The organism is Burkholderia sp. AU45388 (assembly GCF_030481585.1).
In the GTDB taxonomy this organism is placed as follows: Bacteria; Pseudomonadota; Gammaproteobacteria; order Burkholderiales; family Burkholderiaceae; genus Burkholderia; species Burkholderia sola.
The window spans coordinates 55,892-111,633 of the sequence record NZ_JAUJPV010000027.1 but is presented as its reverse complement, the minus strand read 5'-3'; the positions used below and the strand labels follow the sequence as shown (position 1 = coordinate 111,633).

The window sequence follows — 55,742 nt, the reverse complement described above, 5'->3', positions numbered from 1 at the left end:
GCCATCCCGTCGCCTGGTTACTCCACCGTCACCGACTTCGCGAGATTCCGCGGCTTGTCGACGTCGGTGCCGCGCGCACACGCGGTGTGATACGCGAGCAGTTGCAGCGGCACGACGTGCAGGATCGGCGACAGTTGCCCGTAGTGCTCCGGCATCCGGATCACGTGCAGGCCGTCGTCGTTGACGATCTGCGTGTCCGCATCCGCGAACACGTACAGTTCGCCGCCGCGCGCGCGCACTTCCTGCATGTTCGACTTCAGCTTCTCGAGCAGCGTGTCGTTCGGCGCGACCGTGACGACCGGCATCGCTTCCGTGACGAGCGCGAGCGGCCCGTGCTTCAACTCGCCGGCCGGATAGGCCTCGGCGTGGATGTACGAGATTTCCTTCAGCTTCAGCGCGCCTTCGAGCGCGATCGGGTAGTGCAGCCCGCGGCCGAGGAACAGCGCGTTTTCCTTGCGCGCGAATTCCTCCGACCACGCGATGATCTGCGGCTCGAGCGCGAGCACGCTGTTCAGCGCGGCCGGCAGGTGGCGCAGCTCCTTCAGGAATTGCGCTTCCTGCGCGGCGTCGACGTGCCCGCGCAGCTTGCCGAGCGTCGCGGCCAGCACGAACAGCGCGACGAGCTGCGTCGTGAACGCCTTCGTCGACGCGACGCCGATCTCGGTGCCCGCGTGCGTCAGGAACTGCATCTCGGTCAGGCGCACCATCGCGCTCGTCGCGACGTTGCACACCGCGAGCGTATGCGTGTGGCCGAGCGACTGCGCATGCTTGAGCGCGGCGAGCGTGTCGGCCGTCTCGCCCGATTGCGAGATCACCAGCACGAGCTGGCGCGGGTTCGGCACCGACTCGCGGTAGCGGTATTCGCTCGCGATCTCGACCTGGGTCGGGATCTTCGCGATCGATTCGAGCCAGTACTTCGCGGTGAGGCCCGAGTAGTAGCTCGTGCCGCACGCGAGGATCAGCAGGCTGTCGATCGCCGCGAACGCGGCGGGCGCGGCGTCGCCGAACAGCGTCGCGTCGAAGGCTTCGGTTTGCGGCACCGTGTCGCCGATCGCGCGCGGCTGCTCGAAGATTTCCTTCTGCATGAAGTGGCGATAAGGCCCAAGCTCGACCGCGCCGCCGTATGCGCTGACCACGCGGATTTCACGCTGCACGGTGGCGCCGTGACGGTCGACGATCGTCACGCCGTCGAGCGACAGCTCGCACACGTCGCCTTCCTCGAGGAACGTGAAGCGGTCGGTGCTGCCGGCCAGCGCGAGCGCGTCGGACGCGAGGAAGTTCTCGCCGTCGCCGTGACCGACGACGAGCGGCGAACCCTGGCGCGCGCCGACGACGGTGTGCGGCTGGTCCTTGTGCGTCACCGCGATCGCATACGCGCCGTGCAGTTGCTGCACGGCTTCGCGCACCGCGTCGAACAGGTTGCCGCGATACAGGCTGTGCACGAGGTGCGCGATCACTTCGGTGTCGGTCTGCGACACGAATTCGTAGCCCTTCGCGCGCAGCGCTTCGCGCAGCGTCTCGAAGTTCTCGATGATGCCGTTGTGCACGAGCGCGAGCGCGTTCGACGAGAAGATCGGGTGCGCGTTGTGCGTGACCGGCGCGCCGTGCGTGGCCCAGCGCGTGTGCGCGACGCCGGTCGCGCCTTCGAGGTGCGTGTCGCGCACCTGCGCATCGAGATCGGCGACGCGCGCGACGCTGCGCGCGCGCTTCGGTGCGTCCGGCTCGAGCACGGCGACGCCGCACGAGTCGTAGCCACGGTATTCGAGGCGCCGCAATCCTTCGATCAGCACCGGAACGATATTACGCTGCGCAACTGCGCCGACAATGCCGCACATGAATGGTCAATCCTGTCAGTCGAAGCGGGCGCCGCGCGGGCGCCCGCAAATGGTTCAGCTCTTTTTCTTGACCGGGCGGACGTAGCCGCTCTTCGCGGTCTGCGTCTTCTCGTTCAACGCGAGGACGCCTTCGGCGACGTCCTTCCAGATCGTCGTGCCGGCCGCGATCGTCACGCCGCGGCCCACGCGCACGGGCGCGACGAGCTGCGTGTCGGAGCCGACGAACACGTCGTCCTCGATCACGGTGCGGAACTTGTTCGCGCCGTCGTAGTTGCAGGTGATCGTGCCCGCGCCGATGTTCACGCGCGCGCCGATGTCGGCGTCGCCGATGTACGTGAGGTGGTTCGCCTTCGAGCCGTGGCCGATCACCGCGTTCTTCACCTCGACGAAGTTGCCGACGTGCGCTTCGTCCGCGAGCTGCGCGCCCGGGCGCAACCGCGCATACGGGCCGATCACGGTGTGCGCGCCGAGCTCGGCGCCGTCGATGTGCGTGAACGCGTCGATACGCGTGCCCGCGCCGATCGATGCGTTGCGGATCACGCAGTTCGGGCCGATCGTCACGTCGTCGGCGAGCGTCACGTTGCCTTCGAACACGCAGTTCACGTCGATCGACACGTCGCGGCCGCAGCGCAGCGTGCCGCGCACGTCGACGCGCGCCGGATCGGCGAGCGTCACGCCGTCGACGAGCAGCGCATCGGCGACGTTGCGCTGGTGAATGCGCTCGAGCTCCGCGAGCTGCGCCTTGCTGTTCACGCCGAGCGTTTCCCATTCGTCGTCGGGCTGCGACGTGACGACCTCGAAGCCGGCCTCGATCGCGAGTTCGACGACGTCGGTCAGGTAGTACTCGCCCTGCGCGTTTTCGTTCTTCAGCGCGCCGAGCCACATCGACAGCTGGGCCGTCGGCGTGACGATGATGCCGGTGTTGATCTCGGCGATCCGCAGTTCGTCCGGCGACGCATCCTTCTGCTCGACGATGCGCGTGACGAAGCCGGCCGCGTCGCGCACGATGCGGCCATAGCCGGTCGGGTCGTCGAGCGTGACGGTCAGGATCCCGTAGCGGCCGTCGCGCGCGGCGTCGACCAGGCGCCGCAGCGTCGACGCGCGCGTGAGCGGCACGTCGCCGTACAACACGAGCGTCGGTTGCGCGGGATCGAGGAGCGGCAGCGCCTGGCGGACCGCGTGGCCGGTGCCGAGCTGCTCGGCCTGCACCGCGAACTGGACGTCGGGCGCGGCGACGGCGGCCTGGACCTGCTCGGCGCCGTGGCCGACGACGACGACGAGCCGGGACGGCTGCAGCGTGCGCGCGGTGTCGATGACGTGGGAAAGAAGCGGCCTGCCGGCCAGGGGGTGAAGCACTTTCGGCAGCGCGGAACGCATGCGCTTGCCGGTGCCTGCCGCCAAAATCACGATATTCATGGCGCGCGCGTGGGTCAGAGTTCGAAGCCGTCCATTTTAGCATGCGGCCCTTGTCGCTCCGGGCCTGTCGCGGCGCGGCGACACCGCCGAAACGAGGCCGCCGGCCCCGGTTTCGGCGGGTGTTCGGTCCCTGCTTACAGGTCGTCGAACTGGACGACCGAGATCGGTTGGGCGGCGCCCGGCGCGGCCGCGTCGTCGCCCGATGCGCACGGCTCCTCGTCGAACGCGATGTCGCCTTGCGGATCGGCCTCGCCCGTCGCGCGCAGCGACTGGAACGGGTACAGCGTCGTGTCCATCAGGTGCGACGGCACGACCTTCGCGAGCGCGTTGAACATGTTGTCGACGCGGCCCGGGAAGCGTTTGTCCCAGTCGCGGATCAGCGCCTTCATTTCCGCGCGCTTCAGGTTCGGCTGGCTGCCGCACAGGTTGCACGGGATGATCGGGAATTCGCGCAGCTCCGCGTATTTCTCGAGATCGGTTTCCTTCACGTACGCGAGCGGGCGGATCACGATGTTCTTGCCGTCGTCCGACTGCAGCTTCGGCGGCATCCCCTTCAGCTTGCCGCCGTAGAACATGTTCAGCAGCAGCGTCTGCACGATGTCGTCGCGGTGATGGCCGAGCGCGATCTTGGTCGCGCCGAGCTCGCCGGCCACGCGGTACAGGATCCCGCGGCGCAGCCGCGAGCACAGCGAGCAGGTCGTCTTGCCTTCCGGCACGAGCCGCTTGACGATGCTGTAGGTGTCCTGGTTCTCGATGTGGAACGGCACGCCGACCTGCTTCAGGTATTCGGGCAGCACGTGCTCGGGGAAGCCCGGCTGCTTCTGGTCGAGGTTCACCGCGACGATGTCGAAGTCGATCGGCGCGCGCTCGCGCAGGCGCAGCAGCACGTCGAGCATCGCGTAGCTGTCCTTGCCGCCCGACAGGCACACCATCACCTTGTCGCCCTGCTCGATCATGTTGAAATCGCCGATCGCCTGGCCGACCTGGCGCACGATCCGCTTGAACAGCTTGTTGTTCTCGTACGCTTCCTTCTGCTCGCGGCGCGTCAGCGCGGGGCGGCCGGTTTCGGCGGTGGCGGCGTCGGCCGCCGTGTCGTTCATGTGGGGGGCGTTCATGCGCGCTCCTCGTCCTTGATGCGAAAGACTTCGACGCCGACGGCGTCGCAGTCCGGATAGGCGTCCGGTTTCTCGGTACGGACGCGTACCGCGCGCACGGTGTCGTGCGCCAGCAGGTGCGCGGCGATCGAATCGCACAGCGTTTCCTGCAGATGGATGTGGCCGCGCGCCAGACACTGCGCGACGCTCTGCTTCATCAGGTCGTAGTCGACGACTTCGTGCAGCCGGTCGTCGACGGGGGTGGACAGCGCGAGCGGCACGAACAGGTCGATGTTGATGACGACGCGTTGCTCGCCGCGCTTCTCGTGTTCGAAGGCCCCGATGTTGATGTGCACCTCGTAGTCGCGCAGGTAGAGCCTGCGGCAATCCGCGAGGCGGGGGTGCAGGAGAGCGGAAAACATGGTCGTCCCAGTCAAATTGGCGTGCGCGCACGCAAAGCGGCGCGGGCGGCGGCTCTCAGGCCGCGCCCGCGCGGTTCATTCATTCGGGCCGGCGGCGGGCGGCACCAGGTGCTCGCCGCCGTCGACGGTCAGCGTCGCGCCCGTCACGCCGGGCGCGCTCGCGAGATAGCAGGCGGCCGCCGCGATGTCGTCCGCGTGCGGCGCGTGGCCGCGCACGAGCGCCGCGACCCGCACCTTCGGCGCGAGCGCCAGCGCGAGCGCCGACGTCGCGCGGTTCAGCGCGGCCTGCATCAGCGCATGCGAGAACTGCGCCGGCGCCGGGTGAAACAGGGCCTGATCCAGTACGTGAATCGCGCACGCGCGCAGCGTTTCGTCGTCGCGCGCGGCGTCCGGCGTCGCATCGGCGAGCGCGCGGGCCAGCGCCAGCGGCGCGGTCACGTTGCGCGCGAGCGCGGCGGCGAGCGACGCGCCATCGACCGTGTGCGCGTCGTCGGCGCCGGCGCTGGCGCTGACGAATACCGCGCACGCGGGCCGGCCGAGCGCTTCGCCGCACGCGGCGACGAGGGCCGCGGCATTGGCTTCCAGGGCCGGATCGGCGTCGAGCACCGCCGCGCGGCGGCCGTGCGCGGCGACTTCGGCGACGAGCGCATCGGCGGCTGCGCGCGGCGCGCCCGGGCTGCGCTGCAGCGCGACGTCCCAGCCGCGGCGGGCGAAACCCGTCGCGAGCGCGCGGCCGATCGACGCGGCGTCGGCCGCGCTGCCCAGGGCGCCCGTGACGAGCACCACGCGTGGGGTCGACGTATCGGCTGAAACGGTCATTTACAATGCCGGGATGAACCCGAAAGCTCACGAACCCGCTAGTTTACCTGCTCCCGGCCCCGACGCGCTCGCGCAGTCCGAAACCCTCGCCGCGCAACTGCGCGACGAGATCGCGGCGGCCGGCGGCTGGCTGCCGTTCGACCGCTTCATGGAGCGCGCGCTGTATGCGCCGGGCCTCGGTTATTACAGCGGCGGCGCGCGCAAGTTCGGGCGCCGCGCCGACGACGGCAGCGACTTCGTCACCGCGCCCGAGCTGTCGCCGCTGTTCGCGCAGACGCTCGCGAACCCCATCGCCGAAGCGCTCGCGGCGAGCGGCACGCGTCGCGTGATGGAATTCGGCGCCGGCACCGGCAAGCTCGCGGCCGGGCTGCTGGCGGCGCTCGACGCGCCGGGCGTCGAACTCGACGAATACCAGATCGTCGACCTGTCGGGCGAGCTGCGCGAACGGCAGCGCGACACGATCGAAGCCGCGGTGCCGGCGCTGGCCGCGAAGGTGCGCTGGCTCGATGCGCTGCCCGAGCGGTTCGACGGCGTCGTGGTCGGCAACGAGGTGCTCGACGCGATGCCGGTGCGCCTCTTCGCGAAGGCGGACGGCGCGTGGCGCGAGCGCGGCGTCGCGCTCGACGCGCGGCAGGCGTTCGTGTTCGACGACCGGCCGGTCGACGCCGCCGGCCTGCCGGCGGTGCTCGCGACGCTCGACGTCGGCGACGGCTACGTGACCGAAACGCACGAGGCCGCGCTCGCGTTCACGCGCACCGTCTGCACGATGCTCGCGCGCGGCGCGGTGCTGCTGATCGACTACGGTTTTCCGGCGCACGAGTACTACCACCCGCAGCGCGACCGCGGCACGCTGATGTGCCACTACCGTCACCACGCGCACGACGACCCGTTCGTGTACCCGAGCCTGCAGGACATCACCGCGCACGTCGAATTCACCGGCATCTACGACGCGGGCGTCGCGACCGGCGCCGATCTGCTCGGCTACACGTCGCAGGCACGCTTCCTGTTGAACGCTGGCATCACCGACGCGCTGGCCGCGATCGATCCGTCCGACGTTCATCAGTTCCTGCCGGCCGCGAACGCGGTGCAGAAGCTGATCTCGGAAGCCGAGATGGGCGAGCTGTTCAAGGTGATCGCGTTTTCGCGCGGGATCGACGGCACGCTCGACGCGTTCGCGCGCGGCGACCGCTCGCACGCGCTTTGACGGGGAGCCCGGCATGCTGCGCTGGCTATTGACGACGTTCATCGCGGTGATGATTCTGACGCGCTGCTGGCCGTGGCTCGGCAAGCTCGGCATCGGGCGGATGCCGGGCGACGTCACGCTGACGCTCGGCGGGCGGCGCTACCCGTTCCCGTTCATGTCGACGCTGGTGCTGACGATGCTGGTATCGATGGTGGCGCGGCTGCTCTGAGCCGCGCCGAAAAAGAGGAGCGCGTCACAGCTCGATCTCGCCGAGGATCCGGTGCGCGAGCGCCTTCGCCTCGTCGAACGCTTCTTCCTCGCTGGGGCTCGTCGAGTGGACGTCGTAGCGCATGTTCTCGGTGTCGTCCCCGTCGTCGCGCGCGAGGATCACGTAACCCTGGAACTGCCCGTTGCCCGCATGCTGGGTATGCGCCTTGGCCGTGTAGATGCCTTTCGTGAACGTGTTCGTGTCCATCGTGCTCTCCCGCGAAAAGGACGCTTCATCGTAGCACTGCGGCGCAGCATGGGGAACGCGGTTTATCGGTGACCGATCGGCGGCCGGTCACCCGCCTGCGCGCCCTTCACTGTCCGTTCAACCTTCGAGCAGCGCGACGACCTCATCGAGCGTCGGCGCATGTGCGCCCGTATGCCGGCACGCGGCGGCGCCGGCCGCCAGCGCGAACGCGAGATGCTCGCGCCAGCCGCGCTGCGGCGCGGCCATCAGGCTGAACAGCAGGCCGCCGATCGACGCGTCGCCCGCGCCGACGGTGTCGGCCACCTCGACGCGCGGCGGGCAGGCTTCGTGCACGGCGCCGTCCGCGTAGAGCGTCGCCGTCTGCGCGCCGCGCGTGACGAGCACGGCCGCCCGCGGGTTCAGCGCGCGCACCGCCGCGATCGCGTCGGGGCCGTCGCCGCCGAACAGGTGCCGCAAGTCTTCGTCCGACACCTTGATCAGGTCGGCGAGCGCGGCCATCTTCTCCAGCGTCGGCCGGTATGCGGCCGTCATCAGGTTCCGCACGTTCGGATCGAAGCTGATCTTCACGCCGCGCGCGTGCAGGTCGGCCGCGAGCGCGGCCAGCGTGCCCGCGAGCGGTTCGCGCACGAGGCTGATGCAGCCGAAATGCGCCCATTGCACGTGCTCGGTCCAGCCGGCCGGCAGCCGCGCGGGATCGAACGCGAGATCGGCGCTCGCTTCGCCGATGAAGAAGTACGCGGGCGGGCGCGTCTCGTGGACGATCGCGAGCAGCGGCGGCCGCGCGACGCGCTGCAGGAAGCGCAGGTCGAGGCCGGCCGCCTCGCTCGTGCGCCACAGCACGTCGGAGAAGCAGTCTTCGCCGATCGAGCCGGCGAGCGCGCTCGGGATGCCGAGCCGCGCGACCGCGCGCGCAACGTTCCAGCCGGCGCCGCCCGGCACCGACGTCCATTGCGCGTCGCCCGCGCGCACCATGTCGGTCAGGATGTCGCCCGCCGACACGAAAGCCGGAAACGTGCCGCCGCTCATTGCGTCGGCTCGCTGCGTTGCAGACGCGCGAGGGTCGCGAGCACGTCGTAGCAGGCGCCCATCGTGTGATAGTCGGTCTTGCCGGCCGGACTCTTCTCGTCGCTGTACTTGCGGTTGTCGCAGGTCAGGATCCGGTACCACGCGCCGTGGCGGTGATCGACGAAATGCGCCCAGCTGTAGCGCCAGATCTCGTCGTACCAGTCCCAGAAGCGCTCGCTGCCGGTGCGCGCGCCGAGCATCGCGGCGGCCGCGAAGGTTTCCGCCTGCACCCAGAAATACTTGTTGTGGTCGCAGATCGTGAAGTCGGGGCCGAAGCCGTAGCAGAGGCCGCCGTGATCGGCGTCCCACGCGTGCGTGAGCGCCGCATCGAACAGCTCGGCCGCGCGCGGCGCGAGCCAGTCGAGCGGGCGGTGCCGCTCGAGGATCAGCAGCAGCTTCGCCCATTCGGTCTGGTGCCCGGGCTGGAAGCCCCACGGACGGAAGATGTTCGAGCTGTCTTCCTTGTTGTAATCCCAGTCGATCGACCAGTCCGCATGGTAGTGCTCCCACACGAGCCCGCCCGACAGCGCGGCCTGGCGCTGCGTGACGTGGGACGCGACCTTCTCCGCGCGATCGAGGTACGTGAGGTGGCCGGTCGCCTCGTAGGCGGCGAGCAGCGCCTCCGTCATGTGCATGTTCGCGTTCTGGCCGCGGTACGACGACACGATCCAGTTCGGCGTCGCATCGTCCGCATACAGGCCCGCGGCCGCATCCCAGAAGCGGTGCTCGGCGAGCTCGTAGGTGGCGGCGATCAGCGGGCGCGCTTCGTCGATGCCGGCCATCGTCGCGTGCGCGGCCGCGAGCAGCACGAACGCGAGGCCGTAGCAGTGGCGCGTGCCGTCGAGCGTCGCGTGCTTCGCGCCGTCGCGCCAGTCGAGCTCCCAGTCGTAGCCCTGCAGCGCGTCGTCCCAGTGCGCGTCGCGCAGGAAGCGCAGCCCGTGGCGCGCGTATTCCAGGTGGCGCGGATCGCCGAAATGGCGGTACGCCATCGCGTAGTTGAAGACGAACCGGCAGGTGCTGACGAGGTGGCGCGACGTGCGGTTGTAGACGCTGCCGTCGTCGCGGAAGTAATGGTGGAAGCCGCCCGTCGGGTCGAATGCGTTCGTCGCGTAGAAGCGCAGCGTGTCTTCGATGTGCGACAGCAGGAACGACGGGTCGCGAAAGCTCGCGACGAACGGTGCCGCTTGCGCGTGGCTGGCCGGCGCGGCGGCGCGGGAGTGGGCCGGGGGCATGTTCATGATTCTTGGACCGTGGCGGTATCGAATGCCGGTGAGCCGGCGGGCTGGCTGCTGGCCCGCACGATCAGCTCGACGGGCAGGGAGATCTCGGTGCGCTCGGGCGATTCCGCGAGCAGCAGTTCGACGCCGCGGCGGCCGAGCGCTTCCTTGTCCACCGCGAGCGTCGTGAGCGGCGGGTTCGCGTGCGCGGCGGCCGGGATGTCGTCGAAGCCGACGATCGCGATGTCGTCCGGAATCCGCAGGCCGCGTGCGACGCACACGCGTTGCGCGGCCAGCGCGGCCGCGTCGTTGTACGCGAACACCGCGTCGGGGCGCGGGCCGGGCGCGTCGAGCAGTTGCTCCATCGCACGCGCGGCGCCGGTGTCGGGGTCGAGCCCCGCGTCGATCGTCACTTCGTACGCGGGATCGAACAATCGCCCGGCTTCGAAGAACGCGCGCCGATAGCCGATCGCGCGCTGCGCGATGCTGTAGTGCGCGGCCGAGCCGCCGATGAAGGCGATCCGCGAGCGGCCGGTGGCGAGCAGATGGCGCATCGCGAGCGCCGCGCCCGTCGCGTTGTCGATGTTGACCGAGCGCAGCCCGGGCGCCCACAGGTCGATCAGCACGAGCGGCCGGCCGGTGGCGGCGAGCGCCTCGATCGTCTCGGGCTCGATGAAGCCCGCGACCGCGATCGCGTCGGGCGCATGCGGGCGCATCTGGCGCAGCACGTCGTCGTTCGGGCCGACCGTGAGCAACGTCGGCACGATGCCGCGCTCGCGGCATGCGTCCTCGACGCCGTGCAGCACGTGCGAGAAGAACGGGCTTGCCGGAAAGCGGTTGTGCTGGCGGTGCAGCAGGAAGGTGAGCCGGCGGATGCGCGGCCGCAACTGCGCGGGATCGTAGCCGAGCTGCCGCGCGATCTCGACGATGCGCGCGCGCGTGGCTTCGGACAGGCCGGGCTGGTTTTTCAGCGCGCGGGAGACGGTGCCGATCGAGACCTCTGCCGCCCGCGCCACGTCGCGAATGGTCGTACCCATCGTTCGGGGTCCGTTTGTTTAGGGTGGAGGCGATTGTATAGTAAAACGTATCGCGGAATTCGGGCCGGATAACCGGGGAATACCCGCGAATAATGGGTTTTCAGGCGCTAATCTGCGAAAACGCCGTTACTAAAAATACTAAACAAAACGCGAAAAAGGCAAGGTGGGTGTGCGGATTGTCTGCCGGTGCCGACGGAGTGCCGAAAAGGGGCCGCGAGGGGCAGCCGGACTGCGGGCCGAGGCGAGCGCGGGGGCGCGCCGCGCTGTGGCTGCGGCCCGCGACGAGCGATGCCGTTGCGCAATAGTCGAACCTTGCGCCGGCCGGGCATCGGTGCCGCCGCACGGTGCGCGAGCGCTTTCCGTGCGCACCCGGCGGCTGCCTGCCGTTCAGCCCGCCGTTCAGCCCGCCGTTCAGCCCGCCGTTCAGCCCGCCGCGATCGCCACGGCCGGCGGTTCGCCGCGATCGCGCAGCGCGGCGCGGCCGGCATCGAGATCGACGACCGCGAGCCCGTCCGGCTGCTGCTTCGCCCGCCGCTTCGCGAGCGCCGCGACCGACGCGATCTCGTCGCTGCCGTAGCGCTTTGCGCCGTGCGCGCCGGCCGGCACGCCGACCGCGCCGATCGCCATCGTCACGAACCCGAAGAACGCCGGGTTGCCGTGGCGGTCCTCGCCGCGCAGCCCGCCCGCCTGCCGGTCCGCCTGCGTGTAGAAGAGTTGCGCGCCGTCATTGAAGCGTGCGATCGCGTCGGCGGCGCGCTCGCGCCAGTCGTCGCGCTGGAACAGCACGAGGAAATCGTCGCCGCCCACATGGCCGAGAAAGTCGCGCTGCGGATCGCACACGCCGGCCAGCACCGTCGCGGCGAATTTCAGCACTTCGTCGCCCTGCCAGTAGCCGTACTGGTCGTTGAACGGCTTGAACTGGTTCAGGTCGACGTAGCACGCGTGAAAGCCGGCGTCGCGCTGGAGCAGGCGGTCGATGTGCGCGCTGATCGGAATGTTGCCGGGCAGGAAGGTCAGCGGATTCGCGTAGCGCGCGGCCTCGATGCGCATCTCGGTCACCGCGCGCACGAGGCTCTCGCCGGTGCCGAGCCCGACATAGCGCCCGTGTTCGGTGATCACGAAGCCGTCCGCGAGATAGCGCTGGTCGTGGCGCGCGAGCAGCGTCGCGAGCTGCTCGAACGTGGTCGCGTTGTCGATCATCAGCGGCGCATCGTTCGCGAACTGCAGGCACGGCTTCTTCCCGAACACCTCGCGGTGATAGGGCAGCGCGAAACGGTCGATGAAGCCGCGGCGATTCACGAGCGCGACGGGCCGCCCGCGCTCGACGAGCGCGACCGCGTGCAGATCGGGCATCCGGTTGAACAGGTCGATCACGTCGTTGCTGGTCGCGTCGCGCGGCAGCGCCGGGGCGGGCACGAGCATCTTGCCGGCGATCGTGCCGGCCGGCCGCACCGCGCGCGTCACGCCGGGAAACACCGCGATGTGCGGCGCGCGGATCGCGTCGCGCGCGGCCGGCGCCACCACCCGCGACGGCTGCGCGTTCGGCCGCCCGAGCAGGAAGCCCTGCACGCAGCAGATGCCCATGTCGCGCACGACGATCAGGTCGCATTCGTTCTCGATGCCTTCCGCGATCAGCTTCGCGCCGCTCGCCTGCGCGAAGTGCTGCATGGCCTTCACGGCTTCGAACTTGAGCGGGTCGTGCGCGATGTCGTGGATGAAGAAGCGGTCGATCTTCACGACGTCCGGGTGCAGGCGCAGCCACAGGTTCATGCTTGCATTCGCGGTGCCGTAGTCGTCGAGCGCGAACTGGATGCCGGCGTCGCGCAGCGACGCGACCGCCGGCCCGATGTCCGCGAGATCGGGAATCGCGTTCTGCTCGGTGAGTTCGATCACGATGCGTTCGGCGCCGATCCGCGCGCGGCCGAGGAACTGGCGTGTGCGCTCGCGTTCGCTGGCGAGCGTGAGGATCGCGCCCGCGCTGAAATTGAGGAATAGCTTGCCGTCGCAGCCGAGCGCCGCGAACGCGTCGAGGCAGGTGAGCGCGGCGGCTCGTTCGAGCGCGATGGTTTCGCCTTCGCGCGCGGCCTGCGCGAACAGCGCGGCGGGCGGCTCGAGATCGGTGCCGCGCGGGCCGCGGATCAGCCCTTCGTAACCGACGACCGTCCCCGATCCGAGGTCGACGATCGGCTGGAACACGGCGGCGAGCGCGCGATCCGCGATCAGGCGCGTGGTGCGGGGGGCGGCGGAATCGGAGGAGGACGCGGGCATTGGCGAAGGCAGCCGAATCGACGGGACGACCGGCTTAACGGCACCGCTGGCGGAGAATTGAATGAAGATTGTGTGACACGACACGTGTTGCCGGTGCAGCGAGCCGGATGCGCATCGGGGCGAGGGGTGGAAGGGAGGTGGGCGGGAGAGGCGGGAAGCGGGAAGCAGAAAGGCGGAAGGCGGAAGGCCGCCATCGGCGGCCATCGCGCCCCCGCGCCCCCGCGCATCAGCGCATCAGCGCATCAGCGCTTGCCCGCGCTCAGCGCGCCGGACCTGGCTGCCGTGTCGCCTTCGTCGTGCTCGCCGCTCGTGTCGCGCGCCCCCCAGCGCTGCGCGAGCGCCGCGCACGCCATCAGCTGGATCTGGTGGAACAGCATCAGCGGCAGCACGATCGCGCCGACCGCGTTCGCCGAGAAGATCACCTTCGCCATCGGCACGCCGGCCGCGAGGCTCTTCTTCGACCCGCAGAAGATGATCGTGATCTGGTCGGCGCGGTTGAAGCCGAGCCGCTTGCCGACGAACGCGGTCAGCAGCAGCGCGATCGCGAGCAGCACGAGGTTGACGACGAGCAGGCCGCCGAGCGCGCGCGGCGGAATCTGGTGCCACAGCCCTTCGTTGACGGCCTCGCTGAACGCGACGTAGACGACCAGCAGGATCGAGCCCTGGTCGACGAAGCGCAGCACACCGCGATTGCGGTCGATCCAGCCGCCGATCACGGGCCGCAGCAACTGGCCGGCGATGAACGGCACGAGCAACTGCATCACGATGCTGCCGACGGTGCTCCACGGCGACGCGGCCGCGGCCGACTGCGACGTGATCATCAGCCCGACGAGCGCCGGCGTGACGAAGATTCCGAGCAGGCTCGACGCCGAGGCCGCGCACACGGCGGCCGGCACGTTGCCTTTCGCGATCGACGTGAACGCGATCGACGACTGGACCGTCGACGGCAGCGCGCACAGAAACAACACGCCCGCATACAGCGTCGGCGTGACGAGCGGTTGCAGCACCGGTTTCAGCGCGAGGCCGAGCAGCGGGAACAGCGCGAACGTGCTGAGCAGCACGATCGCGTGCAGCCGCCAGTGGGTCGCGCCGGCGACGACGGCTTCGCGCGACAGTTTCGCGCCGTGCAGGAAAAACAGCAGGCCGACGGCGATGTTGGTCGCCCAGTTGAACGCATGGGCGGCCGGGCCGCGGCAGGGCAGCAGGCTCGCGAGCACGACGGTGCCGATGAGCGCGAGCGTGAAGTTGTCGGGCAGAAAACGGGGACGGGCCATCGGGAACTCGATTTGGAAACGGCGAAGGCGCGCGTCGCGCGCGCGGATGGCGTTATTGTCCGGGTTGGCGATTCACCAAACAAATTCATTGTGTGAATCGATTGATGAATCGATTGCATGACGCGAAGGCCGCCGCGTCGCCCCGGCCATGCTCGAAACCGCAGAAGAACGTTCTGCCGCAATCGCGTGCCGAAGCGAAAAAACCTAGCAGTAACATGGTGTTACACCGATGCCGGCGACCTAACACTTTTTGGCTCGACACACTTTCCCCCCGCTCATAAATTACTGCTGAAAGCCTTGGGTCGGCCGAAAGGAACCGACGGCGGGCGTCGATGGGCACGGAACGATGACGGAACGGGTGAAACGGAAGATCGGACGATGGGTGGCAGGCGCGCTCGGCGCGCTGCTGATGCCGCTCGCGCTGGCCCAGCCGCCCCATGGCAGTCACGGCTTCGGCGGCCACGGCTTCGGCGGCGGCGACATGCGCGCGTACGGCCGGCCGGCCGGCGGCCCCGGCGGCGGTCCGGGCTGGCGTCACGTCGCACCGCCTGCCGGCGTACGTGCCGGCGGCGTGAGCGGCGCCGGCTCCCGCTGGGGGCTGCGCCCGACGCCGTCGTACGGCCATTACGCCGCGCAAAGCCCGTATCGGCCGATCAGCGCCGAAGTCCGCCAGATGCCGCGCCCGCCGGGCGGCGGCAACGTCCCGCTGCGGGCCGGCTCGATCCGCGCCGACGTCGCCCGCTACAACGAGGAGCGCGGCGGTCGCCCGATGCCGCCGCCCCGCTCGCAGGAAGAGCCTGCACACTCGCCTTCGTTCTCCCCGTTCTACCGAAACTGAGCGCCCCCGGCGCTCGTCCCCTTGCCGGCTGATGCGAATTCGCCACAGTCGCGCGCAGATTTCCGCTGATTTTCCCGCCGCATTGCGCTATCTTTCGCGCCCGGTGCGCGCATGCCGCGCCGCCGTCCGCCGGTGCGACCGTATTCGCGCCGGGCCGCCGCCGTGCATCCGGCCATGGATACATGCCGCGAAGTTAATGCAGGCGCTATACCCGCAATAAGTGTGCGCAATTTTGACCGGACGAATGATCCGTAAAGATGGCTGCGCCCCATACGACGCAAGCACTCGGCTCCAAACAACAACGCTCGCGCCACTTATCGACTATCCGACAAAACCTGGAGATCCCATGAAAGCATTCGCCCGCCGTGCGTCGCGCACGTCCGTCAAGCTGATCGCCGCAGCCGCCTGCGTGGCGGCCGCCGCACCCGTCCATGCGCAGTCGAGCGTCTCGCTCTACGGGCAGGTTGACGAATGGGTCGGCGCCACCAAGTTCCCGGGCGGCGATCGTGCGTGGAACGTGTCGGGCGGCGGGATGTCGACGTCGTACTGGGGCCTGCACGGCACCGAGGATCTCGGCGACGGCTACAAGGCGATCTTCACGCTGGAGAGCTTCTTCCGCGCGCAGAACGGCCAGTACGGCCGCTTCCAGGGCGACACGTTCTTCGCGCGCAACGCGTACGTCGGCATCAGCTCGCCGTACGGCACGGTGACGGCAGGCCGCCTGACGACGCACCTGTTCCTGTCGACGATCCTGTTCAACCCGTTCTACGACTCGTACACCTTCTCGCCGATGGTGTATCACGTGTTCCTCGGCCTTGGCACGTTCCCGACCTATCCGAGCGACCAGGGCGCCGTCGGCGATTCGGGCTGGAACAACGCGGTGGGTTACACGTCGCCTTCGTTCGGTGGCCTGAATTTCGGCGCGATGTACGCCCTTGGCAACCAGGCCGGCGACAACCGCTCGAAGAAGTGGAGCGCGCAGTTCAACTACGCGAACGGCCCGTTCGCGGCGACCGCCGTATATCAGTACGTGAACTTCAACAACGGCCCGCAGGACCTGAGCGCGCTCGTGACCGGCATGAAGAGCCAGGGTATCGCGCTGGTCGGCGCGACCTACGACCTGAAGCTCGTGAAGCTGTTCGGCCAGTACATGTATACGAAGAACGACCAGGTCGCGGGCAGCTGGCACGTGAACACCGCGCAGGGCGGCGTGTCGGTGCCGATCGGCGTGGGCAACGCGATGGCGTCGTATGCATACTCGCGCGACGCGGGCGGCCTCGACCAGACGCGCCAGACCTGGGCCGTCGGCTACGACTATCCGCTGTCCAAGCGCACCGACGTCTACGCGGCCTACATGAACGACCATATCAGCGGCCTGTCGACCGGCAACACGTTCGGCGCAGGCATTCGCGCGAAGTTCTGACCCACGCGCGCGATCGAAGCGCCGGCCGCGCGCGTCAATCACGCGTGCCGACTGCATGTTTTCGCGCCCGTCATTTCCGGCCCGAAGCGGCGCCGTCACCCGCGGCGCCGTTTTGCCTTTCTTGACCTTTCTGTTCCCACGCCTTTGTTACCCTATCTCGTAATTGGTTGATTCCCCGGGATTGCGAGCTAGTTCGATGGATACCCTCGTCAGCATGAATGTGTTTCGCTACGTCGTCGAAGTGGGCAGCTTCGTCGGCGCGGCGGAGCGCATGCAGATGTCGGCGGCGATGGCGAGCAAGCACGTGATGCACCTCGAGCAGCAGCTCGGCGCGCGGCTGCTGCATCGCACGACACGACGCGTCGCGCCGACCGAGGCGGGACGCGAATACTACGAGCGCCTCGTGCAGGCGCTGTCCGAACTCGACGAAGCCGGCCAGGCCGTCGGCGCCGCGAGCGTGGTGCCGCAGGGCAGGTTGCGCGTGACGTCGCTGTCCGCGTTCGGGCTGCGGCACGTGATGCAGGCCGTCACCGATTATGCGGGCCGGTTCCCGGACGTGACCGTCGACATGACGCTGTCCGATCGCGTGGTCGACCTGATCGAGGAAGGCTATGACGTCGCGGTGCGCGCGGCGCCGAACGGATTGAAATCGTCGTCGCTCGTCGCGCGCCAGATCGCGACCGCGCACATCCTGCTGGTCGCGTCGCCCGAGTATCTCGAGAAGCACGGCACGCCCGAGACGATCGCCGATCTCGCGAACCACAACTACCTGCGGCGCGATTCGAATTCGACGACGCTCGATTCGCTGGTGATCGACGCGGCCGCCGCGTCGCGCGTGAGCCTGAACGGCAACCTGATCGTCAATCATCTCGAAGGGCTGCGCGCGGCCGTGCTCGCCGGCGCGGGCATCGCGCTGCTCGGCACCGAAGTGGTCGGCGACGACATCGAATCGGGCCGGCTCGTGCCGGTGCTGCTCGATTCCGTGCCGCCGCACGAGGCGCCGATCTATGCGGTGTATGCGAGCCGCCGCCACGTGTCCGCGAAGGTGCGCTCGTTCGTCGATTTCCTGGCCGCGCGTTTCGAAGGGCAGTCGCTGTGCCCGTCGATCGAATCGCGCCTGCGCGTGCTGCCGATCACGCGGATGAAGCGCGCGGTCTGAGCGACGTTTCCCGCCGCGGCGGCCCAAACGAAAAGCGCGAACCATTGCGGTTCGCGCTTTTCGTTTGGCTGGACGATTCTCGCGTCGAGGGCGGCCGCGACGGCCGCCGCCTTCATCAGCGCGGGATGCCGAGCCGCGCCTTCGCGTCGTCGTACTCGCGCTTGAGCCGCTCGACGAGCGCGCCGACGCTCGGCAGATCGTCCATCAGGCCGACGCCCTGGCCGGCGCCCCAGATGTCCTTCCACGCCTTCGTCTTGTCGCTGCCGAAATTCATCTTGGTCTTGTCGGATTCCGGCAGCGCGTCCGGATCGAGGCCGGCCTTCTCGATGCTCTCGCGGATGTAGTTGCCGTGCACGCCCGTGAAGAGATTCGTGTAGATGATGTCCGACGATTTCGCATTCAGGATCGCATGCTTGTAGTCGTCGATCGCGTGCGCTTCCTGCGTCGCGATGAAACGCGTGCCCATGTACGCGAAATCCGCGCCCATCGCCTGCGCGGCGAGGATCGAGCCGCCGTTCGCGATCGAGCCGGACAGCACGATCGGACCGTCGAAGATCTTGCGCACTTCGCCGACCAGCGCGAACGGCGACGTCGTGCCCGCGTGGCCGCCGGCGCCGGCGGCGACGAGGATCAGCCCGTCGACGCCCGCTTCGAGCGCCTTCTGCGCGTGGCGCAGGTTGATCACGTCGTGCAGCACGATGCCGCCGTAGCCGTGCACCGCGTCGACGATCTCGCGCGCCGGCGCGCGCAGGCTCGTGATGAAGATCGGCACCTTGTGCTCGACGCACACGCGCACGTCGTGCTCGAGCCGCGCGTTCGACTGGTGGACGATCTGGTTGACCGCGATCGGGCCGATCACCGCATCGGGGTGTTTCGCCTTGTGGTCGGCGAGTTCCGACTGGATCTGCGTGAGCCACTCGTCCAGCAGTTCGGCCGGACGCGCGTTGAGTGCGGGAAACGAACCGACGATGCCCGCCTTGCATTGCGCGAGCACGAGTTCGGGGTAGCTGACGATGAACATCGGCGACGCGATGACGGGCAGCGTCAGGTTCTGCAGGACGGTGGGCAATGCCATGTGATGTCTCCAGTCTCCGGGGGCGTTGCGGTCGGACGGTGATTTGCGTGTATTGAGTGTAGCGGCGGAACGCGGTCGTTCATATTAATACGAACGGTCGTGCGATTCTACGCGAGCTTAACAAACTCGGCGGTGGGCCGGCAATCGAGTGAGTGTTCTCTTTCTACGGTTTCGCGTGCTTACCCCGCTGTGAAGACGCGCCGGCGCTCCTAAAATAGCCGCCATAACAAACCAACGAGAAATAAACCATGTCGTTTGAGGCGTTTGCACCGTTTCGCGTGACGGTGCAGGACACCGACATTTTCGGTGTCAAAGGAGGCGCGGGTCCGCCGCTGCTGTTGCTGCACGGCCATCCGCAGACCCACATGATCTGGCATCGCGTCGCCGCGACGCTCGCGAATCACTTCACCGTGATCGCCACCGACCTGCGCGGCTACGGCGCCTCGGGCCGGCCGCCGAGCGACGCGCGGCACGCGCCGTATTCGAAACGCGCGATGGCGGCGGACCAGGTCGCCGTGATGCGGCATTTCGGCTTCGCGCAGTTCCACGTATGCGCGCACGATCGCGGCGCGCGGGTCGCGCACCGGCTCGCGCTCGATCACGCGGAGGCCGTCGAGCGGATGATGCTGCTCGATATCGCGCCGACGCTCGCGATGTACGAGAAAACCGATCGCGCGTTCGCGACCGCGTATTTCCACTGGTTCTTCCTGATCCAGCCCGAGCCGCTGCCCGAGACGCTGATCGGCGCGCACACCGATGCGTACGTCGAGCGCGTGATGGGCAACCGGTCGGCCGGGCTGGCGCCGTTCGCGCCCGAGGCGCTCGACGCGTACCGGGCGGCGCTCGCGCAGCCGGGCGCCGTGCATGCGATGTGCGAGGACTATCGCGCCTCGGCGACGATCGATCTCGAGCACGATCGCGCGGATCTCGAACGCGGCAACAAGATCGCGTGCCCGCTGCGCGTGCTGTGGGGCGAGCACGGCGTCGTCGGCCGCTGCTTCGATCCGCTCGACGAGTGGCGGCGCGTCGCGCGCGACGTCAGCGGCCGCGCGCTCGATTGCGGGCACTACATTCCGGAAGAGGCGCCCGCCGCGCTGATCGGCGAACTGCTCGCGTTCTTCGACGCGCGCGACGCGGCCGCGTGACGGGGCGGGCGGCGGCGCGTGCCGCCTACGGCCCGATGGTGCGCGCCGCGCGCGGCTCGCCGACATGCGCCGCGCGCGGCTTAGCGGTGCGCGTGGTCGTCCTCGACGAGCGGCGGCAGGCGGCGCGGCACGGGCGTCGATTTCACGATCGCGGTGCTCGTCTCCGCGCGCTCCGTGACCTTCGACAGGATGTCGTCGAGGTGCTCGATCGTGCGCAGGTAGAGCCGGCAGATGAAGCAGTCGTCGCCGGTCACCTTGTCGCATTCGACGAATTCGGGAATGCGCCGCAGCAACTCCTCCACCAGATGCAACTGGCCCGGCAGCGGCTTCACGCGGACGATCGCCTGTAGCGTGTAGCCGAGCGCGCGCGGGTCGAGCTCGACGGTGAACGCGGCGATCACGCCTTGCGCCTCGAGCCGCCGCACGCGGTCGGCGGTCGCGGGCGCCGACAGCCCGATCTGCCGGGCGAGTTCGCTGGTCGCGATGCGGGCGTCGTCGGCCAGCGCGGCGACGATCGCGCGGTCGGTCGCGTCGAGCGACGCGACCGCGGGCGGAGAAAGGCGTTTCGGCATGATCGCTTTGCTTTCGAAGGTGAATCGGCTGATTCACTTCAGTTTATCCGTGGTTGCGGCGAAAGCAAGTTTCTAGAATCGAAGTCATCCCCGCTATTCAACGGAGTTCTTGATGGCCTCGAATGAAATGCGCCGCGGCGCCGCCGAGATGATCGTCGCGATGCTGATGTCCGGCACGATCGGCTGGCTCGTGATGTCGTCGCGGCAGCCGCTGACGAATGTCGTGTTCTTCCGCTGCGTGTTCGGCGCCGCGACGCTCGCGATCGTCTGCGCGGCGTTCGGCTTTCTGCGCCGCTCGCTGTTCTCGCCGCGGATGCTCGCGCTCGCGACGCTCGGCAGCCTCGCGATCGTCGCGAACTGGCTGCTGCTGTTCGCCGCCTATTCGCGCGCGTCGATCTCGATGGCGACGGCCGTCTACAACACCCAGCCGTTCATGCTCGTCGCGCTCGGCGCCATCGTGTTCCGCGAGCGGATCACCGCGTCGACGCTCGCGTGGCTCGCGCTCGCGTTCGCCGGGCTCGTGTTCGTGGTGCGCGTCGAGCCGGCCGTGCTCGCGGTGCCCGGCGAATATCTGGAAGGCGTCGCGCTGTCGCTCGGCGCGGCATTCCTGTATGCGATCTCGTCGATCATCACGAAGCACCTGAAGGGCACGCCGCCGCATCTGCTCGCGCTGCTGCAGGTCGGCCTCGGCATCCTGCTGCTCGCGCCGTTCGCGCAGTTCGACACCTTGCCGGCGACGGCCGGGCAATGGGCCGACCTGATCGTGCTCGGCATCGTCAACACGGGGCTGATGTACGTGCTGCTGTACGGCGCGATCCAGAAGCTGCCGACCGCGATGACGGGCGCGCTGTCGTTCGTCTATCCGGTCGTCGCGATCGCCGTCGATCGCGTGGCGTTCGGGCAGACGCTCGCATGGACGCAGGTGTTCGGCGCGCTGCTGATCCTGCTCGCGGCGGCCGGCGTGAACCTCGGCTGGCGCATCGTGCCGGCCCGTCGCGCGACGGTCGGCGACTGAAACGGTCGGACGATTCGGCGCGCCGGCGCGCTTCCGCCGCGGCACGTCGAAGGCGCGTGTCGGGGATGCAGATTGCCTGCGCAACGACGTCGCGCGGACGTCGTGCGCATCGATGAAAAGCGCTGCAAGAAGCTGTAGGGAAACACCCGATGCGATGCGCCCGCGTCGCTCGTATGATGCGGGCTGTGACGTTGATCACGTTCACAGGATTCCGATCTCGATGCCGTTCGCCCGTGAGGCTGAACGGCTTTTTTTTATGTCTCGCTGCCCGCGATCAGCCGCCGACGCGCGTCCAGCCGTGCGAGCAGCGCGCGCCTCGCATCGTCGTCCGACTCACGCCATCCCTTGATCTCGCCGCGCGTGCGCAGGCATCCCGCGCACCAGTCGGTGCGCGGATCGATCCGGCAGACGTCGGTGCACGGCGACGCGACCGTGGCGAGCGGCATCGTCACGTCGCTCATGCGGATGCCCGCAACGCGACGTCCGCGACGGGCGCGCCCGTCAGCGACACGAGTTCGTGCGGCGACAGGTTGAACACCGCGTGCGGATGGCCGGCCGCGGCCCACAGGCTGTCGAGCGCGAGCAGGTCGGCGTCGATCAGCGTGACGGGTTCGACCAGATGGCCGATCGGGCACACGCCGCCGATCGCATAGCCGGTGTGGTCGCGCACGAACTTCGCGTCCGCGCGACCGACCGGGCCGACCTGCGCGGCGACCTTCTGCTCGTCGACGCGGTTCACGCCGCTCGCGATCACCAGCACGGGCGCGCCGTCGGCCTGCCGGCGAAACAGGATCGACTTCGCGATCTGCGCGACCGAGCAGCCGAGCCCGGCCGCGGCCTCGGCCGACGTCTTGCCGGTTTCGGCGAGCATCACGATGCCTTTCGCATGGCCGCGCTCGCGCAGCAGCAGCGCGACGCGTCGCGCGGAATCGGGGAGGGAATCGAATGAAGCGGGTGTCGTCATGGAAAGGAATCCGTGGAATGGCGTGATCAGACGCAGTTCGCGGCGTCGGCCGCGCTTTGCGCCTTGGCAAGCAGTGCGCGACCGGCGCGCGACACGTTCGCGCGGCCGATCGCGTTCGAGATGAAGTCGCCGGCGGCGACGACCTGCGCGAGATCGATGCCGGTCTCGATGCCGAGGCCCTGCATCAGGTACAGCACGTCCTCGGTCGCGACGTTGCCGGTCGCGCCCTTCGCGTACGGGCAGCCGCCGAGGCCCGCGACCGACGCGTGGAAGATCTCGATTCCTTCGAACAGCGCCGCGTAGATGTTCGCGAGCGCCTGGCCGTAGGTGTCGTGGAAGTGGCCCGACAGGCGCTCGCGCGGGAACACGCGCGTGACCGCCGCGAGCACCTCGCGCGTGCGCTTCGGCGTGCCGACGCCGATCGTGTCGGCGATGTCGATCTCGTCGCAGCCGAGCGCGGCGAACCGCTCGACGACGTCGACGACCGACGCGACCGGCACCTCGCCTTGATACGGGCAGCCGAGCGCGCACGACACGCTGCCGCGCAGCCGCAGGCCCGCGTCCTTCGCGGCCTGCGCGACGGGCTCGAAGCGCGCGATGCTCTCGGCGATGGTGCAGTTGATGTTCCGCTGCGAGAACGCTTCGCTCGCCGCGCCGAAGATCACGACTTCGTCCGCGCGGGCGGCCACCGCATTCTCGAAGCCCTTCAGGTTCGGCGTGAGCACCGAGTACACGGTGCCCGCGCGGCGCTCGATGCCGGCCATCACGTCGGCGCCGTCGGCCATCTGCGGCACCCATTTCGGCGACACGAACGACGCGGCCTCGACGTTGCGGAAGCCGGCGCGCGACAGCTTGTCGACGAGCGCGATCTTCACGTCGGTGGGCACGAAGGTCTTTTCGTTCTGCAGGCCGTCGCGCGGGCCGACTTCGACGATCTTGACGGCGGTGGGGAACGTCATGGTTGTCTCCAGTTTTATCTCGGGCGGAATTCAGTAGCCGCGCGCGTAGTCGACGATGCCGCTGACGGGCGCGCCGCGCTCGAACGCGCGGATCTTGCCGGCGATCTGCTCGACGGCTTCCGCGCGCAGCGTCTCGGCCGAGCTGTGCGGCGTGATCGTGATGCGCGGCGCGCGCCAGAACGGATGGTCGTCCGGCAGCGGTTCGTGCTGGAACACGTCGAGCGTGGCCGCGGCGATCTGGCCGCTCGCGAGTGCGTCGAGCAGATCGGCCTCGACGAGATGCGCGCCGCGCGCGACGTTGACGACGTACGCGCCGCGCGCGAGCCGCGCGAACGCGCGTACCGACAGAATGCCGTCGGTGTCGCGCGTGCTCGGCAGCAGGTTGACGAGCACTTTCGCGCCGTCGATGCACGCGTGGAACGCGCCGTCACCGGCGAAGGTCGCGATGCCGTCGAGCTGCTTCGCACTGCGGCTGTAGCCGCGCACCGGCAGGCCGAGCGCGGCGAGCGCGCGGGCGACTTCGGCGCCGAGCACGCCGAGGCCGAGGACCGCGACGGTGAAGCCCGCGCGCGCATGCGGTTCGAGCGGCTGCCAGCGGCGTTCGCGCTGTTGCAGGTCGTATTCGTCGAAGCGGCGCAGGTAGCGCAGCACCGCGTGCGTCACGTATTCGACCATCTGCCGCGCCATGCCCGAATCCTCGAGCCGCACGAGCGGCACGTGCGCGGGCAGCGTGCCCGGATGCGCGCGCTCGAGCGCGAGTAGCGCATCGACGCCCGCGCCGAGGTTGAAGATCGCGCGCAGGCCGTCGCGCGGCGCGAAGAACTCGCGCGGCGCGCGCCACACGAGCGCGTAGTCGGCGGCGGCCGTATCGCCCGGCTGCCATGCGCGCAGTTCGGCTTCGGGCAACGCACGCGCGATCTCGTCGCGCCAGGCGACGGCTTCCTGATGCGGTGAATGGAACAGGATCTTCATTGCGTGACGGCGCGCGCGCCGGCGAGGCGCGTCACGGGAACGGCGAGCGAAGCCGGGCGCGGCGCGCCGGCGGACGTAGCGGACATCGGGCGACTCCTGACGACCGGCCCGGCGCGTTGGCGCGGGGACCGGTTCCGTGTGAAGCTGACGGGAAGCCCACATTCTACGGTTTCGCGGCACATTGCGCCGTCGGTGCCGGCCATGCGGCCGGCGCGGGCCGCCGTCGCGCGGTGGCGCGGCCGCCTCCGGTCGCGGCGCCGCGCAAAAGCAAAGCACAAAATATTGGTTCGGCCGCCGCGTGCCCGACGCCACAATCGAACCTCGTCTTCAAGCAAGCGAGGGCAATCATGCGCGCATGCAGCAAATCGGCGTGGCCGCCGCGGCTCGTCACCGTTCCGGGCCTGCACGGCAGCGAAGGCGCTCACTGGCAAACCTGGCTCGAGCGGCAGTTCCCGCGCGCGTTGCGGGTCGAGCAGCACGACTGGGACGCACCCGATCTCGCGGGCTGGGCGCAAGCGGTGCGCGCGCTGCTCGATCGCGAGCGCGGCCCGTTCGTGCTCGCCGCGCACAGCTTCGGCTGCCTCGCGGCCGCGCATGCGCTCGCGCAGTCGCCGCACGCGGGCGATGTCGCGGGCGTGCTGTTCGTCGCGCCGGCCAGCCCGAAGAAATTCACGTTTGCCGGGCCGTTCGACGCGCGCCGGCTCGCGGTGCCGTCGATCGTGATCGGCAGCGAGACCGATCCGTGGATGCCGCTCGCCGATGCGCGCACGCTCGCGCAGCGCCTGGGCAGCGCGTTCGTGAACCTCGGCGATGCCGGGCACATCAATACGGCGGCCGGCTTTGGGCCGTGGCCGCGCGCGAAATACTTCATCGACACGCTGGTGCATTGCGCGGCGCCGCTGCGTTTTCGCGACGCGGACGACGGCTTCGACGCCGCGTTCGTCGAGCGCGCGCTCGCGGTCTGACGGGCGGGTTGCGCGGCGCGTGCCGCGCGGTGGCGGTCGCGGCATGGCGGGCCGTCGCGCGTGCAACGCGCAGGCGGCCCTGCCTGACGGCGGCCGGGTGCGAATCCCTCGGCCGGCCATGCTCGACGTGGCTCGCGAAGCGGCGCGATACCGTGCCGTTCGCGTCGTCGCCTACCATTACGTCATGTCAGCAGCGGCTCGACGCGCGCGTCCACTGCGCTGCCTGAACAGGGGCGACTCCTGTCACGTGGCGGCGGGATCAGGCCGGCGGCGACGCGGCGGCGCTTGACGCGGCTGCGTTCGCGGAGGGCTTCGCGTCGTCGTCGTCATCGGGCGGGTAGTGCACGACGGGCGGCGCGAGCGGCGCGGCATCGGATGCGGCGGCGTTCGCGGTCGCGTCGCTGTTGAACGCGCTGGCGACGCCGCTCGACGCGCCGGCCTGCTGGGCGGCGTCGGTCGCGTTGGCGTCGTGCGGCGCGTCGTCGCTGCACGCGGCGACGAACACGGCGGCACACAGAACGACGGCGACGGAAACGCGACGCATGACTTCTCTCCTGACAGGCTGATCGGGAAACGTTTTCGAGTATGCCGCCGCGATGCGACGTTTCGGTGAATCGTTTGCGATTCCGGCGTGATCGCCGAGTGATCGCGAAATGATTTCGTCAGCGTGATCGGCTGCTGTCCCGGCGATCCTGCCGCACCCATGGCGGAATTTTCCAGCAGAGGCCGATGCTGCGCGCATTTACACGGCGCGCCACGTCGGGACCCGGCCACGGCCGACGCGGCCGCCCTGCGCGGCATGGCCAATGCGACCGGCAACTTGTGACCGATGCGCGCCCGGCCACGCCCGAAAACCGGGCGTTATTGCCGCTTCGTCAGCGAACGGCCAGCCGCGCGCCAGCGTGGCGTCATGACGGCGCTATCACCGCCGGCTCGCCCCGTCTGCCGCCCGGTGCGCGCCGCTCACGGTGGCCGGCCCTGCCCCCGTACGCGGCTCCCGCCGTTTCGCGGCACCCGAATTGCTCTTTGCCGATGCGCGTGCCGACCGCGCTGCCATCCGGGCACGCGGCGCACATCCGCGTCCATCAACCACGGAGCGAGCAGAAGTCATGTCCAGCGATCGATCCGATTCCCCGTCTGCCGAACCGGCGCGCGATGCGGCCCCGTCGCCGCTCGGGCCGGGCCGTTCAGCGGCGCCGCCGCCGTTGCCGCCCGATACGCCGTCCAGCGCCGCGCGGCGCCGTTTCCTGCAATCCGCGGCGGCGGCCGCGACCGTCAGCGCCGCATCGCACGTTCATCCGCAGCCGCCGCACGCGGCATTCACGCCGGCCGCGTCCCACCGCGACGCGGTGCCGGCGCAACCCGTGCACCTCGACATCAACGGGCGCGCATACACGCTGCAACTCGAACCGCGCGTCACGCTGCTCGACGCACTGCGCGAATACGCGGGGCTCACGGGCACGAAGAAAGGCTGCGATCGCGGGCAGTGCGGTGCATGCACGGTGCTCGTCGACGGCCGGCGCATCAACGCATGCCTGACGCTCGCGGTGATGCACGAAGGCGCGCGGATCACGACCGTCGAAGGGCTGACGCGCGGCGGCGAACTGAGCCCGGTGCAGCGCGCGTTCGTCGAATGCGATGCGTTCCAGTGCGGCTACTGCACGTCCGGCCAGCTCTGCTCGGCCACCGCGCTGCTCGACGAGTTCGCGGCGGGGGCCGGGAGCGCCGCCACCGACGACGTGCGGCGCCGTCCCGTGCAGCTGTCGGACGACGAGATCCGCGAGCGCATGAGCGGCAACCTGTGCCGCTGCGGCGCGTACCCGAACATCGTCGCCGCCGTGCGCGCCGCGCATGCGGCTCACGGCTAGGCGCGGAGGCCACGGCAATGGAAGCGATCTCCTACGAACGCGCGACCGACGTCGCCGGCGCCGTGCGCGCGGCGCAGCGGCCCGGCGCGGCCTTCATCGGCGGCGGCACGAACCTGCTGGACCTGATGAAGGGCGGCGTCGCGCGGCCCGTCGCGCTCATCGACATCACGCGCATCGCGGGCCTCGATACGGTCGACGCGCTGCCCGGCGGCGGCGTGCGCATCGGCGCGCTCGTGCGCAACAGCGAGGCGGCCGATCATCCGCGCCTGCGCGCCGACTATCCGCTGCTGTCGCAGGCGCTGCTCGCCGGCGCGTCCGCGCAATTGCGCAACATGGCGACCGTCGGCGGCAACCTGATGCAGCGCACGCGTTGCCCGTATTTCTACGATCCCGCGTTCGCGCAATGCAACAAGCGCGCGCCGGGCAGCGGCTGCGCGGCGATCGGCGGCCACAACCGGATGCACGCGATCCTCGGCGCCAGCCCGCAGTGCGTGGCGGTGAACCCGTCGGACATGAGCGTCGCGCTCGCCGCGCTCGACGCCGTCGTGCAGGTGAGCGGCCCGCGCGGCGCACGCCAGATTCCGATCGCGTCGTTTCACCGCTTGCCCGGCGATCGTCCCGATCTCGACACGACGCTCGAACCGGGCGAGCTGATCACCGCGGTGGACCTGCCGCCGCCGCGCTTCGCCGAACATGCGCACTATCTGAAGGTGCGCGATCGCGCGAGCTACGCGTTCGCGCTGGTGTCGGTCGCGGCCGCGTTGCGGATGGACGGTCCGCGCATCGCCGACGCGCGCATCGCGCTCGGCGGCGTCGCGCACAAGCCGTTGCGGGCGATGGAGGCGGAAGCGCATCTCGTTGGCCGCACGCCGACCGACGCGACGCTGCGCGAGGCGGCCGCGCTGGCGTTGCGCGATGCGCGGCCGCTCGACGGTAATGGCTTCAAGGTCGCGCTCGCGCAGCGGGCGATCGTCCGAGCGGTCGGAACGGCAGCCGCCACGACAGGAGGGGCCGCATGAACACGATGACGGGACAACCGCTCGACCGTGTCGACGGGGTACTGAAGGTGACGGGCGGCGCGCACTACGCGGCCGAATTCTCCGATGCGCGGCTCGCGCACGCGGTGCTCGTGACGAGCACGATCGCGTCCGGGCGCATCGAGTCGATCGATGCGGCGCGCGCCCGCGCGATGCCGGGCGTGCTGATCGTGATCACGCACGAGAACGCGATGCGGCTGCCCGACGGCGGCCGGCCGCCGCTGTCGCCGCCGGCCGGGCGCCGGCTTACGTTGCTGCAGGACGACACGGTGCGCTACAGCAACGAACCCGTCGCGGTCGTCGTCGCCGACACGCTCGAGCAGGCGACCGACGCCGCGCAGGCCGTGCAGGTGCGCTATCGCGCGGCCGATGCCGTCGCGGATTTCGCGCAGGCGAAGCGCGGCGCGCGCGTGCCGCCGAAGCAGCAGGGCCGCCCGATGGATACGCGGCGCGGCGACGTCGATGCGGGCCTGCGCGAAGGCGCGGTGCGCATCGACGCGACCTATACGACGCCGATGCAGCACCACAACCCGATCGAGCCGCACGCGACGATGGCGCGCTGGGACGGCCCGACGCTCACGCTGCACGATGCGACGCAGGGCGTGTCGGGCGCGAGCACGGCGGTGGCCGCCGTGTTCGGCATCGCACCGGAACACGTGCGCGTGATTTCGCCGTTCCTCGGCGGCGGCTTCGGCTGCAAGGGCTCGTCGTGGTCGCACGTGTCGTTGTGCGCGATGGCCGCGAAGCAGGTCGGGCGCCCGGTTCGTCTCGCGCTGACGCGGCCGCAGATGTTCGGCCCGGTCGGCGGCCGGCCGTTCACCGAGCAGCGCATCGTGCTGGCCGCCCGCCGGGACGGCACGTTGACGGCGATGCGCCACGACACGATCGCCACCACGTCGACGTTCGAGGACTGGATGGAGATGTGCGGGATGCCGTCGCGGATCATGTACGCGGTGCCGAACCACGCGACCACGCACCGGATCGTGTCGCTGAACGTCGGCACGCCGACGTTCATGCGCGCGCCCGGCGAGGCGTCGGGCTCGTTCGCGCTCGAATCGGCGATGGACGAGCTCGCGTGGCAACTCGGGATGGACCCGGTCGCGCTGCGGCTCGCGAATTACGCCGAGGTCGACCCGCAGGACGGCAAGCCGTGGTCGAGCAACAAGCTGCGCGAATGCTACGAGGTCGGCGCGCGGCGCTTCGGCTGGTCGCGGCGCACCGGCGCGCCGCGCACGATGCGCGACGGCGACACGCTGATCGGCCTCGGGATGGCGGCCGCCACGTATCCGGCGAATCGCAGCGAGGCGTCGGCGCGGGCGCGTATCCTGCCGGACGGCACGGCCGAAGTCGCGTCGGGCACGCAGGACATCGGCACCGGCACCTACACGGTGATGACGCAGGTCGCGGCCGATGCGCTCGGTTTCGCGCCGCAGAACGTGCGCTTTGTGCTCGGCGATTCGAGCCTGCCGCGCGCGCCGGTATCGGGCGGCTCGCAATCCGCGGCGAGCGTGGCGCCCGCCGTGCGCGAGGCCGCGCTGCAGGCGCGGGCGAAGCTGATCGCGCTGGCGATCGCCGATCCGGGTTCGCCGCTGCACGGCGCCGCGGCCGACGACGTGACGGTCGACGACGGCTGGGTCGTGCAGCGCGGCGAGCCGTCGCGGCGCGATCCGGCCGCGGCGGTGATCGCGCGCGCGGGCGGCCAGCCGATCGACGCGCAGGCGACGACGAAGCCGGGCGACGAGAAGTCGCGCTATGCGTCCCATTCGTTCGGCGCGGTGTTCGCCGAAGTGCACGTCGACGCCGAGCTCGGCACGATTCGCGTACCGCGCATCGTCGGCGTCTACAGCGTCGGCCGTTTGCTCAACGCGAAAACGGCACGCAGCCAGTTGATCGGCGGGATGGTGTGGGGGCTCGGCACCGCGCTCGAGGAGGGCTCGCATCTCGACGTGCGGCACGGCCGCTTCACGAACGCGAATCTCGCCGAATATCACGTGCCCGTGAACGCGGACATCGGCGAGCTCGACGTGAGTTTCGTCGACGAAAGCGACACGCATTTCAATCCGCTCGGCATTCGCGGCATCGGCGAAATCGGCATCACCGGCGTGCCGGCCGCGATCGCCAATGCGGTCTATCACGCGACCGGCGTGCGGGTGCGCGATCTGCCGATCACGCTCGACAAGGTGGCGATGCCGATGCGCGCGTGAGCGTCGGCGTCGGCGCCGGCGTGGGCGTCAGCGCCGCGGCGTCCTGCGCCGCACTTCGCTGCGCAGCCAGTCGAGCCACGCGCGGATCGCCGCTTCGTGAGGATGGTCGGGGCGCCACACGACGTAGTGCGCGTACACGTCGGCGATGCGCACCGTCGATACGCGCACGAGCGTGCCGTCCGCGAGTTCGGGCTCGATCAGCGAGCGGCGCGCGAGGGCGACGCCGCGGCCTTGCAGCGCCGCGTCGATCAACGCGTTCGCGTCGGTGAAGCGCATCGATCGAAGTCGCGCTCGCCGACGGCCGCACGTGGGCCGAGCCCGGCCGTTTCGTTCGGCGGTTCGTTCGGACCGCCAAGTTCGGACGTGTCCAATTGCCATGTCGCACTCAATTCTATTGAATGAGAATCATTATCATCAATGGAGTGGAGTGAACATGAGCCGTTGCATCCAGTCGAGCGCGACGCCGCCGCGGCGCGCGACCGCATCCGTCGCGTTCGCGATGATGACCTGTGCGGCCGCGCCGGCAGGCGCGGAGGAAGGCGAGCCGCGCCACGCGCCGCACCTGGACCCGATCGTCGTGCACGGCGCGCGCGACGCCGGGTCGCGCGTCGACCGGTCGGGTTCCGCCAAATATGCGACGCCGCTGCTCGACGTGCCGCAGACGATCACCGTCGTGCCGCGCGCGGTGCTCGACGAACAGCAGGCGCTGAGCTTGCGCGAGGCGCTGTCGAACGTCGCGGGCATCACGTTCAACGCCGGCGAGGGCGGCGGCGGGTCGGGCGACCTGTTCAATATCCGCGGTTTCGGCGCGAACGCGAACCTGCAGCTCGACGGGCTGCGCGACAGCGCGCAGAACAATCGCAGCGACCTGTTCAACGTCGAGGCGGTCGAGGTGATCAAGGGGCCGAACTCGGTGTTCGGCGGCGCCGGCACGACGGGGGGCTCGGTGAACCTGGTCAGCAAGACACCGAAGGCGGGTGCGTTCACCGAGGCCGGCACGATGCTCGGCACATCGGACTACCGCCGCGTGACGCTCGATGCGAACCGGCCGCTGCCCGGCTCCGACGGCCGCGCGGCGTTCCGCCTGAATGCGATGGCGCACGTCAACGACGTGCCCGGCCGCGACGACGTCCGCAAGCGGCGCTGGGGCATCGCGCCGTCGCTCGCGTTCGGTCTCGGCACGCCGACGCGCGTCACGCTCGGCTATTTCCACCAGTACGACAACAACCTGCCCGACTACGGGCTGCCGGCGCACAACGGCCAGGTGCTGGCCGGCGTGCCGCGCGACCGCTATTTCGGCTGGCGCAATCTCGACCGCGAGCGCATCACGTCGGATACGTTCACCGTGAAGGCCGAACACGACGTGTCGTCCGGCCTGAAGGTGCAGAACCTGAGCCGCTATGCGCACCTGAATCGCGACACGGTGATTTCGGCGTCGCACGTGAACCTGCAGGGCCTGCCGCCGGGGCGCTACAAGCCGGCCGGGCCCCAGGGCTATGGTCGCGATGCGTCGACCGCGATGTGGGCGAGCCAGACGAACGTCACCGGCGCGTTCTCGACGTTCGGCATCGGGCATACGCTGGTGACGGGTTTCGAGATCTCGCGCGAGACGTACGGTCGCACGACCTATTCGTACGGGCTCAACCGCTTCTACCCGGCCGACGGCTTCGCGCTCGCCGCGCCGCCCGGCGTGTGGCTCGGCCCGGCGCAGCGCCAGGACAGCGCGCGCAACGACACCGCGCTGGTCGTGAAGGCGCTGTACGCGTTCGACACGATCTCGGTCGGCCGCTACTGGGACATCGACGTCGGGCTGCGGCACGACTGGATCGACGGGTGGTCGGAAGGGACCGCGGCCGGCAAGCCGACCGAGCGCGCGGACACCGCCGATCGACATCTGAGCACGCGCGCGGGGCTCGTGTTCAAGCCGACCGACAACGCTCGCGCGTATTTCGCGTACGGCACGTCGTTCAACCCGTCGGCCGAATTCCTCGTGACCACCGGCTCCGGCGTGAGCGCGGCGACCGGCGCGCTCGCGCCCGAGAAAAACGAGAGCGTCGAACTCGGTGCGAAATGGGAAGGACTCGCGGGCATCGCGCTGAACGGCGCGCTGTTCCAGACCGAAAAGAAGAACGCGCGCGAACGCATGGCCGACGGCAGCTATGCGCTCGCGGGCCGGCAACGCGTGCGCGGCGTGGAGCTCGGCGCCGCTGGCAAGGTGACGCCGCGCTGGGACGTGTTCGCGAACTACACGTATCTGGCGAGCGTGACGCTCAGTTCGCCGTCGTCGCCGCGGCGCGACGGGCAGGCGCTCGGCAACACGCCGCGGCACGCGTTCAACGTGTGGACGACCTATCGGTTGCCGGCGGGCTGGACGCTCGGCTACGGTTCGCACTTCGTCGGCCGACGCAACGTGACGTCGCAGGGCGACGGCAAGCTCGGCGCGTACTGGGTGCACAACCTGATGGCGAGCTACGACGTGAGCCGCCGGCTGCGCATTCAGCTGAACGTCGACAATCTGTTCGATCGCGCGTACGTCGAACGCGTGCGGCAGGTGTCGGGCAGCGAATCGCGGTCGTCGGCGGTCGAGCTCGGCGACGGCCGTTCGGCGATGCTGTCCGCCGTGTACAAGTTCTGACCGCGCCGCGCGACGGCGGCCGCCACTCGACGCCGTCGGCCGCCGGGCGCGCCCGTCAGCGCGCGAACAGCGGATAGGTCGCGGCGGCGATCAACGCCGCGGCGAGCCACACCACGCTCCACGAACTCGCGGCGAGCAGCGGCGGAATCGCGAGCGGCGTCGCGAACAGCCCGAGGTAGACGACCGTGTTGGCCATCCCGAGCGCGGTGCCGGCGTGGTTCGCGCCCGCGAGCGTCGCGAGTTCCGTGTACGCGACGCCGTGCCATGCGGACACGCAGATGCCGGCGAACACGAGAATCGCGACGATCGCGGCGAGCGGTACATGCGGGCTGCCGGCCGTTGCCGCGGCGAGCAGCGCGAACGATCCGGCGGCGACGAACACGGAACCGCGCAGGTACGCGCGCCGGTTGCCGTGCCGGTCGGTATGGCGGCCGCTCCAGACGCGCACCGCCATCGCGCCGAGCTGCAGCGCGACCATCGCCGCGCTGATGCCGGCGAGGCCGAGCCGGCCGAAATCGTGCAGGAACACCGTCGCGAACGTGAGCACCGCGAACTGCGGCGTGCACAGCAAGCCGATGCCGAGCACGATGCGCCATACGGGGCCGCTCGCGAGCGGATTGCGCGCGTGGCCGGCGGGCTGCGGTCGTTGTGCGGCGAGATGCGTGGCGAGCGGCGTGGCGACGTGCACCGCCGCCGGCACAGCGGGTGGCTCGTGCAGCCAGCGCCAGGTGAGCGCGGCCGATCCCGCGCACAGCAGCATCAGCGCACCGAACACCGCGGCGAAGCCGGCATGCGACGCGAGCGACGGCAGCAGCGCCGCGCCGAGGCCGCCGCCGAGCGGCACGGCCGTCTGACGGATGCTCATCGCGAGTCCGCGTTCGCGCTCGCCGAACCAGCGCATCACCGCGCGTCCGCTCGATCCGTTCACGCTGCCGCCGAGCAGGCCGACGCAGCCCATGGCCGCGACGACGCGCATCAGCGGCGGCACCGCGTGCGCGGTCGGGGCGATCGTGCACATCATCAGCGCGAGCATCGCGGCCGTCGCGATGAGCCCGGTCAGCAGCACGCGGCGGTCGCCGAAGCGGTCGGCGGCGATCCCCCACGGCAGCTCGGACAGCGCGACGCCGAAGCCGAGCGCGCCGAGCACGAGGCCGAGCGCGCCGTTGTCGAGGTGATAGGCCGAGCGCATCCACACGGCCGTGGTCGGAATGCCGGCCGCGGCGGCCGAAAAGCTCATGTTCGCGGCGACGCCGGCCGCCAGCACGCGCCAGCGATGGGTCTGCCCGCGGGCGGCGCGGGCAGGCGAAGAGGGGGAAGCGATGCACGAGGTATCCATGACGGCAAGCCCGATTCGAAGTTGACGGCCTCAGTCTGCCGGCCTACATTCATCCTGAAAATCGGAAAGTTTTTGATGAATCGTTCGATAAATCAGGATGGTTGAGATGTCCGGACAAGCCATGCCCCGCGACGGCGGCGAGCCGCTGGCGGGCGCCGATGCCGCGCTGGCGCGGCCCAACTTCGACGTCGCGGCGCTGCGCAGCCTCGTCGCGGGCGTGGATCTCGGCAGTTTCGCGAAGGCGGCCGACCGCGTCGCGCGCTCGTCGTCGGCGGTGAGCGCGCAAATCCGCAAGCTCGAGGAGCAGGCCGGCACCCCGCTGTTCGTGAAAGCCGGGCGCGGGCTCGCGCTGACCGACGCCGGCGACGCGATGCTGCGCTACGCGCGGCGGATGATCGAGCTGAACGACGAGGCGGCCGCGGCCGTGCGTGGCGTGAAGCTCGACGGCTGGGTACGGGTCGGGCTGCAGGAGGATTTCGGCGAGGCGATCCTGCCGGACGTGCTCGGGCGGTTCGCGCGCGCGCATCCGAAGGTGAAGATCGAGGCGCGCGTGGCGCGCAACGCCGATCTGCTCGACCGGCTCGATGCGAACCAGCTCGATCTGGCGCTCGTGTGGGGCGACCCGGCGTCGGCGGCGCTCGTGTCGCGGGCGGGGATCGACGGCGAAGCGGTCGCGCACGTGCCGATGCAATGGATCGGCGCGGTGGCGGGCGGGGGCGTCGGGGTGCCGGATGCTGGCGGAGACGCGGGCGGGGAGGGTGTCGGCGAAACCGGCGGTCGTGCCGTGCGTGGGAGGGACGACCCGTTGCCGCTCGTCGTGTTCGACCGGCCGTGCCGGTTCTTCGGTGCGGCGACCGATGCGCTGGACCGGGCCGGCGTGCCGTGGCGCGTTGCGTTCACGACGCCGAGCCTGGCCGGACTATGGGCGGCCGCGGCGGCCGGCCTCGGGCTGACGGTGCGCTCGCATTACGGGTTGCCCGCGTCGGTGCGCGTGCTCGACGCCGCGTCGTGCGGGCTGCCGGCGCTGCCGAGCTTGCCGCTGATCCTGCTGCGGCGCACGTCGTCGGCGACGCCGACGGTCGACCGGCTCGCGCGGATCGTGACGCAGGCGGTGCGGGGGGCGACGGAAGGGGCGCTTGCGGCGTGATCCCGCAGGTGGCGGCAAGCCAGTAATCGAGCGGCTGGACGTTCGGCCTATTGGAGCAACGACGCGGACGCTTCGAGCTCCGCACAGAGCTTGTCCAACCGCGCCCGCAACCCGTCGCTCGCCGGCACGAACGGCAGCCGCAACCCGTCCTCGCACCATCCTTGCGCGGCGAGCACGGCCTTCACCGGCGCGGGGTTCGGTTCCGCGAACAGCGCCGCGACGAGCGGCTGCAGCGCAACCGACAGGCGCCGCGCGTCGGCGAGCCGCCCGTCGCGCAGCCACGCGTGAATCCGCACGTGCCATTCGGGCAGCACGTGCGCGCTGCTCGCGATCGCGCCGTGCGCGCCCGCGCACATCGCCGCGAAGTTCTGGTTGTCGTCGCCGGACAGGATCGCGAGCGGCGTGTCGTGCACCAGCCGGCTCATCCGGTCGAGCGTGCCGCCGCATTCCTTGATGCCGGCAACGCGCGAGTCGCGGGCGAGCGCCTGCAGCGTGTCCAGTTCGACGTTCACGCCGGTGCGGTACGGGATGTTGTAGACGAGCACCGGCAGGTCGGCCGCGTCGACGATCGCTTCGACATGGCGGCGGATGCCGTCCTGCGTCGGCCGCACGTAGACGGGCGGCGTGACGAGCAGCCCGTCGGGGCGCAGCGCCGCGAGTTCGCGTGCGCGGGCGGCCGCGAAGTGCGTCGCGCTCGCGGTCAGCCCCACGACGATCGGCAGCGCGGGCACGGCGTCGCGCAGCGTCGCGAACACCGCGTCCTGTTCGCGCGCGTCGAGCAGCACGCCTTCGCCGGTCGTCGCGCCCGCGACGAAACCCGCGATGCCCGCGGCCGCATAGTGGCGCGCGAGCCGCGCGAGCGCCGCGTGGTCGACCTCGCCGTGGTGGAACGGCGTGATGATCGGCAGCCAGATACCTTCGAAACGTGTGTTCATGCAAAGCCTCATGGTGGAAACGGAGTGGGAAGGAACCGTTCCGCCGGCGAAGTGCCGGAGCGAGGCGTGCGTGCAAGGAGAAAGAAACGACCTGCGGGCATCCCGTCCGGCATTCGCCTGACGGGACGCGACGTCCCCGTCAGTCGAGGAGTCGTTTTTTCAGTTTCAGCCCGGCCGCGCGCGCCCCTGCCGCGACGGCGGCGAGGATCGAGGGCGAGCGCAGGGTAGCGAACATGGATGAACCGTGAATGGGCTGAGCGGCGATCTTAACACCGGCGCGGCGGCGTGCGCGAGCCCCGGCGTCGTTTAGCAGAATTCGAGATTTGCTTTCCACGACTGATTGGAAGGCGGGCCGCGGCCGGCCGCTAGAATGCCCGCTTACGTTTCGACGACAGCGCGTATGCGGGCGGTCACGCACATTCACCACCACTGGAAACGGGGCATATCACGATGGCAAGCATCAAGGGGATCGGCCGCTGGCTGCACACGGGCGCGGCGGCGGCGCTGGTCGTGGCGGCGACGGCCGCGCACGCGGACACGTCGATCCTGAACGTGTCGTACGACGTGACGCGCGAGCTGTACAAGGACATCAACACGCGCTTTGCCGCGGCCTACAAGCAGAAGACCGGCGAGACGGTCACGATCAAGCAGTCGCACGGCGCGTCGAGCGCGCAGGCGCTGTCGGTGTTGCAGGGGCTGCAGGCCGACGTCGTGACGATGAACCAGCCGAACGACATCGACCTGCTCGCCGAGCGCGGCCAGCTGCTGCCGAAGGACTGGCGCGCGCGCTTCCCGGACAACAGCTCGCCGTACTCGACGACGATGGTGTTCCTCGTGCGCAAGGGCAACCCGAAGGCGATCAAGGACTGGACCGATCTCGCGAAGCCGGGCGTGCAGGTGATCATCGCGAACCCGAAGACGTCGGGCAACGGCCGCTATGCGTATCTCGCCGCGTGGGGCTTCCAGAAGCAGAAGGGCGCGACCGACCAGCAGGCGCTCGACTTCGAGAAGGCGATCTTCCGCAACGTGCCGGTGCTCGATTCGGGCGGCCGCGGCGCGACGACGACGTTCACGCAGCGCGGCATCGGCGACGTGCTCGTCACGTTCGAGAACGAGGTCGCGCTGATGGACGCGGGCGCATCGGGCGCGCAGTTCGACGCCGTGTATCCGTCGGCGAGCATCCTCGCGGAGCCGCCCGTCGCGGTCGTCGACAAGGTGGTCGACAAGAAGGGCACGCGCAAGGTCGCGCAGGCGTATCTCGACTACCTGTATACGCCGGAAGCGCAGGAGATCATCGCGCAGCACCATCTGCGCCCGCGCGATGCGGCCGTGCTGAAGAAGCATGCGGCGGAGTTCAAGGCGCTGAAGACGTTCAGCGTCGAGCAGGTCTTCGGCAGCTGGGCGAACGCGCAGAAGACCCATTTCGCCGACGGCGGCACGTTCGACCAGGTGATCGTCGACCGGAAGTGACCGCGCGCGCGCCACGCGCGCGTGCGCATGACGACGCAGCCGGCCGCTCGTGCGGCCGGCTTTTTTTTCGGCTGCGCGGCGCATTGCCGTTCCCGGCCGGCCCGCGTTCCCGGCCGCCGCCGCGCGTGCTACGCTCATCGCCTTCCTGCAACCGGCGCCCCGCGATGAACGTCGATTCGTCTTCCCCAGCTTCCCGCGGCCGTGGCCGCAAGATCTGGTCGGGCACCCGCCCGGTGATCGCATACGGGATGCCGCCGCTCGGCTGGCGCGACTTCTATCACCGCGCGCTGACGGTGAGCTGGCCCGTGTTCTTCCTGTCGCTCGCGGTGCTGTTCCTGCTGCTCAACAGCGGCTTCGCGCTGCTCTATCTGCTCGGTGACGCGCCGATCGCGAACCAGGCGCCGGCCGGCTTCGGCGGCGCATTCTTCTTCAGCGTCGAGACGCTCGCGACCGTCGGCTACGGCGACATGCATCCGCAGACGGTCTATGCGCATCTCGTCGCGACGTTCGAGATTTTCGTCGGGATGTCGAGCATCGCGCTGGCCACGGGGCTCGTGTTCGCGCGGTTTTCGCGGCCGCAGGCGAAGATCCTGTTCGCGCGCTACGCGATCGTGCGGCCGCTGAACGGCCGGATGACGCTGATGGTGCGCGCCGCGAATGCCCGCCAGAACGTGATTGCCGAAGCGCAGGCGAAACTGCGGCTGATGCGCGTCGAAGGCACGCACGAGGGCTATGCGCTGCGCAAGATTCACGACCTGCCGCTCGTGCGCAACGAGCATCCGATCTTCCTGCTCGGCTGGAACCTGATGCACGTGATCGACGAGTCGAGCGCGCTGTTCGGCGAGACGCCGGAATCGCTCGCCGCGCGCGACGCGCAATTGCTGATCACGATCGAGGGCTCGGACGAGACGACCGCGCAGGTCATGCAGGCGCGCCACGCGTGGGCGCATGGCGAGATCCGCTGGCGCCACCGCTATGTCGACCTGATGCACGACGAGGACGGCATCACGCACATCGATTACACGCATTTTCATGAAGTCGTGCCGATCGATGCCGACGACGACACCGACGAACGCGGTTCGCCGGGCGTGGTGATCGACGCGGACGCGGCGTCGTCGGGGCCGGCCGGACAGGCGTGATCGCGGGCGGCGGGGCGCGGCCTCGTTGCGCGTCACGCGTGCAGCAGGCGCGCCGCTTCGCGCTGTTCGATCGCGACCGCGCGGCGGAACGCGTCGCGGTCCTCGGCGCGCGCGACGTAGTCGCCGAGCACGCCGTCGTGCGGCAGCAGATGCGCGTCGAACGCGATTTTCAGCGTGCTTGCGAGCAGCAGGTCGGCGGCGGTGAAGCGCTCGCCGACGAGCCAGCGGCTATGGGCGAGCGCTTGCGCGAGGGCGCGCTGAACGCGCGCGATGTTGCCCCAGCCGAACGCGACGGGGTTGCCCGACGCGCCGGTGAATTTCTCGGCCATCGCCGGTTCGAGGCAGGTCGGCGTGAAGAACATCCACTGGAGGAAACGGCCGCGCAGCGGATCGTCGGGCGCGACGCCGAGCCCGGCAGCCGGGCAGCGGTCGGCGAGATAGAGCAGCACCGCGCCCGATTCGGCGAACGGCGCGCTGCCGTCGTCGAGCGCGGGCAGCTTGGCCATCGGGTTGACCTGCACGAACGCATCGCTGCCCTGTTCGTGCGAGCGCAGGTCGATCGTCACGAGTTCGTACACCACGCCGATTTCCTCGAGCATCCACAGCGCCCGGAATGCCCGGGTCTTCGGCCAGTAGTAGAGCTTCATCGCGCCTCCGGATTGGGTGCAGCGGTCGATGCTCAAGCGTACCCGAGCGCAGGCGGTTGGGACAGGGCGCCGGGCGAGCGGGGCCTGCGGCGTGGGGCGTCCCGTTCGATTGCATGCGGTGAATCGGGCGAAATACCCCCGCAAAGCCTTGCCTAATGGAAGTTCAGAGGCTAACTAGTTATATGCAAACTAGTCATTAAAATTCGCCGGCGCTGCGGCGGAAATCGGCATGACTACAATGTGGCCGCCCCATTCCGCCGTCCCCGCACAGAGGAACGCGATCGGCGCCCGCGATCGCCGACGCAACTCGCAACGCCGCACTTCACTGGAGCCCCGTCACGCATGACCAACGACGATCGCATCACGATCATTCCGCGCAGAACGCCCGAATCGGCGGCCATGGTGGCCGAGGTCAAACGAGCGATGGCGATCACCGCGCGGCTCAACCGCCTGACGTTCGACGACGCGGCGGACGTACGCGCATTGTTCGGTGAACTGATCGGCACGCAGGTGGACGACGGTTTCACGTTGATCCCGCCGTTCTACGCGACAGGCGGCACCGGCATGAAGGTCGGCCGCAACGTGTTCGTCAACCAGAACTGCACGTTCTACGACCTGGGCGGGCTCGAGATCGGCGACGACGTGATGATTGGCCCGAGCGTCAGCCTGATCACGTCCGGTCATCCGGTCGAGCCTTCGCGGCGGCGCGACTGCGTGGTCGCGAAGCCGATCGTGATCGGCCGCAACGTATGGATCGGCGCGGGCGCGACGATCATCGGCGGCGTGACGATCGGCGAGAACGCGGTCGTCGCGGCCGCGGCCGTCGTCACCCGGGACGTTCCGCCGAATACGCTGGTCGGCGGCGATCCGGCGAAGATCATTCGATCGATTGCGGAATAAAGTCGTCCGGCGCGCGTGCCGGCGCGATGAAACATTGGCGGAGGGATGTGGACAACTCGCCCTCGGAGCCAGTCGAAACGCTGTGCATTTGAACGGTGAGTGTGCCGCCGAGGCCGTCGGGACAAGCCTTTGCGGCTTTTTCAGGTTATCTCGCGCCGAGTCGTCCGTCGATCGGCGGATGAAGATCCGGTCGGGCGCCCGGTTGTGGATATCCGGGCCTCGAAACGACTCGGCGGCCTGTGGTTTTCACAGGTGAGGATGACCGGAAACTGCGCGAGACATGAAGCGAGGTGTGGACAACTCGCGGCAAGACGAAGCGAAATGCTGTGAAATCCAACGGTGAGTGTCATGCCCGAGCGGGCGGTGCGCCCGCACCGGCGCGGGTTTCCGGCCGTTGCCGCGGTTCGGGGCGACGCGCATTCTAGCCGAATGGCGCGAGTGCGTGACGATCCGATGCGAGCCCCGCGACGTCGATATCCGGCTCCGGCCCCCAGTCGAAGGGCTGTGCATTCTAACGGTGAGCGCAGGCGCGTGGTTCGCGACATGCGGATTTCGACGTCGTATCTCTGCCTTTTCCAGCGACTCGGCGCGCTGTGCAATTCGATGGTGAGCGTGAGTCGGCAATCGGCGCGCAACCCGTCGGGATGCGGCCGTGCGCCCGCCGATGCCGCGCGAAGCGGTATTCCTGTCAGGCTCAGGGCAAGGTTGCGAGCAACGGCTACGCGCGTTCCCATGTGGATATCCGTCCGTGGAAACGACTCGCGGCACTGTGTATTTAGACGGTGAGCATCGGCGCCCGATCGGGTGATGAGCCGCTTCCAGTATGGATTGCCAGTCGTCGGCGTCCTTCGAAACGCGCGTCGGTGATTGATCGGAGAACGCTCGTCCATGTGGATATCTGGCCTGATCGATCACTCGAAGCGCCGTGGTTTTCAACGGTGAGGGTGAGCGGATGGCCGGGAGGCAACGCAAACTCCGGACGTGGACAACTGCCACGGCAGCCAGTCGAACCCCTGTGTATTTCAAAGGTGAGTGCGAGTCGGCAACCACACGGCCTGCGTGTTCAGACGAGGATATTCGGCCGGCAAAACCACCCTCGCCCCTGTGTATTCGCGTGGTGAGCGTAAGAAGAGGACCGACGAAACCCGGGGATTTCCGATGTGGATATCCACCGCCGCGACCCACTCGCCGCGCTGTGAATTTCAACGGTGAGCGTCGCCGCCCGAGCGCTCTGGAGCCCGATTCCGGATGTGGACATCCCGCTCCCGGCGCCACTCGAAACGCTGTGCCATCGAACGGTGAGCGCGCGAGCCCGATCAGCCGAAGGGGGGCGACATTGTGGACATCCGTCGCCACCAACCAATCGGAACGCTGTGCATTTCAACGGTGAGGGTGACGGCCCGATGCCGCCGAAACCCTTGTCGCACGGGGCTCAAGCGCCATTCTTCGACCCAGCCGCGCGCCCGACCGCCCGCGCCGCCTTTTCCGCCCGACCGCCCGACCGCCGGAACGCACCCCCATCAACCCTCCAGCACCCCGCGCCAAAACTATCTCAAATTCCTCCAAAAAGCTGCGCAGTTTTTCTCGCCACGGGCCGCTCCGCGCAAGATGAGGAAAAACATTCTCGGCAGCGCGCGAAAAAATAGAGTCATTCGCTGCCGGCCCCCGCGCGTCATCCGACGCCCGCCGCGCACGGCCCAGAACAGCACAATCCGGAGACTTCCCCACATGACCGCCCGCCTGCCCGTCGACGGCCCGCCTACCCTGTCCGACTACCGCCTGACCGACAACCTGACCGCGACGCGCGGCCGGATCTTCCTGACCGGCACGCAGGCGCTGATCCGCCTGCTGCTGATGCAGCGCGCGGTCGATACTGAACAGGGGCTCAACACGGCCGGCTTCGTCAGCGGCTACCGCGGCTCGCCGCTCGGCATGGTCGACCAGCAGCTGTGGAAGGCGAAGAAACTGCTCGACACGAGCGGCGTGCGCTTCCTGCCCGCGATCAACGAGGAACTCGGCGGCACGGCCGTGCTCGGCACGCAGCGGGTCGAGGCCGACCCCGAGCGCACGGTCGAGGGCGTGTATGCGATGTGGTACGGCAAGGGCCCGGGCGTCGATCGCGCAGGCGACGCGCTGAAGCACGGCAACGCGTACGGCTCGTCGCCGCACGGCGGCGTGCTGGTCGTCGCGGGTGACGATCACGGCTGCGTGTCGTCGTCGATGCCGCACCAGAGCGACTTCGCGATGATGGCGTGGCACATGCCGGTCGTGAACCCGTCGAACATCGCCGACATGCTCGAATTCGGCCTCTACGGCTGGGCGCTGTCGCGCTACTCGGGCGCCTGGGTCGGCTTCAAGGCGATCTCGGAAACGGTCGAATCGGGCTCCACCGTCGACCTCGATGCGTTGCAGACGCGCTGGCCGGCGCCGGCCGGCTTCACGCCGCCGGCGGGCGGCCTGCACAACCGCTGGCCCGACCTGCCGAGCCTCACGATCGAGGCGCGCCTCGCGGCGAAGCTCGACGCGGTTCGCCATTTCGCGCGTGCCAACAGCATCGACAAGTGGATCGCGCCGAGCACGCATGCGAACGTCGGCATCGTCACCTGCGGCAAGGCGCATCTCGACCTGATGGAAGCGCTGCGCCGCCTCGACTTGACGGTCGCCGATCTCGACGCGGCCGGCGTGCGGATCTACAAGGTCGGCCTGTCGTATCCGCTCGAAATGACCCGCGTCGAAAGCTTCGTCGACGGGCTCGCCGAAGTGCTGGTGATCGAGGAGAAGGGCCCCGTCATCGAGCAGCAGATCAAGGACTACCTGTACAACCGTGCGGACGGCGCGCGCCCGCGCGTGCTCGGCAAGCACGACGCGGCCGGCGCATGCCTGCTGTCCGAACTCGGCGAACTGCGCCCGTCGCGCATCCTGCCGGTGTTCGCGGAATGGCTCGCACGGCACAAGCCGGCGCTCGACCGCCGCGAGCGCGTCGTCGATCTCGTCGCGCCGCAGATCCTGTCGAACGAGGCGGACGCGGTGAAGCGCACGCCGTACTTCTGCTCGGGCTGCCCGCACAACACGTCGACGAAGGTGCCGGAAGGCTCGATCGCGCAGGCCGGCATCGGCTGCCACTTCATGGCGTCGTGGATGGAGCGCGACACGACGGGGCTGATCCAGATGGGCGGCGAAGGCGTCGACTGGGCCGCGCACGCGATGTTCACCCACACGAAGCACGTGTTCCAGAACCTCGGCGACGGCACCTATTTCCACTCGGGCATCCTCGCGATCCGCCAGGCGGTCGCCGCGAAAGCGAACATCACGTACAAGATCCTCTACAACGACGCGGTCGCGATGACGGGCGGCCAGCCGGTCGACGGCAGCATCTCGGTGCCGCAGATCGCGCGGCAGGTCGAGGCGGAAGGCGTGTCGCGCTTCGTCGTCGTGTCGGACGAACCGGAGAAGTACGACGGCCATCACGGGCAGTTCCCCGCCGGCACGACGTTCCATCACCGCGGCGAACTCGACGCGGTGCAGCGCGAATTGCGCGAAACGCCGGGCGTCACGGTGCTGATCTACGACCAGACCTGCGCGGCCGAGAAGCGCCGCCGCCGCAAGAAGGGCGAATTCCCCGACCCGGACAAGCGCCTGTTCATCAACGACGCGGTGTGCGAAGGCTGCGGCGACTGCGGCGTGCAGTCGAACTGCCTGTCGGTCGAGCCGCTCGAGACGCCGCTCGGCCGCAAGCGCCGCATCGACCAGTCGTCGTGCAACAAGGACTATTCGTGCGTGAACGGCTTCTGCCCGAGCTTCGTGACGGTCGAAGGCGCGGCGCTGAAGAAGGCCGCCGGCGCCGCATTCGACGAAGCGGCGCTGGCCGCGCGTGTCGACGCGCTGCCGGTGCCGGCGACGCACCTCGACGCGGCGCCGTTCGACATGCTCGTGACGGGCGTCGGCGGCACCGGCGTCGTGACGGTCGGCGCGCTGATCAGCATGGCCGCGCACCTCGAAGGCAAGAGCGCGTCGGTGCTCGACTTCATGGGCTTCGCGCAGAAGGGTGGCTCGGTGCTGTCGTTCGTGCGGATCGCGTCGAGCGACCGCTGGCTGAACCAGGTGCGCATCGACACGCAGCAGGCGGACGTGCTGCTCGCGTGCGACATGGTCGTCGGCGCGAGCGCCGAGGCGCTGCAGACGGTGCGTCACGCGCGTTCGCGGATCGTCGTCAACACGCACCGGATCCCGAACGCGTCGTTCGTGCAGAACCCCGACGCGAACCTGCATGCGGACGCGCTGCTCGAGAAAATGCGCCACGCGGCCGGCGACGGCTACCTGTCGAGCTGCGACGCGCAGGCGCTCGCCGCGAAGTTCCTCGGCGATTCGATCGGCGCGAACATCCTGATGCTCGGCTACGCGTGGCAGCTCGGCCTCGTGCCGGTGTCGCTCGCCGCGATGATGCGCGCGATCGAGCTGAACAACGTCGCGGTGCCGATGAACAAGCTCGCGTTCTCGATCGGCCGGATGGCGGCCGGCGACGCGGCGGGCCTCGACGCGTTGTGGAACGCACGGCACGCGGTGGCCGCGCATGCCGCGCCGCAGACGCTCGCCGAGCTGATCGCCGATCGCGAGGCGCGTCTCGACGCGTACGGCGGCGCGCGCTACGTCGAGCGTTACCGTGCGCTGGTAAGCGCGGCGCAGGCGAAGGGCGACGACGCGCTGACGCGCGCGGTCGCGACGACGTTCTACCGGCTGCTCGCGGTGAAGGACGAATACGAAGTCGCGCGGCTGTACACGGACGACGCCTTCCGCACGGCGCTCGAAGCGCAGTTCGAAGGCGTGCCGGGACAGACGTACCGCGTGAAGTTCAACCTGGCGCCGCCGACGCTCGCGAAGGCCGGCAGCGACGGCAGCACGCCGAAGAAACGCGTGTTCGGCCAGTGGATGTGGCCGGTGTTCGGCGTGCTGGCGCGCGTGCACAGCCTGCGCGGCACGTGGCTCGATCCGTTCGGCCGCACGGTCGAGCGCAAGATGGAGCGCGCGCTGGCCGACGACTACGAGACCACGCTCACGCGCGCGCTCGCCGCGATGACCGCCGGCAACGCGGCGCAGGTCGCGCAGTTGGCCGACCTGCACGCGCGCGTGCGCGGCTTCGGTCACGTGAAGGTGCGCAACCTGGCCGGCGTGAAGCGCGCGGAACGCGAGCTCGCGTTGCAGCTCGGCATCGACGCGGCGACGAGCGCGGCCGTCCAGCATGCGCTCGACGAGCTGAAGGGCGCGGGGATGCTGAAGGGGATTCCGGTCGTCGTCGCGAAGTAACGTCGCGGCGGGCGGATGTGAAAACGGCGATGCTCTGTGTGGGCGTCGCCGTTTTTTATGGTCCTCGGTGGCGGCGCGCAGGCCGCCGCCGGCCCGTCAAACAATGCCTTTCTTGCGCGTCGACAGCGCGGTTTCCGACAGGTCGATTTCGCGAATCAGCTTCGTCAGCGTCTCGTCGGAAATCTTGCTGTCGCCGCGCAGCCGGTACAGCGCCGAGCGTTCGGCGCGCACGGCCGCGATCCGCATCTGCAATTCCATCGTTTCGGTCTGCTTCGCTTGCGCGCGCGGCGTGGGGCCGTCGTCGGCCAGCGCGGCGAGCCGTCGGCGGTATTGATCCATCACGCGTGCGGAGATGTCCGCGCAGCGCGCCGCGCCCGATTCGTCGAGATCGGCCGAGATCGCGTCGTGCGACGCATCGATCGCGCGGATCGCGGCCTGCGCGGCGGCCGAGCGTGCGATGCGCTCCTCGTCGCCGAGCGGGTTGCGCGACGAGCGCACGCCGCGCAGCAGCAGCGGCAGGCCGATCACCGCGACGATCAGCGAGCCGAGGATCACGGCCGACGCGATGAAGACCGCGGTGTCGCGGCCCGGCAGCGGCGCACCGTCGGACAGCGCGACCGGGATCGACAGCACGCCGGCGAGCGTGACCGCGCCGCGCACGCCGCCCACCGTCATCACCGCGATCGTGCGCACGCCGGCCATCGTGCCGGCGAGGCCATGGCGCGCGGCGCGGCGGCTCGCGAACCAGCGCAGCAGCCACACCCACAGGAAGCGGATCGCATACAGCGCGAGCATCATCGCGCACACGTTGAAGATCATCCGGCCGACCAGCGCGTCGCTCGTATGGTGCGCGTCGACGAGCGCACGGCCGATGATGTGCGGCAACTGCAGCCCGAGCATGATGAACACCATGCCGTTGAACACGAACTCGATCAGCGCCCACGTGCTTTCGGCGCGCACGCGCGACGCGACGGTGCTTTTGCGGGAGAAGCTCGTGTAGTTCATCATCATCCCGGCCGAGACGGCCGCGAGCACGCCCGACAGGTCGAGGTGCTCGGCGAACAGGTAGGCCGCGAACGGCACCAGCAGCGTCATCACGATGCCGGGGGCCGGGTCGCCCTCCTGCTCGGCATTCAGGAAGCGCGTCGACAGCGCGCTGAACAGCCACGCGACGATCGCGCCCGTCGCGAGCCCGCCGGCCGCGACGATCACGAACGTGACCGACGCGGCGCGCAGCGAGAACACGCCCGTCAACGCGGCCGCGATCGCGAACTTCAGCGCGACGAGGCCCGACGCGTCGTTCATCAGCGCCTCGCCTTCGAGGATGTGCATCAGTTGTGGCGGAATGCGACCCTTGCCGGCGATCCCGGACAGCGCGACCGCGTCGGTCGGCGACAGCACGGCCGCGAGCGCGAACGCGATCGGCAGCGGCAACTCGGGAATCAGCCAATGCGCGAAGTAGCCGACTGCGAGTACCGTCATGAACACGAGCCCGAACGCGAGCATCAGGATCGCGCGGCGCTGCAGGTAAAGCTCGCGCTTCGGAATCCGCCAGCCGTCCGCGAACAGCAGCGGCGGAATGAACAGCAGCATGAAGATCTCGGGGTCGAACGTGACGTGCAGGTTCAGCTTCGGCCACGCGAGCATCGCGCCGAACGCGATCTGCATCAGCGGCAGCGGCAGTTGCAACGGCAGGAGACGCGTGACGGCGCCGGACAGTGCGACGGTCAGCAGCAGAATGAGGACTGTGAAAACGATTTCCATCGAGACGGCGAATAACGCGGAATGAAACGATCGTACGGAGTGTAGCGTGCCGACGTAACGGGTGCGCTCGAGTGGCCGGTGCGTGCGCACGGGAATGGTGCGTCGAACACGCGCCACGGTGGTGCGGCAGCCCCGCACAGCCGCACCGCGCACGGGTTGGCGGCACCTCGCACGGAGCTTGCTTGAGGGAGAGCAGCCGCCCGGCTTGCGCCGGGTAACCGAGGGTCCAACCAATGACATGGCGCGCCGTCCCGTTCGTCGTTTTTCGCGGGACGCCGGACGTCGCGCTCGACTGCATCACCAGGAGGAAGGCATGACGATCGTGCAACAGGAGCGTCCGGCCGCCGCGTCGCCGTACCGGTTCGAGCGGGAGATGAGCTCGGGCTTCGAACGGCTGGCGACGCAGCACCGCGACCTGACGCTCACGACCGTGTTCCAGCCGATATTCAGCCTCTCGCACCAGCGCGCGGTGGGCTATGAGGCGCTGCTGCGCGCACACGATGCGCTCGACCGCCCCGTGTCGCCGCTCGACGTGTTCGGCGAAGCCGCGCGCCGGGACGAACTGCTGCAGCTCGACCGGCTCGCGCAGGCGCTGCATCTGGAGAACTTCGCGCTGCTCGGCGCGGAGCGCGAGTGGCTGTTTCTCAACGTCCATCCGGGCGTGCTCACCGATCCGTTCCAGGCGGCCGCGCTGCTCGCGAACCTGAAACGGCTCGGCATGCCGCCGCGGCGCATCGTGCTCGAAGTGCTCGAACAGCGCGCGGAAGACGTCGAGCGGCTCGCGGAGGCCGTGCGCGAGTTCCGCACGCACGGCTTCCTGATCGCGCTCGACGATTTCGGCGCGGGCCATTCGAACCTCGAACGGATCTGGCAGCTGAACCCGGACATCGTGAAGCTCGACCGGATCATGCTGTCGCACGCGGCGCACCGCACGGGGCTCACCGCGATCCTGCACGGGCTCGTCACGCTGTTGCACGAGGCCGGCAAGCTGGTGCTCGTCGAAGGGATCGAGACCGAGCACGAAGCGCAGATCGCGCTGTCGTGCGAGGCCGATTTCGTGCAGGGCTACTACTTCGGCCGCCCGGCGCCGGGGCTGCCCGACAGCGCGGCCGCGACCGGCTGCATCGGCGAGCTGACCGAGCGCTTTCGCGAGCAGACCGAAGCGCGCGAGCGGCGCGACGCGCAGCGGCTCGCACCGTACCTGCGTGCGTTCGAACGGGCGGCCGAGCGTCTCGCGGCCGGCGAGCCGCTCGACGAGGTGTGCTGGAACTTCCTCGCGCTCGATGCGGCCGCGCGCTGCTTCCTGCTCGATGCGCGGGGCCGGCAGTCGGGCCGCAACGTCGTGCTGCGCGCCGACCGCGCGCTCGCCGAGGCGCGTTTTTCGCCGCTGGCGGACGCGCAGGGCGCGAACTGGCTGCGCCGGCCGTATTTCCGCTCGGCGATCACCGAACCGGGGCGCGTGCAGGTCACGCGGCCGTACCTGTCGATCAACGAGGCGCAGCCGTGCGTGACGCTGTCGGTGGCCGTGCGCGTCGGCGATACGCAGCGCGTGCTGTGCGGCGATATCGACTGGATCGACGAGGACGCGCAAGCGGCGTAGCGGCACACGGTCCGGATGCGGCGACCGACGGCGCGGGGGCGGCCGTTGCATTCGCCGCGCGCTTCCCCGACAATGGCGCGACCGCGGCCGTCGTGACCGCGCGCGCCGTCCGGGGGGCCACCATGGCGGCGAATATAAAAAGGAAAACACCATGAAAAGACCGATTTCGCTGACCATCCTCGCGTGGATCATCATCGTCACCAACGCGATCACCTGCGTCTACACGCCGTTCTCGATCGGCATGCCGGCCACCCAGGCGCTGCTGTCGCACTACCTGCTGCCCGTGTGGGCCACGTTCGGCATCAGCATGATCGTCGAAGCCGCCAACGTCGTGATCGGCATCGCGATCCTCAAGGGACGCGAATGGTCGCGCAAGGCCTATATCGTGACGTTCGTATTCGGCATGGGGTTCTCGTTGATCAACATGCCGGCGTCGATGCTCATGGTGCTGGTCCCGGGCGTCCTGCTGTTCGCGGTGTTCGTCTACCTGCTGTTCCGGCGCCCCGCGACCGCGTATTTCAGGCAGGCCCTTGCATGAGCGTCGTGCGTAACGCGCTGGCGATCGTGCTGTTCTCGATCGCCGGTTTCTGCGTGATCGCCGCGCAGACGGCCGCGTTCCTGAAAGTCGGGCAGGCGGGCGCGACGGCGATAGTCGTCGCCGTGCTGTTCGCGGTGTCCGCCGTGCTGCTGGCCGCGGGCGCGTTTGCCGGCGCATTCCGGCCGCGTGGGCGCGGCGCGGGCATCGTGCTGCTCGCCGCGGCCGCGACCACCGCGCTCGGGATGGTGAGCTGGGGGATGCTCGTGCTCACACCGGCGATCGTCGACGTGATGCAGCAGCAGGGCGCGTACTTCGACGCGCGGATGTTCCGCTTCATGCCCGGCACCGGCGTGACCGCGTTGTCCGGGCTCGTCGGCGTCTGGCTCGTGCGGCGCGGCTGACGTACCGGGCTGAAATACGCGGCTGAAGTAGGCGGCTGAAGTAGGCGGCTGAAGTACGCGGCCGCCGGCCCGCTGGCGTCCGTCACGCGGCTCGGCTAGGATGCGCGAATTGTCCAGACGATTCGCGGGCCGCCCATGAACCGACATGCCGCTTCTTCCGTTCTTCTCGAAGTGATCGCCACGACCGTCGGCGATGCGAAGGTCGCCGCCCGCGCGGGCGCCGACCGTCTCGAACTCGTGACCGCGATCACCGAAGGCGGGCTGACGCCGAGCGTCGGCCTGATCGAGGCCGTCGTGGCCGCCGTACCGATTCCCGTCAACGTGATCGTGCGTCCGCACAGCCGCTCGTTCGTCTATGACGCCGACGATCTGCGCGTGATCGAGCGCGACGTGCGCGCGGCCGTCGCGGCCGGCGCGAACGGCGTCGTGTTCGGCGCGCTCGATGCGCGCGGCGACGTCGATCTCGGCGCGCTGGCCCGGATCGCGGCCGCCGCGGACGGGCGCGCGCTCACGTTCCACCGCGCGTTCGACGTCGCGCGCGATCTTAATGCCGCGTTCGACGCGCTGCTGCGCGTGCCGGCCGTCACGTCCGTGCTGACGTCGGGCGGCCATCCGTCGGTGCTCGACGCGGTCGCGACGATCACGCGGCTCGTGCGGCAGGCGGCGGGCACGACCTGCACGGTGCTGGCCGGCTCGGGGCTCACGGTCGATGCGGTCGGCGATTTCGTGCGCGCCACCGGCGTGCGCGCGGTGCATTTCGGCTCGGGCGTGCGGCCGCGCGGCGAGGTGCTGGCGCCCGTCGACGCGCAGCGCGTCGAGCGCGTGCGCGCGGCGCTCGACGGCGCGGCGTCGCACGTGTGACGCACGCACCGACACCACAAAACACGACATCATCGGGAAGAGAGGGCCACATGACGGACGCCACGCAGGACACGCAAGACGGCGCGAACGACGATGCCGCGCCCGGCTGGGACGCGATCGACGCTGCGCTCGCGCGCCTTTATCCGGGCCAGGCGCCGAAGCACTACGGCACGCTGGTCAAGTGGCGCCTCGGCGGCCCCGATCCGCTCGACGGGATCAGCGTGTGGCAGCGCGCGGAACCCGTGCCGCACTGGCATTTCGTCACGTATGGGCTGAGCGAGCTGTATGCGAAGGAGTCCGACGATCCGGCCGTCAGCGGCTTCGGCTTCGAACTGACGATGCGCGTTGCGTGCGCGGCCGGCGACGACGAGCCGCCGCGCTGGGTGTTCAGCTTCCTGCAGAATCTCGCACGCTACGTATTCCAGAGCGGCAACGCGTTCGACGACGGCCACTGGATGACGGCCAACGGCCCGATCGCGCTCGATACCGATACGGCGCTCTGCTCGATGGGCTTCGCGTTCGATCCGGAACTGCCGGCGATCGACACGCCGCACGGCCGTCTCGCGTTCCTGCAGGTCGTCGGGCTGACGCTCGACGAGGAACGCGCCGCGAAGCGCTGGCGCACGCGCGCGCTGCTCGACACGCTGCTGCCGCACATGCCGCTGTGGGTGACCGATCTCGGCCGCGCGTCGCTGCTCGAACGCGCGGACGTGCGCGAGCAGGTCGATGCGGGCACGCAGCGCGACGGCTCGGCGAGCGGCTACCTGTTCACCGACGTGCTCGGCTGGGAAACCCGCAAGCGGCTGCTGCGTGCGCCGGTGATCGAGATCACCGTCGGCGCGCGGCAGGTCGACGAACTCGTCACGCTGTTGCCGCTGCGGCTGCCGTTCGATCGGCCGTTTCGCCTCGTCGGTCACGACGGCGCGGTGCGGTTCGTGCGCGGCGACGCGAACAGCGTGACCGACGAAGACGGCACGCCGACGCTGCGGCTCACCGATGCGACGGTCCAGGCGCTGGCGCGCACGCTGAAGCCGCGTGCCGGCGAGTACGCGATCGAAGGGCTCGATGGCGTGCGCTGGCGGGTGGAGAAGACCGTGATCCGTGACGCGCAGGGCAATCCGGTGCAGACGATCGGATGAAAAAAGCCGGGGGCGCGCCCCGGCTTTGTCGTTGGCGGTCATGGCCCCCCGGCCGTGACCGCTTACGCGTTTTCCGCCAGCATGTCGGCCTGGCTCGCGCGGATGCCGAGGCGCTCGAACAGCGCGCGGTCGCGCTGCGTCTGCGGGTTGCTCGTCGTCAGCAGCTGGTCGCCGTAGAACATCGAGTTCGCACCCGCGAGGAAGCACATCGCCTGCATCGCGTCGTCGAGCTGCTCGCGCCCGGCCGACAGGCGCACGACGGCCTTCGGCATCGTGATGCGCGCGACCGCGATCGTGCGCACGAACTCGAACGGGTCGAGCGGCGCGGTGCCTTCGAGCGGCGTGCCTTCGATCGCGACGAGGTTGTTGATCGGCACCGATTCCGGATACGGGTTCAGGTTCGCGAGCTGCGAGATCAGGCCCGCGCGTTCGCGGCGCGATTCACCCATCCCGATGATGCCGCCGCAGCACACGTTGATGCCCGCGTCGCGCACGCGGTCGAGCGTGTCGAGACGGTCCTGGTACGTGCGCGTCGAGATCACCTGGCCGTAGAACTCCGGCGACGTGTCGAGGTTGTGGTTGTAGTAGTCGAGGCCCGCGTCGGCGAGCTGCCGAGCCTGTTCGTTTTCCAGCATGCCGAGCGTCATGCAGGTCTCGAGGCCGAGTTCCTTCACGCCGCGCACCATCTCGGTCAGCGCGGGCATGTGACGCTCCTTCGGGTTGCGCCATGCGGCGCCCATGCAGAAGCGGCTCGCGCCGTTCGCCTTCGCCGCGCGCGCGGCGTCGAGCACCGTGTCGACGTCCATCAGCTTCTCGGCCTTCAGGCCCGTGTCGTGATGCGACGACTGCGAGCAATAGCCGCAATCTTCCTCGCAGCCGCCCGTCTTGATCGACAGCAGCGTCGACAACTGCACCGCGTTCGCGTCGAAGTGCTCGCGATGCACCTGCTGCGCGCGGTACATCAGGTCGTTGAACGGCAGCTCGAACAGCGCGACGACGTCGGCGACGCGCCAGCGCTGCGGCGTCGGCGCCGCCACGGGAATCGCGTCGGGTTGCACGGCGGCGGTCTGGGCTTGGGTCATTTCGTTTTCCTGTCCTGGCGGGATGGGGGATCGGTTGGGTCAATGCCGCGCGGTGCGCAGCGATTCGACGAGCGCGGCGATGTCGAGCATCGCCGCGGCGGATTCGGGGGCGGCCGGCGTCATGTGCGCGATGCGGCCGAGCAGTGGCGCGCGGTGCTCGCGCGCGAGCCAGTCGCGAATCGTCGCGACGTTCTCGTCGGCGAACGACATAGCCGGGTCGACGTGGTTCGCGACCCAGCCCGCGAGCGTGAGGCCGCGCTGGCGAATCGCGTCGGCCGTCAGCAGCGCGTGGCTGATGCAGCCGAGCCGGACGCCCACGACGAGCACGACGGGCAGGCCGAGCGCGACCGCGAGATCGGCGGTGTCCTGCGTGTCGTTCAGCGGCACGCGAAAACCGCCGACGCCTTCGACGACGACCACGTCCGCGCGCGTCAGCGCTTCGCGATGGCACGCGACGATCGTGTCGAGGTCGAGCGTCACGCCTTCCTGCGCGGCGACGATATGCGGCGCGGCCGGCGCTTTCAGCAGGAACGGCGTGCGCATTTCGGGCGGCAGCACGACGTTCGCGGCGGCGTCGAGCTGGTCGGCGTCCTCGTTGCGCCACACGCCGTCGCGTTCGTACGCGCCGGCCGCGACCGGCTTCAGTGCGGCCGCGCGCAGGCCGTGCCGCGCGAAGCCGTGCAGCATCGCGGCCGACACGAAGGTCTTGCCGATTTCGGTGTCGGTGCCGGTGATGAAAACGGAGAGCGGGGCGTTGGTCATGCTGCCGCCTCGTCGCTCGCTTCGATCAACGCCGCTTCGAGCCTTGCCAGATCGTCGAACGAATGCGCGGCCGACAGCGACACGCGCAGCCGCGACGTGCCGGCCGGCACCGTCGGCGGCCGGATTGCCGGCACCCACAGGCCGTGCGCGTCGAGCGCGCGCATCGCCGCGAGCGTCGCGTCGTTGCTGCCGATCACGAGCGGCTGCACGGCCGTGTGCGAATCGACCGGCTGCCAGCGCGTGCGGTGCAGCAGCGCGCGCGTGCGATCGATCAGCGCGGCGAGGTGCGAGCGGCGCGCGTCGCCTTCGTCGCCCGCGATCACTTTCAGGCTCGCCGATACCGCATGCGCGACGGCCGGCGGCGCGGCCGTCGTGAAGATATAGCTGCGCGCGCGCTGGATCAGCCATTCGATCGCGGTCTCATGTGCGATCACGAATGCGCCGGCGACGCCGGCCGCCTTGCCGAGCGTGCCGACGTACACCAGATGCGGCGACCGCAGCGCGGCGGCCGCGAGCGCGCCGCGGCCTTGCGGGCCGAGCACGCCGAAGCCGTGCGCATCGTCGACGACGAGCCACGCGCCGTGGCGCTCGGCCAGCGCGACGAGTTCGGCGAGCGGCGCGAGGTCGCCATCCATGCTGAATACGGTGTCGCTGACGATCAGCTTCGTTTCGGCATCCGATGCGTCGAGCAGCGCGGCGAGCGCGGCCATGTCCGCATGTGGATAGACCTGCACGTTCGCGCGCGACAGCCGCATGCCGTCGATCAGCGACGCGTGGTTCAGCGCGTCGGAGAAGATCGTCGCGCCGTTGCCGGCGAGCGCCGTCATCGCGGCGAGGTTCGCCATGTAGCCGGTGCTGAAGTACAGCGCGCGCGGCGCATCGGAGAAGCCGCCCGCGAAGCCCGCGAGTTCGTCTTCCAGTTTGGCGTGCGCGCGTGAATGGCCGCCGAGCAGGTGCGAGCCCCCGCTGCCGGAGCCGTAGCGCTGCGCGCCTTCGGCGAACGCGGCGACGAGCGCCGGATGCGCGGCGAGGCCGAGGTAGTCGTTGCTCGCGAAGCCGACGATCTCGCGGCCGTTCACGGTCATGCGCGCGTCGCACGCGGTGTCGGCGATGCGGCGCACGCGGCGCAGCCCTTGCGCGTCGAGGTCGGCGAGGCCGCGTTGCAGGGTGTCGAGCAGGCTCATCGGCGGAGGCCCTCCAGCGTCGCGTCGAGCGTGTCGCGCGTGCGCTGCGCGAGCCACGCGATATCGTCGTCGCTCATCACGTACGGCGGCATCAGGTACACGGTTGTGCCGATCGGGCGCAGCAGCAGCTCGCGTTCGAGCGCGTGTTCGAAGAAACGCCGCGAGAAGCCGCGCGCCGCGTCGCCGTCGAGCGCGACGTCGAACGCGAACAGCGTGCCGCGCTCGCGCAGGTGGCGCACTTGGCGGTGCGCGTCGAGCGGCGCGAGCGCCGCGCGCAGCGTCGCCGATTTGCGGGCATTGCTCGCGAGCACGTCGTCGCGCGCGAACAGGTCGAGCGTCGCGACCGCCGCGCGGCACGCGAGCGGGTTGCCGGTGTACGAATGCGAGTGCAGGAAGCCGCGCGTCGTGTCGTCGTCGTAGAACGCGGCGAACACGTCGTCGCGCGTGAGCACGAGCGACAGCGGCAGGTAGCCGCCGCTGATGCCTTTGGACAGGCACATGAAATCGGGCCAGACGCCGGCCTGCTCGCACGCGAAGAAGGTGCCGGTGCGCCCGCACCCGACCGCGATCTCGTCGGCGATCAGGTGCACGCCGAATTCG

Annotated in this window: 49 protein-coding genes (1 of these 49 cut by a window edge); 22 read left to right on the top strand and 27 right to left on the bottom strand. The window is 69.6% G+C overall.

The genetic code is table 11. From position 1 onward, the window contains the following. Positions 1-17: 17 nt before the first annotated feature. The 5 genes from glmS to QZM72_RS30985 form a co-directional block, all read right to left on the bottom strand. Positions 18-1,835, bottom strand: coding sequence for a glutamine--fructose-6-phosphate transaminase (isomerizing) (glmS, locus tag QZM72_RS31005; RefSeq protein ID WP_301739969.1), 1,818 nt, complete (start codon positions 1,833-1,835; stop codon positions 18-20). A gap of 54 nt (positions 1,836-1,889) precedes the next feature. Beyond that, a complete protein-coding gene (gene glmU / locus QZM72_RS31000) occupies positions 1,890-3,251 on the bottom strand; it encodes a bifunctional UDP-N-acetylglucosamine diphosphorylase/glucosamine-1-phosphate N-acetyltransferase GlmU (protein ID WP_089468635.1) in 1,362 nt (453 codons plus the stop codon). A gap of 134 nt (positions 3,252-3,385) precedes the next feature. Further along, a complete protein-coding gene (gene ttcA / locus QZM72_RS30995) occupies positions 3,386-4,366 on the bottom strand; it encodes a tRNA 2-thiocytidine(32) synthetase TtcA (protein ID WP_301739968.1) in 981 nt (326 codons plus the stop codon). After that, a complete protein-coding gene (locus QZM72_RS30990; RefSeq protein WP_059576406.1) occupies positions 4,363-4,767 on the bottom strand; it encodes a dihydroneopterin aldolase in 405 nt (134 codons plus the stop codon). Before QZM72_RS30990 ends, ttcA begins: the two co-directional genes overlap by 4 nt. 75 nt (positions 4,768-4,842) lie before the next feature. Beyond that, positions 4,843-5,586, bottom strand: a complete 744-nt coding sequence (locus QZM72_RS30985) for an SDR family oxidoreductase (protein WP_301739967.1) — start codon at positions 5,584-5,586, stop codon at positions 4,843-4,845. 13 nt (positions 5,587-5,599) lie between these two features. Here QZM72_RS30985 and QZM72_RS30980 point away from each other — a divergent pair, with 13 nt between their 5' ends. Both QZM72_RS30980 and QZM72_RS30975 read left to right on the top strand, forming a co-directional pair. Continuing rightward, positions 5,600-6,790, top strand: coding sequence for a class I SAM-dependent methyltransferase (locus QZM72_RS30980; protein ID WP_301739966.1), 1,191 nt, complete (start codon positions 5,600-5,602; stop codon positions 6,788-6,790). Between the two features lie 13 nt (positions 6,791-6,803). Then, positions 6,804-6,998 (top strand): DUF2905 domain-containing protein, encoded by a 195-nt coding sequence (locus QZM72_RS30975; RefSeq protein ID WP_011546377.1) that lies wholly within the window; start codon positions 6,804-6,806, stop codon positions 6,996-6,998. A gap of 24 nt (positions 6,999-7,022) precedes the next feature. On the opposite strand, the gene QZM72_RS30970 is transcribed toward QZM72_RS30975, so the two are convergent. The 6 genes from QZM72_RS30970 to QZM72_RS30945 all read right to left on the bottom strand — a co-directional run bounded on the left by QZM72_RS30970 (position 7,023) and on the right by QZM72_RS30945 (position 14,105). Further along, positions 7,023-7,244, bottom strand: a complete 222-nt coding sequence (locus QZM72_RS30970; RefSeq protein ID WP_027785622.1) for a hypothetical protein — start codon at positions 7,242-7,244, stop codon at positions 7,023-7,025. Between the two features lie 117 nt (positions 7,245-7,361). Continuing rightward, positions 7,362-8,270 carry a carbohydrate kinase gene (locus QZM72_RS30965; protein WP_301739965.1) on the bottom strand — a complete coding sequence of 303 codons (909 nt, stop codon included), beginning with the start codon at positions 8,268-8,270 and terminating at the stop codon, positions 7,362-7,364. After that, positions 8,267-9,547: an AGE family epimerase/isomerase gene (locus QZM72_RS30960; protein ID WP_089468630.1), complete on the bottom strand. Its 1,281-nt coding sequence runs from the start codon at positions 9,545-9,547 to the stop codon at positions 8,267-8,269. Before QZM72_RS30960 ends, QZM72_RS30965 begins: the two co-directional genes overlap by 4 nt. Next, positions 9,544-10,563 carry a LacI family DNA-binding transcriptional regulator gene (locus QZM72_RS30955; RefSeq protein WP_089468629.1) on the bottom strand — a complete coding sequence of 340 codons (1,020 nt, stop codon included), beginning with the start codon at positions 10,561-10,563 and terminating at the stop codon, positions 9,544-9,546. Before QZM72_RS30955 ends, QZM72_RS30960 begins: the two co-directional genes overlap by 4 nt. 423 nt (positions 10,564-10,986) lie before the next feature. After that, complete coding sequence (locus tag QZM72_RS30950) at positions 10,987-12,831, bottom strand: phosphodiesterase (protein ID WP_301739964.1); 1,845 nt, start codon at positions 12,829-12,831, stop codon at positions 10,987-10,989. 242 nt (positions 12,832-13,073) lie between these two features. Then, positions 13,074-14,105, bottom strand: coding sequence for a bile acid:sodium symporter family protein (locus QZM72_RS30945; protein ID WP_089468627.1), 1,032 nt, complete (start codon positions 14,103-14,105; stop codon positions 13,074-13,076). Between the two features lie 346 nt (positions 14,106-14,451). Here QZM72_RS30945 and QZM72_RS30940 point away from each other — a divergent pair, with 346 nt between their 5' ends. The 3 genes from QZM72_RS30940 to QZM72_RS30930 all read left to right on the top strand — a co-directional run bounded on the left by QZM72_RS30940 (position 14,452) and on the right by QZM72_RS30930 (position 17,525). Beyond that, entirely contained in the window at positions 14,452-14,943 is a 492-nt protein-coding gene (locus QZM72_RS30940; RefSeq protein WP_089468626.1) for a peptide-binding protein, read from the top strand. A 346-nt stretch (positions 14,944-15,289) separates the two neighbouring features. Beyond that, positions 15,290-16,366 (top strand): porin, encoded by a 1,077-nt coding sequence (locus tag QZM72_RS30935; protein WP_089468625.1) that lies wholly within the window; start codon positions 15,290-15,292, stop codon positions 16,364-16,366. A 196-nt stretch (positions 16,367-16,562) separates the two neighbouring features. Continuing rightward, positions 16,563-17,525, top strand: a complete 963-nt coding sequence (locus QZM72_RS30930) for a LysR family transcriptional regulator (protein ID WP_301739963.1) — start codon at positions 16,563-16,565, stop codon at positions 17,523-17,525. A 115-nt stretch (positions 17,526-17,640) separates the two neighbouring features. On the opposite strand, the gene QZM72_RS30925 is transcribed toward QZM72_RS30930, so the two are convergent. Beyond that, positions 17,641-18,600: a nitronate monooxygenase family protein gene (locus QZM72_RS30925; RefSeq protein WP_059521161.1), complete on the bottom strand. Its 960-nt coding sequence runs from the start codon at positions 18,598-18,600 to the stop codon at positions 17,641-17,643. 248 nt (positions 18,601-18,848) lie between these two features. Between QZM72_RS30925 and QZM72_RS30920 the strand changes: the two genes are divergently transcribed. Further along, positions 18,849-19,745 (top strand): alpha/beta fold hydrolase, encoded by an 897-nt coding sequence (locus QZM72_RS30920; protein WP_089468622.1) that lies wholly within the window; start codon positions 18,849-18,851, stop codon positions 19,743-19,745. 80 nt (positions 19,746-19,825) lie between these two features. On the opposite strand, the gene QZM72_RS30915 is transcribed toward QZM72_RS30920, so the two are convergent. Continuing rightward, positions 19,826-20,317 carry an Lrp/AsnC family transcriptional regulator gene (locus tag QZM72_RS30915; protein WP_050014344.1) on the bottom strand — a complete coding sequence of 164 codons (492 nt, stop codon included), beginning with the start codon at positions 20,315-20,317 and terminating at the stop codon, positions 19,826-19,828. A gap of 112 nt (positions 20,318-20,429) precedes the next feature. On the opposite strand from QZM72_RS30915, the gene QZM72_RS30910 reads away from it, so the two are divergent. After that, a complete protein-coding gene (locus QZM72_RS30910; protein ID WP_301739961.1) occupies positions 20,430-21,332 on the top strand; it encodes a DMT family transporter in 903 nt (300 codons plus the stop codon). A gap of 254 nt (positions 21,333-21,586) precedes the next feature. Here QZM72_RS30910 and QZM72_RS30905 read toward each other — a convergent pair whose 3' ends face one another. From QZM72_RS30905 to QZM72_RS30890, 4 genes are read right to left on the bottom strand one after another with little or no spacing between them, the layout of a single operon-like run. Continuing rightward, positions 21,587-21,793 (bottom strand): DUF1289 domain-containing protein, encoded by a 207-nt coding sequence (locus QZM72_RS30905; protein WP_301739960.1) that lies wholly within the window; start codon positions 21,791-21,793, stop codon positions 21,587-21,589. Beyond that, positions 21,790-22,296 (bottom strand): YbaK/EbsC family protein, encoded by a 507-nt coding sequence (locus tag QZM72_RS30900; protein ID WP_089468619.1) that lies wholly within the window; start codon positions 22,294-22,296, stop codon positions 21,790-21,792. The genes QZM72_RS30905 and QZM72_RS30900 overlap by 4 nt, the downstream gene beginning before the upstream one ends. A 26-nt stretch (positions 22,297-22,322) precedes the next feature. Then, on the bottom strand, positions 22,323-23,255 hold the full coding sequence (locus QZM72_RS30895; RefSeq protein WP_301739959.1) for a hydroxymethylglutaryl-CoA lyase: 933 nt from the start codon (positions 23,253-23,255) through the stop codon (positions 22,323-22,325). Positions 23,256-23,285: 30 nt separating this feature from the next. Beyond that, positions 23,286-24,227 carry a glyoxylate/hydroxypyruvate reductase A gene (locus tag QZM72_RS30890; RefSeq protein ID WP_301739958.1) on the bottom strand — a complete coding sequence of 314 codons (942 nt, stop codon included), beginning with the start codon at positions 24,225-24,227 and terminating at the stop codon, positions 23,286-23,288. A 347-nt stretch (positions 24,228-24,574) separates the two neighbouring features. On the opposite strand from QZM72_RS30890, the gene QZM72_RS30885 reads away from it, so the two are divergent. After that, a complete protein-coding gene (locus tag QZM72_RS30885; RefSeq protein WP_301739957.1) occupies positions 24,575-25,192 on the top strand; it encodes an alpha/beta hydrolase in 618 nt (205 codons plus the stop codon). 259 nt (positions 25,193-25,451) lie between these two features. Here the strand turns inward: QZM72_RS30885 and QZM72_RS30880 are convergent, their stop codons facing one another. Then, positions 25,452-25,736 carry a hypothetical protein gene (locus tag QZM72_RS30880; RefSeq protein ID WP_301739956.1) on the bottom strand — a complete coding sequence of 95 codons (285 nt, stop codon included), beginning with the start codon at positions 25,734-25,736 and terminating at the stop codon, positions 25,452-25,454. 565 nt (positions 25,737-26,301) lie between these two features. Between QZM72_RS30880 and QZM72_RS30875 the strand changes: the two genes are divergently transcribed. The 3 genes from QZM72_RS30875 to QZM72_RS30865 are packed head-to-tail and all read left to right on the top strand — an operon-like array spanning position 26,302 to position 30,301. Further along, positions 26,302-27,060 carry a (2Fe-2S)-binding protein gene (locus QZM72_RS30875; RefSeq protein WP_301739955.1) on the top strand — a complete coding sequence of 253 codons (759 nt, stop codon included), beginning with the start codon at positions 26,302-26,304 and terminating at the stop codon, positions 27,058-27,060. A 17-nt stretch (positions 27,061-27,077) separates the two neighbouring features. Next, positions 27,078-28,079, top strand: coding sequence for a xanthine dehydrogenase family protein subunit M (locus QZM72_RS30870; RefSeq protein ID WP_301739954.1), 1,002 nt, complete (start codon positions 27,078-27,080; stop codon positions 28,077-28,079). Continuing rightward, a complete protein-coding gene (locus QZM72_RS30865) occupies positions 28,076-30,301 on the top strand; it encodes a xanthine dehydrogenase family protein molybdopterin-binding subunit (protein WP_301739953.1) in 2,226 nt (741 codons plus the stop codon). The genes QZM72_RS30870 and QZM72_RS30865 overlap by 4 nt, the downstream gene beginning before the upstream one ends. A gap of 27 nt (positions 30,302-30,328) precedes the next feature. Here QZM72_RS30865 and QZM72_RS30860 read toward each other — a convergent pair whose 3' ends face one another. Then, a complete protein-coding gene (locus QZM72_RS30860; protein WP_301739952.1) occupies positions 30,329-30,679 on the bottom strand; it encodes a LysR substrate-binding domain-containing protein in 351 nt (116 codons plus the stop codon). A gap of 55 nt (positions 30,680-30,734) precedes the next feature. Between QZM72_RS30860 and QZM72_RS30855 the strand changes: the two genes are divergently transcribed. Then, positions 30,735-32,936, top strand: coding sequence for a TonB-dependent siderophore receptor (locus QZM72_RS30855; RefSeq protein WP_301739951.1), 2,202 nt, complete (start codon positions 30,735-30,737; stop codon positions 32,934-32,936). 55 nt (positions 32,937-32,991) lie between these two features. Here QZM72_RS30855 and QZM72_RS30850 read toward each other — a convergent pair whose 3' ends face one another. Then, a complete protein-coding gene (locus QZM72_RS30850; RefSeq protein WP_301739950.1) occupies positions 32,992-34,272 on the bottom strand; it encodes an MFS transporter in 1,281 nt (426 codons plus the stop codon). Positions 34,273-34,378: 106 nt separating this feature from the next. On the opposite strand from QZM72_RS30850, the gene QZM72_RS30845 reads away from it, so the two are divergent. After that, on the top strand, positions 34,379-35,419 hold the full coding sequence (locus QZM72_RS30845) for a LysR substrate-binding domain-containing protein (RefSeq protein ID WP_301739949.1): 1,041 nt from the start codon (positions 34,379-34,381) through the stop codon (positions 35,417-35,419). A 47-nt stretch (positions 35,420-35,466) separates the two neighbouring features. Here the strand turns inward: QZM72_RS30845 and dapA are convergent, their stop codons facing one another. Then, positions 35,467-36,354 carry a 4-hydroxy-tetrahydrodipicolinate synthase gene (gene dapA / locus QZM72_RS30840; protein ID WP_089468608.1) on the bottom strand — a complete coding sequence of 296 codons (888 nt, stop codon included), beginning with the start codon at positions 36,352-36,354 and terminating at the stop codon, positions 35,467-35,469. Positions 36,355-36,804: 450 nt separating this feature from the next. Between dapA and QZM72_RS30835 the strand changes: the two genes are divergently transcribed. Together QZM72_RS30835 and QZM72_RS30830 are read left to right on the top strand one after the other, a co-directional pair. Then, on the top strand, positions 36,805-37,824 hold the full coding sequence (locus QZM72_RS30835) for a sulfate ABC transporter substrate-binding protein (RefSeq protein WP_301739948.1): 1,020 nt from the start codon (positions 36,805-36,807) through the stop codon (positions 37,822-37,824). 164 nt (positions 37,825-37,988) lie between these two features. Then, entirely contained in the window at positions 37,989-38,963 is a 975-nt protein-coding gene (locus tag QZM72_RS30830; protein WP_301739947.1) for an ion channel, read from the top strand. Positions 38,964-38,995: 32 nt separating this feature from the next. On the opposite strand, the gene QZM72_RS30825 is transcribed toward QZM72_RS30830, so the two are convergent. Further along, the gene (locus tag QZM72_RS30825; protein ID WP_301739946.1) at positions 38,996-39,610 is read right to left on the bottom strand and encodes a glutathione S-transferase family protein; all 615 of its coding nucleotides are present in this window, start codon (positions 39,608-39,610) and stop codon (positions 38,996-38,998) included. Between the two features lie 342 nt (positions 39,611-39,952). On the opposite strand from QZM72_RS30825, the gene QZM72_RS30820 reads away from it, so the two are divergent. Together QZM72_RS30820 and QZM72_RS30815 are read left to right on the top strand one after the other, a co-directional pair. Beyond that, on the top strand, positions 39,953-40,510 hold the full coding sequence (locus tag QZM72_RS30820; RefSeq protein WP_301739945.1) for a DapH/DapD/GlmU-related protein: 558 nt from the start codon (positions 39,953-39,955) through the stop codon (positions 40,508-40,510). Between the two features lie 1,728 nt (positions 40,511-42,238). Then, the gene (locus QZM72_RS30815; protein ID WP_301739944.1) at positions 42,239-45,811 is read left to right on the top strand and encodes an indolepyruvate ferredoxin oxidoreductase family protein; all 3,573 of its coding nucleotides are present in this window, start codon (positions 42,239-42,241) and stop codon (positions 45,809-45,811) included. A 96-nt stretch (positions 45,812-45,907) separates the two neighbouring features. Here QZM72_RS30815 and QZM72_RS30810 read toward each other — a convergent pair whose 3' ends face one another. After that, positions 45,908-47,575 carry a Na+/H+ antiporter gene (locus tag QZM72_RS30810; protein WP_301739943.1) on the bottom strand — a complete coding sequence of 556 codons (1,668 nt, stop codon included), beginning with the start codon at positions 47,573-47,575 and terminating at the stop codon, positions 45,908-45,910. A 313-nt stretch (positions 47,576-47,888) separates the two neighbouring features. Here QZM72_RS30810 and QZM72_RS30805 point away from each other — a divergent pair, with 313 nt between their 5' ends. The 5 genes from QZM72_RS30805 to QZM72_RS30785 all read left to right on the top strand — a co-directional run bounded on the left by QZM72_RS30805 (position 47,889) and on the right by QZM72_RS30785 (position 52,114). Further along, positions 47,889-49,175 (top strand): EAL domain-containing protein, encoded by a 1,287-nt coding sequence (locus tag QZM72_RS30805; RefSeq protein WP_301739942.1) that lies wholly within the window; start codon positions 47,889-47,891, stop codon positions 49,173-49,175. Positions 49,176-49,326: 151 nt separating this feature from the next. Further along, complete coding sequence (locus QZM72_RS30800; protein ID WP_089468598.1) at positions 49,327-49,713, top strand: hypothetical protein; 387 nt, start codon at positions 49,327-49,329, stop codon at positions 49,711-49,713. Beyond that, a complete protein-coding gene (locus QZM72_RS30795) occupies positions 49,710-50,114 on the top strand; it encodes a hypothetical protein (RefSeq protein ID WP_301739941.1) in 405 nt (134 codons plus the stop codon). The genes QZM72_RS30800 and QZM72_RS30795 overlap by 4 nt, the downstream gene beginning before the upstream one ends. 135 nt (positions 50,115-50,249) lie before the next feature. After that, complete coding sequence (locus QZM72_RS30790; RefSeq protein WP_301739940.1) at positions 50,250-50,975, top strand: copper homeostasis protein CutC; 726 nt, start codon at positions 50,250-50,252, stop codon at positions 50,973-50,975. Positions 50,976-51,025: 50 nt separating this feature from the next. Continuing rightward, positions 51,026-52,114, top strand: coding sequence for a suppressor of fused domain protein (locus tag QZM72_RS30785; RefSeq protein WP_301739939.1), 1,089 nt, complete (start codon positions 51,026-51,028; stop codon positions 52,112-52,114). 62 nt (positions 52,115-52,176) lie between these two features. Here QZM72_RS30785 and bioB read toward each other — a convergent pair whose 3' ends face one another. The 4 genes in view from bioB to bioA are tightly spaced (at most 39 nt apart) and all read right to left on the bottom strand, a layout consistent with a single transcriptional unit that may run on beyond the window. Beyond that, positions 52,177-53,196 (bottom strand): biotin synthase BioB, encoded by a 1,020-nt coding sequence (bioB, locus tag QZM72_RS30780; protein WP_089468594.1) that lies wholly within the window; start codon positions 53,194-53,196, stop codon positions 52,177-52,179. A gap of 39 nt (positions 53,197-53,235) precedes the next feature. Next, positions 53,236-53,958 carry a dethiobiotin synthase gene (gene bioD / locus QZM72_RS30775; RefSeq protein WP_301739938.1) on the bottom strand — a complete coding sequence of 241 codons (723 nt, stop codon included), beginning with the start codon at positions 53,956-53,958 and terminating at the stop codon, positions 53,236-53,238. Further along, on the bottom strand, positions 53,955-55,142 hold the full coding sequence (bioF, locus tag QZM72_RS30770) for an 8-amino-7-oxononanoate synthase (RefSeq protein WP_301739937.1): 1,188 nt from the start codon (positions 55,140-55,142) through the stop codon (positions 53,955-53,957). The genes bioD and bioF overlap by 4 nt, the downstream gene beginning before the upstream one ends. Then, positions 55,139-55,742, bottom strand: partial view of an adenosylmethionine--8-amino-7-oxononanoate transaminase gene (gene bioA / locus QZM72_RS30765; protein WP_179233444.1) — the end only. 743 nt of this gene lie beyond the right edge of the window; the window shows 604 of its 1,347 coding nt (coding positions 744-1,347); its start codon lies off the right edge, out of view; the stop codon is at positions 55,139-55,141. The genes bioF and bioA overlap by 4 nt, the downstream gene beginning before the upstream one ends.

Excerpts from the sequence above, each read along its gene's own strand:
- glmS (WP_301739969.1), bottom strand. The coding sequence starts at position 1,835 with ATGTGCGGCATTGTCGGCGCAGTTGCGCAGCGTAATATCGTTCCGGTG.
- glmU (WP_089468635.1), bottom strand. The coding sequence starts at position 3,251 with ATGAATATCGTGATTTTGGCGGCAGGCACCGGCAAGCGCATGCGTTCC.
- ttcA (WP_301739968.1), bottom strand. The coding sequence starts at position 4,366 with ATGAACGCCCCCCACATGAACGACACGGCGGCCGACGCCGCCACCGCC.
- QZM72_RS30990 (WP_059576406.1), bottom strand. The coding sequence starts at position 4,767 with ATGTTTTCCGCTCTCCTGCACCCCCGCCTCGCGGATTGCCGCAGGCTC.
- QZM72_RS30985 (WP_301739967.1), bottom strand. The coding sequence starts at position 5,586 with ATGACCGTTTCAGCCGATACGTCGACCCCACGCGTGGTGCTCGTCACG.
- QZM72_RS30980 (WP_301739966.1), top strand. The coding sequence starts at position 5,600 with ATGAACCCGAAAGCTCACGAACCCGCTAGTTTACCTGCTCCCGGCCCC.
- QZM72_RS30975 (WP_011546377.1), top strand. The coding sequence starts at position 6,804 with ATGCTGCGCTGGCTATTGACGACGTTCATCGCGGTGATGATTCTGACG.
- QZM72_RS30970 (WP_027785622.1), bottom strand. The coding sequence starts at position 7,244 with ATGGACACGAACACGTTCACGAAAGGCATCTACACGGCCAAGGCGCAT.
- QZM72_RS30965 (WP_301739965.1), bottom strand. The coding sequence starts at position 8,270 with ATGAGCGGCGGCACGTTTCCGGCTTTCGTGTCGGCGGGCGACATCCTG.
- QZM72_RS30960 (WP_089468630.1), bottom strand. The coding sequence starts at position 9,547 with ATGAACATGCCCCCGGCCCACTCCCGCGCCGCCGCGCCGGCCAGCCAC.
- QZM72_RS30955 (WP_089468629.1), bottom strand. The coding sequence starts at position 10,563 with ATGGGTACGACCATTCGCGACGTGGCGCGGGCGGCAGAGGTCTCGATC.
- QZM72_RS30950 (WP_301739964.1), bottom strand. The coding sequence starts at position 12,831 with ATGCCCGCGTCCTCCTCCGATTCCGCCGCCCCCCGCACCACGCGCCTG.
- QZM72_RS30945 (WP_089468627.1), bottom strand. The coding sequence starts at position 14,105 with ATGGCCCGTCCCCGTTTTCTGCCCGACAACTTCACGCTCGCGCTCATC.
- QZM72_RS30940 (WP_089468626.1), top strand. The coding sequence starts at position 14,452 with ATGACGGAACGGGTGAAACGGAAGATCGGACGATGGGTGGCAGGCGCG.
- QZM72_RS30935 (WP_089468625.1), top strand. The coding sequence starts at position 15,290 with ATGAAAGCATTCGCCCGCCGTGCGTCGCGCACGTCCGTCAAGCTGATC.
- QZM72_RS30930 (WP_301739963.1), top strand. The coding sequence starts at position 16,563 with ATGGATACCCTCGTCAGCATGAATGTGTTTCGCTACGTCGTCGAAGTG.
- QZM72_RS30925 (WP_059521161.1), bottom strand. The coding sequence starts at position 18,600 with ATGGCATTGCCCACCGTCCTGCAGAACCTGACGCTGCCCGTCATCGCG.
- QZM72_RS30920 (WP_089468622.1), top strand. The coding sequence starts at position 18,849 with ATGTCGTTTGAGGCGTTTGCACCGTTTCGCGTGACGGTGCAGGACACC.
- QZM72_RS30915 (WP_050014344.1), bottom strand. The coding sequence starts at position 20,317 with ATGCCGAAACGCCTTTCTCCGCCCGCGGTCGCGTCGCTCGACGCGACC.
- QZM72_RS30910 (WP_301739961.1), top strand. The coding sequence starts at position 20,430 with ATGGCCTCGAATGAAATGCGCCGCGGCGCCGCCGAGATGATCGTCGCG.
- QZM72_RS30905 (WP_301739960.1), bottom strand. The coding sequence starts at position 21,793 with ATGAGCGACGTGACGATGCCGCTCGCCACGGTCGCGTCGCCGTGCACC.
- QZM72_RS30900 (WP_089468619.1), bottom strand. The coding sequence starts at position 22,296 with ATGACGACACCCGCTTCATTCGATTCCCTCCCCGATTCCGCGCGACGC.
- QZM72_RS30895 (WP_301739959.1), bottom strand. The coding sequence starts at position 23,255 with ATGACGTTCCCCACCGCCGTCAAGATCGTCGAAGTCGGCCCGCGCGAC.
- QZM72_RS30890 (WP_301739958.1), bottom strand. The coding sequence starts at position 24,227 with ATGAAGATCCTGTTCCATTCACCGCATCAGGAAGCCGTCGCCTGGCGC.
- QZM72_RS30885 (WP_301739957.1), top strand. The coding sequence starts at position 24,575 with ATGCGCGCATGCAGCAAATCGGCGTGGCCGCCGCGGCTCGTCACCGTT.
- QZM72_RS30880 (WP_301739956.1), bottom strand. The coding sequence starts at position 25,736 with ATGCGTCGCGTTTCCGTCGCCGTCGTTCTGTGTGCCGCCGTGTTCGTC.
- QZM72_RS30875 (WP_301739955.1), top strand. The coding sequence starts at position 26,302 with ATGTCCAGCGATCGATCCGATTCCCCGTCTGCCGAACCGGCGCGCGAT.
- QZM72_RS30870 (WP_301739954.1), top strand. The coding sequence starts at position 27,078 with ATGGAAGCGATCTCCTACGAACGCGCGACCGACGTCGCCGGCGCCGTG.
- QZM72_RS30865 (WP_301739953.1), top strand. The coding sequence starts at position 28,076 with ATGAACACGATGACGGGACAACCGCTCGACCGTGTCGACGGGGTACTG.
- QZM72_RS30860 (WP_301739952.1), bottom strand. The coding sequence starts at position 30,679 with ATGGCAATTGGACACGTCCGAACTTGGCGGTCCGAACGAACCGCCGAA.
- QZM72_RS30855 (WP_301739951.1), top strand. The coding sequence starts at position 30,735 with ATGAGCCGTTGCATCCAGTCGAGCGCGACGCCGCCGCGGCGCGCGACC.
- QZM72_RS30850 (WP_301739950.1), bottom strand. The coding sequence starts at position 34,272 with ATGGATACCTCGTGCATCGCTTCCCCCTCTTCGCCTGCCCGCGCCGCC.
- QZM72_RS30845 (WP_301739949.1), top strand. The coding sequence starts at position 34,379 with ATGTCCGGACAAGCCATGCCCCGCGACGGCGGCGAGCCGCTGGCGGGC.
- dapA (WP_089468608.1), bottom strand. The coding sequence starts at position 36,354 with ATGAACACACGTTTCGAAGGTATCTGGCTGCCGATCATCACGCCGTTC.
- QZM72_RS30835 (WP_301739948.1), top strand. The coding sequence starts at position 36,805 with ATGGCAAGCATCAAGGGGATCGGCCGCTGGCTGCACACGGGCGCGGCG.
- QZM72_RS30830 (WP_301739947.1), top strand. The coding sequence starts at position 37,989 with ATGAACGTCGATTCGTCTTCCCCAGCTTCCCGCGGCCGTGGCCGCAAG.
- QZM72_RS30825 (WP_301739946.1), bottom strand. The coding sequence starts at position 39,610 with ATGAAGCTCTACTACTGGCCGAAGACCCGGGCATTCCGGGCGCTGTGG.
- QZM72_RS30820 (WP_301739945.1), top strand. The coding sequence starts at position 39,953 with ATGACCAACGACGATCGCATCACGATCATTCCGCGCAGAACGCCCGAA.
- QZM72_RS30815 (WP_301739944.1), top strand. The coding sequence starts at position 42,239 with ATGACCGCCCGCCTGCCCGTCGACGGCCCGCCTACCCTGTCCGACTAC.
- QZM72_RS30810 (WP_301739943.1), bottom strand. The coding sequence starts at position 47,575 with ATGGAAATCGTTTTCACAGTCCTCATTCTGCTGCTGACCGTCGCACTG.
- QZM72_RS30805 (WP_301739942.1), top strand. The coding sequence starts at position 47,889 with ATGACGATCGTGCAACAGGAGCGTCCGGCCGCCGCGTCGCCGTACCGG.
- QZM72_RS30800 (WP_089468598.1), top strand. The coding sequence starts at position 49,327 with ATGAAAAGACCGATTTCGCTGACCATCCTCGCGTGGATCATCATCGTC.
- QZM72_RS30795 (WP_301739941.1), top strand. The coding sequence starts at position 49,710 with ATGAGCGTCGTGCGTAACGCGCTGGCGATCGTGCTGTTCTCGATCGCC.
- QZM72_RS30790 (WP_301739940.1), top strand. The coding sequence starts at position 50,250 with ATGAACCGACATGCCGCTTCTTCCGTTCTTCTCGAAGTGATCGCCACG.
- QZM72_RS30785 (WP_301739939.1), top strand. The coding sequence starts at position 51,026 with ATGACGGACGCCACGCAGGACACGCAAGACGGCGCGAACGACGATGCC.
- bioB (WP_089468594.1), bottom strand. The coding sequence starts at position 53,196 with ATGACCCAAGCCCAGACCGCCGCCGTGCAACCCGACGCGATTCCCGTG.
- bioD (WP_301739938.1), bottom strand. The coding sequence starts at position 53,958 with ATGACCAACGCCCCGCTCTCCGTTTTCATCACCGGCACCGACACCGAA.
- bioF (WP_301739937.1), bottom strand. The coding sequence starts at position 55,142 with ATGAGCCTGCTCGACACCCTGCAACGCGGCCTCGCCGACCTCGACGCG.